Origin of the sequence: Methylobacterium thuringiense, from assembly GCF_022179645.1 — a bacterium.
GTDB lineage: Bacteria > Pseudomonadota > Alphaproteobacteria > Rhizobiales > Beijerinckiaceae > Methylobacterium > Methylobacterium thuringiense.
The window spans coordinates 1-55,988 of sequence record NZ_BPRA01000019.1 but is presented as its reverse complement, the minus strand read 5'-3'; the positions used below and the strand labels follow the sequence as shown (position 1 = coordinate 55,988).

52 protein-coding genes and 1 tRNA gene (1 of these 53 running past the window's edge) are annotated in these 55,988 nt (G+C 68.4%); 22 read left to right on the top strand and 31 right to left on the bottom strand.

Translation table 11 applies throughout. From position 1 onward, the window contains the following. The 7 genes from MFF07_RS18955 to MFF07_RS18925 form a co-directional block, all read right to left on the bottom strand. On the bottom strand, positions 1 to 480 hold the 5' end (the start) of the coding sequence (locus MFF07_RS18955; protein WP_147816269.1) for an ABC transporter substrate-binding protein. Its footprint begins 873 nt before the window's first position; the window shows 480 of its 1,353 coding nt (coding positions 1-480); its start codon is at positions 478 to 480; its stop codon lies beyond the left edge, outside the window. A gap of 40 nt (positions 481 to 520) precedes the next feature. Continuing rightward, positions 521 to 1,558: a branched-chain amino acid ABC transporter permease gene (locus tag MFF07_RS18950; RefSeq protein ID WP_147816271.1), complete on the bottom strand. Its 1,038-nt coding sequence runs from the start codon at positions 1,556 to 1,558 to the stop codon at positions 521 to 523. A gap of 5 nt (positions 1,559 to 1,563) precedes the next feature. Continuing rightward, a complete protein-coding gene (locus MFF07_RS18945; protein ID WP_147816273.1) occupies positions 1,564 to 2,457 on the bottom strand; it encodes a branched-chain amino acid ABC transporter permease in 894 nt (297 codons plus the stop codon). Continuing rightward, the gene (locus MFF07_RS18940) at positions 2,454 to 3,326 is read right to left on the bottom strand and encodes an ABC transporter ATP-binding protein (RefSeq protein ID WP_147816274.1); all 873 of its coding nucleotides are present in this window, start codon (positions 3,324 to 3,326) and stop codon (positions 2,454 to 2,456) included. Before MFF07_RS18940 ends, MFF07_RS18945 begins: the two co-directional genes overlap by 4 nt. A 607-nt stretch (positions 3,327 to 3,933) precedes the next feature. Next, a tRNA-Ser gene (locus MFF07_RS18935) sits at positions 3,934 to 4,026 on the bottom strand. Between the two features lie 13 nt (positions 4,027 to 4,039). Then, positions 4,040 to 4,858, bottom strand: coding sequence for a glycosyltransferase family 2 protein (locus MFF07_RS18930; protein ID WP_147816276.1), 819 nt, complete (start codon positions 4,856 to 4,858; stop codon positions 4,040 to 4,042). A 180-nt stretch (positions 4,859 to 5,038) separates the two neighbouring features. Beyond that, a complete protein-coding gene (locus MFF07_RS18925) occupies positions 5,039 to 6,583 on the bottom strand; it encodes an acetate--CoA ligase (protein WP_238232616.1) in 1,545 nt (514 codons plus the stop codon). A 467-nt stretch (positions 6,584 to 7,050) separates the two neighbouring features. Here MFF07_RS18925 and MFF07_RS18920 point away from each other — a divergent pair, with 467 nt between their 5' ends. The 3 genes from MFF07_RS18920 to MFF07_RS18910 all read left to right on the top strand — a co-directional run bounded on the left by MFF07_RS18920 (position 7,051) and on the right by MFF07_RS18910 (position 11,698). Further along, a complete protein-coding gene (locus tag MFF07_RS18920) occupies positions 7,051 to 7,794 on the top strand; it encodes a Crp/Fnr family transcriptional regulator (RefSeq protein WP_147816348.1) in 744 nt (247 codons plus the stop codon). A gap of 19 nt (positions 7,795 to 7,813) precedes the next feature. Continuing rightward, the gene (locus tag MFF07_RS18915; protein WP_147816278.1) at positions 7,814 to 10,753 is read left to right on the top strand and encodes a PAS domain-containing protein; all 2,940 of its coding nucleotides are present in this window, start codon (positions 7,814 to 7,816) and stop codon (positions 10,751 to 10,753) included. 108 nt (positions 10,754 to 10,861) lie between these two features. Beyond that, entirely contained in the window at positions 10,862 to 11,698 is an 837-nt protein-coding gene (locus MFF07_RS18910; protein ID WP_147816280.1) for an aldo/keto reductase, read from the top strand. Here the strand turns inward: MFF07_RS18910 and MFF07_RS18905 are convergent. Beyond that, positions 11,691 to 13,793: a sensor histidine kinase gene (locus tag MFF07_RS18905; RefSeq protein WP_238232619.1), complete on the bottom strand. Its 2,103-nt coding sequence runs from the start codon at positions 13,791 to 13,793 to the stop codon at positions 11,691 to 11,693. The genes MFF07_RS18910 and MFF07_RS18905 overlap by 8 nt on opposite strands. 162 nt (positions 13,794 to 13,955) lie before the next feature. After that, positions 13,956 to 14,294, bottom strand: a complete 339-nt coding sequence (locus MFF07_RS18900) for an Rdx family protein (protein ID WP_147816284.1) — start codon at positions 14,292 to 14,294, stop codon at positions 13,956 to 13,958. A 171-nt stretch (positions 14,295 to 14,465) separates the two neighbouring features. Here MFF07_RS18900 and MFF07_RS18895 point away from each other — a divergent pair, with 171 nt between their 5' ends. The 8 genes from MFF07_RS18895 (at position 14,466) to MFF07_RS18860 (ending at position 25,217) form a co-directional block, all read left to right on the top strand. Continuing rightward, positions 14,466 to 15,101, top strand: coding sequence for a LemA family protein (locus MFF07_RS18895; protein WP_147816286.1), 636 nt, complete (start codon positions 14,466 to 14,468; stop codon positions 15,099 to 15,101). Positions 15,102 to 15,120: 19 nt separating this feature from the next. Continuing rightward, a complete protein-coding gene (locus MFF07_RS18890) occupies positions 15,121 to 15,924 on the top strand; it encodes a TPM domain-containing protein (RefSeq protein WP_147816288.1) in 804 nt (267 codons plus the stop codon). Beyond that, complete coding sequence (locus MFF07_RS18885) at positions 15,914 to 16,543, top strand: TPM domain-containing protein (protein WP_238232615.1); 630 nt, start codon at positions 15,914 to 15,916, stop codon at positions 16,541 to 16,543. Before MFF07_RS18890 ends, MFF07_RS18885 begins: the two co-directional genes overlap by 11 nt. 121 nt (positions 16,544 to 16,664) lie before the next feature. After that, complete coding sequence (locus MFF07_RS18880) at positions 16,665 to 18,728, top strand: carbon starvation CstA family protein (RefSeq protein ID WP_147816292.1); 2,064 nt, start codon at positions 16,665 to 16,667, stop codon at positions 18,726 to 18,728. Positions 18,729 to 18,738: 10 nt separating this feature from the next. Further along, positions 18,739 to 18,960 carry a YbdD/YjiX family protein gene (locus MFF07_RS18875; RefSeq protein WP_147816294.1) on the top strand — a complete coding sequence of 74 codons (222 nt, stop codon included), beginning with the start codon at positions 18,739 to 18,741 and terminating at the stop codon, positions 18,958 to 18,960. Positions 18,961 to 19,403: 443 nt separating this feature from the next. Next, a complete protein-coding gene (locus MFF07_RS18870) occupies positions 19,404 to 20,678 on the top strand; it encodes a YjgN family protein (RefSeq protein ID WP_147816296.1) in 1,275 nt (424 codons plus the stop codon). 45 nt (positions 20,679 to 20,723) lie between these two features. Then, positions 20,724 to 21,851: a M48 family metallopeptidase gene (locus tag MFF07_RS18865; protein ID WP_238232618.1), complete on the top strand. Its 1,128-nt coding sequence runs from the start codon at positions 20,724 to 20,726 to the stop codon at positions 21,849 to 21,851. Positions 21,852 to 22,508: 657 nt separating this feature from the next. After that, positions 22,509 to 25,217 (top strand): putative bifunctional diguanylate cyclase/phosphodiesterase, encoded by a 2,709-nt coding sequence (locus MFF07_RS18860; RefSeq protein WP_187272458.1) that lies wholly within the window; start codon positions 22,509 to 22,511, stop codon positions 25,215 to 25,217. Positions 25,218 to 25,322: 105 nt separating this feature from the next. Here MFF07_RS18860 and MFF07_RS18855 read toward each other — a convergent pair whose 3' ends face one another. The 5 genes from MFF07_RS18855 to MFF07_RS18835 form a co-directional block, all read right to left on the bottom strand. Further along, positions 25,323 to 26,705 carry a class II 3-deoxy-7-phosphoheptulonate synthase gene (locus tag MFF07_RS18855; protein ID WP_147816300.1) on the bottom strand — a complete coding sequence of 461 codons (1,383 nt, stop codon included), beginning with the start codon at positions 26,703 to 26,705 and terminating at the stop codon, positions 25,323 to 25,325. Between the two features lie 95 nt (positions 26,706 to 26,800). After that, a complete protein-coding gene (locus MFF07_RS18850; RefSeq protein ID WP_147816302.1) occupies positions 26,801 to 27,106 on the bottom strand; it encodes an RNA polymerase sigma factor region1.1 domain-containing protein in 306 nt (101 codons plus the stop codon). 58 nt (positions 27,107 to 27,164) lie between these two features. Continuing rightward, positions 27,165 to 29,450 carry an FdhF/YdeP family oxidoreductase gene (locus tag MFF07_RS18845; RefSeq protein WP_147816304.1) on the bottom strand — a complete coding sequence of 762 codons (2,286 nt, stop codon included), beginning with the start codon at positions 29,448 to 29,450 and terminating at the stop codon, positions 27,165 to 27,167. 90 nt (positions 29,451 to 29,540) lie between these two features. Then, positions 29,541 to 30,017, bottom strand: coding sequence for an NUDIX domain-containing protein (locus MFF07_RS18840; protein ID WP_147816306.1), 477 nt, complete (start codon positions 30,015 to 30,017; stop codon positions 29,541 to 29,543). A 152-nt stretch (positions 30,018 to 30,169) separates the two neighbouring features. Then, complete coding sequence (locus MFF07_RS18835) at positions 30,170 to 30,868, bottom strand: fumarylacetoacetate hydrolase family protein (protein WP_147816308.1); 699 nt, start codon at positions 30,866 to 30,868, stop codon at positions 30,170 to 30,172. Positions 30,869 to 30,961: 93 nt separating this feature from the next. On the opposite strand from MFF07_RS18835, the gene MFF07_RS18830 reads away from it, so the two are divergent. The 4 genes from MFF07_RS18830 (at position 30,962) to MFF07_RS18815 (ending at position 34,784) form a co-directional block, all read left to right on the top strand. Beyond that, positions 30,962 to 32,416, top strand: a complete 1,455-nt coding sequence (locus MFF07_RS18830; RefSeq protein ID WP_147816310.1) for an FAD-binding oxidoreductase — start codon at positions 30,962 to 30,964, stop codon at positions 32,414 to 32,416. A gap of 416 nt (positions 32,417 to 32,832) precedes the next feature. After that, the gene (locus tag MFF07_RS18825) at positions 32,833 to 33,126 is read left to right on the top strand and encodes a DUF2218 domain-containing protein (RefSeq protein WP_147816312.1); all 294 of its coding nucleotides are present in this window, start codon (positions 32,833 to 32,835) and stop codon (positions 33,124 to 33,126) included. A 53-nt stretch (positions 33,127 to 33,179) separates the two neighbouring features. Next, positions 33,180 to 34,445 carry an aminopeptidase gene (locus MFF07_RS18820; protein ID WP_147816314.1) on the top strand — a complete coding sequence of 422 codons (1,266 nt, stop codon included), beginning with the start codon at positions 33,180 to 33,182 and terminating at the stop codon, positions 34,443 to 34,445. Between the two features lie 33 nt (positions 34,446 to 34,478). After that, positions 34,479 to 34,784: a putative quinol monooxygenase gene (locus tag MFF07_RS18815; RefSeq protein ID WP_147816316.1), complete on the top strand. Its 306-nt coding sequence runs from the start codon at positions 34,479 to 34,481 to the stop codon at positions 34,782 to 34,784. Here the strand turns inward: MFF07_RS18815 and MFF07_RS18810 are convergent. From MFF07_RS18810 to MFF07_RS18770, 9 genes are all read right to left on the bottom strand, one after another. After that, on the bottom strand, positions 34,769 to 35,761 hold the full coding sequence (locus MFF07_RS18810) for a lipid A biosynthesis lauroyl acyltransferase (RefSeq protein WP_147816318.1): 993 nt from the start codon (positions 35,759 to 35,761) through the stop codon (positions 34,769 to 34,771). The two genes, MFF07_RS18815 and MFF07_RS18810, sit on opposite strands and share 16 nt — an antisense overlap. A gap of 75 nt (positions 35,762 to 35,836) precedes the next feature. Then, positions 35,837 to 36,859, bottom strand: a complete 1,023-nt coding sequence (locus tag MFF07_RS18805) for a zinc-binding dehydrogenase (protein ID WP_147816320.1) — start codon at positions 36,857 to 36,859, stop codon at positions 35,837 to 35,839. A 192-nt stretch (positions 36,860 to 37,051) separates the two neighbouring features. Further along, positions 37,052 to 37,336 carry an SH3 domain-containing protein gene (locus tag MFF07_RS18800; RefSeq protein WP_147816322.1) on the bottom strand — a complete coding sequence of 95 codons (285 nt, stop codon included), beginning with the start codon at positions 37,334 to 37,336 and terminating at the stop codon, positions 37,052 to 37,054. Positions 37,337 to 37,381: 45 nt separating this feature from the next. Beyond that, positions 37,382 to 37,639, bottom strand: a complete 258-nt coding sequence (locus tag MFF07_RS18795; RefSeq protein WP_238232614.1) for a hypothetical protein — start codon at positions 37,637 to 37,639, stop codon at positions 37,382 to 37,384. 153 nt (positions 37,640 to 37,792) lie between these two features. Next, complete coding sequence (locus MFF07_RS18790) at positions 37,793 to 38,548, bottom strand: SDR family NAD(P)-dependent oxidoreductase (protein ID WP_147816326.1); 756 nt, start codon at positions 38,546 to 38,548, stop codon at positions 37,793 to 37,795. Next, complete coding sequence (locus tag MFF07_RS18785; RefSeq protein WP_147816327.1) at positions 38,545 to 39,822, bottom strand: beta-ketoacyl-ACP synthase; 1,278 nt, start codon at positions 39,820 to 39,822, stop codon at positions 38,545 to 38,547. Before MFF07_RS18785 ends, MFF07_RS18790 begins: the two co-directional genes overlap by 4 nt. Before the next feature lie 37 nt (positions 39,823 to 39,859). After that, positions 39,860 to 40,996 carry a beta-ketoacyl-ACP synthase gene (locus MFF07_RS18780; protein WP_147816328.1) on the bottom strand — a complete coding sequence of 379 codons (1,137 nt, stop codon included), beginning with the start codon at positions 40,994 to 40,996 and terminating at the stop codon, positions 39,860 to 39,862. Continuing rightward, complete coding sequence (locus MFF07_RS18775) at positions 40,993 to 41,457, bottom strand: 3-hydroxyacyl-ACP dehydratase FabZ family protein (RefSeq protein ID WP_147816329.1); 465 nt, start codon at positions 41,455 to 41,457, stop codon at positions 40,993 to 40,995. Before MFF07_RS18775 ends, MFF07_RS18780 begins: the two co-directional genes overlap by 4 nt. 20 nt (positions 41,458 to 41,477) lie before the next feature. Further along, complete coding sequence (locus MFF07_RS18770) at positions 41,478 to 41,789, bottom strand: acyl carrier protein (RefSeq protein ID WP_147076720.1); 312 nt, start codon at positions 41,787 to 41,789, stop codon at positions 41,478 to 41,480. 266 nt (positions 41,790 to 42,055) lie between these two features. On the opposite strand from MFF07_RS18770, the gene MFF07_RS18765 reads away from it, so the two are divergent. Next, positions 42,056 to 43,150, top strand: a complete 1,095-nt coding sequence (locus MFF07_RS18765) for an AI-2E family transporter (protein ID WP_147816330.1) — start codon at positions 42,056 to 42,058, stop codon at positions 43,148 to 43,150. Here the strand turns inward: MFF07_RS18765 and MFF07_RS18760 are convergent, their stop codons facing one another. From MFF07_RS18760 to kdoO, 3 genes are all read right to left on the bottom strand, one after another. After that, the gene (locus MFF07_RS18760; RefSeq protein WP_147816331.1) at positions 43,151 to 43,471 is read right to left on the bottom strand and encodes a HigA family addiction module antitoxin; all 321 of its coding nucleotides are present in this window, start codon (positions 43,469 to 43,471) and stop codon (positions 43,151 to 43,153) included. A 31-nt stretch (positions 43,472 to 43,502) separates the two neighbouring features. Further along, a complete protein-coding gene (locus MFF07_RS18755) occupies positions 43,503 to 43,745 on the bottom strand; it encodes a type II toxin-antitoxin system RelE/ParE family toxin (protein WP_238232613.1) in 243 nt (80 codons plus the stop codon). 125 nt (positions 43,746 to 43,870) lie between these two features. Beyond that, the gene (kdoO, locus tag MFF07_RS18750) at positions 43,871 to 44,737 is read right to left on the bottom strand and encodes a Kdo hydroxylase KdoO (RefSeq protein ID WP_147816332.1); all 867 of its coding nucleotides are present in this window, start codon (positions 44,735 to 44,737) and stop codon (positions 43,871 to 43,873) included. A 237-nt stretch (positions 44,738 to 44,974) separates the two neighbouring features. On the opposite strand from kdoO, the gene MFF07_RS18745 reads away from it, so the two are divergent. After that, entirely contained in the window at positions 44,975 to 45,412 is a 438-nt protein-coding gene (locus MFF07_RS18745) for an RNA polymerase subunit sigma-70 (protein ID WP_147816333.1), read from the top strand. A gap of 12 nt (positions 45,413 to 45,424) precedes the next feature. Here MFF07_RS18745 and MFF07_RS18740 read toward each other — a convergent pair whose 3' ends face one another. Continuing rightward, positions 45,425 to 45,793 (bottom strand): response regulator, encoded by a 369-nt coding sequence (locus MFF07_RS18740; protein ID WP_147816334.1) that lies wholly within the window; start codon positions 45,791 to 45,793, stop codon positions 45,425 to 45,427. A gap of 18 nt (positions 45,794 to 45,811) precedes the next feature. Next, a complete protein-coding gene (locus MFF07_RS18735; protein WP_147816335.1) occupies positions 45,812 to 47,278 on the bottom strand; it encodes a sensor histidine kinase in 1,467 nt (488 codons plus the stop codon). Between the two features lie 235 nt (positions 47,279 to 47,513). Here MFF07_RS18735 and MFF07_RS18730 point away from each other — a divergent pair, with 235 nt between their 5' ends. The 4 genes from MFF07_RS18730 (at position 47,514) to MFF07_RS18715 (ending at position 52,347) form a co-directional block, all read left to right on the top strand. Further along, complete coding sequence (locus MFF07_RS18730; protein WP_147816336.1) at positions 47,514 to 48,953, top strand: sensor histidine kinase; 1,440 nt, start codon at positions 47,514 to 47,516, stop codon at positions 48,951 to 48,953. Further along, positions 48,950 to 50,836 (top strand): putative bifunctional diguanylate cyclase/phosphodiesterase, encoded by a 1,887-nt coding sequence (locus MFF07_RS18725; RefSeq protein ID WP_238232612.1) that lies wholly within the window; start codon positions 48,950 to 48,952, stop codon positions 50,834 to 50,836. The genes MFF07_RS18730 and MFF07_RS18725 overlap by 4 nt, the downstream gene beginning before the upstream one ends. A 229-nt stretch (positions 50,837 to 51,065) precedes the next feature. Then, the gene (locus tag MFF07_RS18720; RefSeq protein WP_147816338.1) at positions 51,066 to 52,100 is read left to right on the top strand and encodes a tyrosine recombinase XerC; all 1,035 of its coding nucleotides are present in this window, start codon (positions 51,066 to 51,068) and stop codon (positions 52,098 to 52,100) included. Positions 52,101 to 52,206: 106 nt separating this feature from the next. Further along, the gene (locus MFF07_RS18715) at positions 52,207 to 52,347 is read left to right on the top strand and encodes a hypothetical protein (protein ID WP_187272459.1); all 141 of its coding nucleotides are present in this window, start codon (positions 52,207 to 52,209) and stop codon (positions 52,345 to 52,347) included. Between the two features lie 3 nt (positions 52,348 to 52,350). On the opposite strand, the gene MFF07_RS18710 is transcribed toward MFF07_RS18715, so the two are convergent. Together MFF07_RS18710 and MFF07_RS18705 are read right to left on the bottom strand one after the other, a co-directional pair. Beyond that, on the bottom strand, positions 52,351 to 53,820 hold the full coding sequence (locus tag MFF07_RS18710; protein ID WP_147816339.1) for a sodium:solute symporter family protein: 1,470 nt from the start codon (positions 53,818 to 53,820) through the stop codon (positions 52,351 to 52,353). Further along, complete coding sequence (locus MFF07_RS18705; RefSeq protein WP_147816340.1) at positions 53,817 to 54,014, bottom strand: DUF3311 domain-containing protein; 198 nt, start codon at positions 54,012 to 54,014, stop codon at positions 53,817 to 53,819. Before MFF07_RS18705 ends, MFF07_RS18710 begins: the two co-directional genes overlap by 4 nt. A gap of 186 nt (positions 54,015 to 54,200) precedes the next feature. On the opposite strand from MFF07_RS18705, the gene MFF07_RS18700 reads away from it, so the two are divergent. After that, positions 54,201 to 54,383 carry a hypothetical protein gene (locus tag MFF07_RS18700; RefSeq protein WP_147816341.1) on the top strand — a complete coding sequence of 61 codons (183 nt, stop codon included), beginning with the start codon at positions 54,201 to 54,203 and terminating at the stop codon, positions 54,381 to 54,383. A gap of 680 nt (positions 54,384 to 55,063) precedes the next feature. Here the strand turns inward: MFF07_RS18700 and MFF07_RS18695 are convergent. Next, positions 55,064 to 55,930 carry a flagellar motor protein MotB gene (locus MFF07_RS18695; RefSeq protein WP_147816350.1) on the bottom strand — a complete coding sequence of 289 codons (867 nt, stop codon included), beginning with the start codon at positions 55,928 to 55,930 and terminating at the stop codon, positions 55,064 to 55,066. Positions 55,931 to 55,988 lie beyond the last annotated feature (58 nt).

Here is a 55,988-nt window from a genome sequence, read left to right as displayed (position 1 = left end):
GTATTCGACGATCCCGGACGTCTCGCTGTAGGGGTTGAGCAGCAGCGGGAAGACGTAGGGAAAGACCCGGCCGTCGGTGGAATCGGTGCGGCCGTGGTTGATCGTGATCAGCGGGACCTTGTCCTTGGTGATCCGGTCGATCATCGCGTAGGCGATGCCCACCGAGAGCGGATTCCAGGCTGCGATCCCGGGCCGGGACTTCAGCCGCTCGTAGACCTCGACGCCGCGCTCGACCTCGTACTGGGTCTCGCCCTCGCTCCAGGTGAGCTTCACGCCGTTCACGCCGCCGTCGCGGGTGTTGATCAGGTTCAGGTAGTCGATGAAGCCGCCGAAGAAGCCGGTGCCGCCGGCCGCGTAGGGCCCGACGCGATAGCTCTGCAGCGGGAAGTGCTGCTCGTCGGCATTCGCCGCGCCAGTGAGGGCGAGGAGCGCCGTGCCTGCGACGAGCGCGGAGCGCAGGCGGATCTTGAGCGTGGGCATGGGGTGTCCTTCGGTTCGTCGTTCGGGAAATACGAAACGGTCAGTCGGCGCGGCGCAGGCAGCGCACGGCGCGGTCGAGGAGCGCGGCTAGGCCGGCGGGCTCGCGGATCAGGAAGGCGACGATCAGGGTGCCGAGCGCGATGCGCTGACACATCTCCAGCGTGCCGGAATCGAAGCCGTCGCCGAGGACAGCCGCGCCGAACCGCGACAGCAGCAGCGGCAGGACGACGATCAGCCCCGCGCCGAGGAAGGCGCCCCGCAGGGTACCGAGGCCGCCGATGATGACGATGAACAGGATCTGGAAGGAGCGATCGAGGTTGAACCCCGCCGGCTCCACCGTGCGCAGGTAGGCGAAGGCCCAGAGCACGCCTGCGACGCCGACCACGAAGGAGGACAGCGCGAAGGCCAGGAGCTTCGTGCGCGCCACCTTCACGCCGATGACGCGGGCGGCGGTCTCGTTGTCGCGCACGGCGACGAAGCTGCGGCCGGTGGGCGAGGTGACGAGGCGCCAGGCCAGGAACGTCAGCAGCGCGACCACGGTGAGCGAGAACAGGTAGCGTCCGCGGGCATCCTCGAAGGAGAGGCCGGCGATGACGAGGGGCGGCGCGGAGATCACGCCGGACGGGCTGTCGTTGGAGATCCAGGCGAAGCGGTTCAGCACCCAGCCGACGAAGAACTGCACCGCCAGCGTCGAGACCGCAAGGTAGAAGCCGCGCAGCCGCAGGGCCGGCAATCCGGCTGCCAGCCCGGCAGTGGCCGCGACGAGGCCGGCCAGCACGATCGTCACCGGCAGCGGCAGGAAGGGCAGCCGCAGCGACAGGTTGAAGGCGGCGTAAGCCCCCAGAGCCATGAAGGCGGAGGATCCGAGGGAGAGTTGGCCGGCATAGCCGGTGAGCAGGTTGAGCCCGAGGGCCGCGAGCGACAGCGCCAGGAACGGCGTGAGGATCGCCTCGTAGAGGTAGCTGGTGCCGACGAGGGGCACGATGCCGTAGGCGAGGACGAGCAGGAGCGCGATGCCGACGGCGTTCGCGGAAGGCCGCAAAACGGTTTTGGCGAGGGGGGCGGAGGTCGCGGCCATGGCGCTCAGACCCGCTCGACGCTGCGCACGCCGAACAGCCCGGACGGCCTCACGAGCAGAAAGCCCAGCGCCGCGACATAGGCGATCCAGCCCTCGATACCGCCGCCGATGAACGGCCCGAGATAGACCTCGGATAGCTTTTCGACCGCGCCGACGATCAGCCCGGCGACGATGGCGCCGAGGATCGAATCGAAGCCGCCGAGCACGAGCACCGGCAGCGCCTTCAGCACCACCAAAGACAGCGAGAACTGCACACCGAGGCGCGCGCCCCAGAGCAGCCCGGCGACCAGGGCGACGATGCCCGAGGCGATCCAGACCGCGGCCCAGATCCGGGGCAGGCGTAGGCCCGTGTTGAGCGCGGCCAGCGGATCGTCGGCCACCGCGCGGAAGGCGAGGCCGGTGCGGGTGTAGCGGAAGAACAGACTGAGCACCGCCACCATCAGGCCGGCGACGGCCGCCGCGAACAGGTCGAAACGGCTGACGAACACCCCGGCGATGTCGATCGGCGTGTCGTCGATGCCGAGATCGAGCCCGTGCACCTGCGTGCCCCAGGCGAGTTGGGCCGCGCCCTCGATGACGTAGGCGACACCCAGCGTCGCCATGAACAGGGTGATCGGCGGCTGGTTGACCAGCGGGCGCAGCACCGCCCGCTCGATGGTGAGCCCGAGCAGCACCATCACGCCGAGGGTCGCCACGAAGGCGCCGGCGAAGGGCACGCCCCGTTCGGTCAGGCTGACGAAGGTCAGCGCTGCGAAGAGCAGCATCGCCCCTTGGGCGAAGTTGAGAACGCCGGAGGTCTTGTAGATCAGCACGAAGCCGATCGCGACGAGGGCGTACATCACCCCCGAGAGCAGGCCGCCGACGAGCACCTCGACGAGAAAGGCGAGATCCGGGCTCACGCGGCCTCCTCATCGAAGGCGAGGCCGAGATAGGCGGCGATGACGGCCGGGTCGGCCTGGATTTCGGCCGGCGTGCCGGAGGCGATGCGGCGGCCGTGGTCGAGCACGGTGATGCGGTCCGACAGGCTCATCACCACGCCGATATCGTGCTCGATCAGCACGATGGTGGCGCCGGAGGCCCGCGCCGCACGGATGGTGCCGCTCATCCGCTGCTTCTCGGTGGCCGTCATCCCGGCCATGGGCTCGTCGAGCAGGAGGAGCCGCGGGCTCGCCACCAGGGCGCGGGCGAGCTCGACCCGCTTCTGCACGCCGTAGGGCAGCGTGCCGGCGAGGCGGTCGCGAACATCCGAGAGATCGAGGAAGCCGATCACCGCCTCCGCCCGCTCCCGTTGCGCACGCGCCTCGCGCCGCGCCGTCGGCAGGCCGAGGATCTGCGCCGCCAGCCCGGCAGATTGGCTGTCGACCAGTCCGGCCGTCACCGTGTCGAGGACGGTCAGCCCCTTGAACAAGGCGAGGTTCTGGAAAGTGCGCGCCACGCCGAGCCGGGCCAGCCGTTTCGTGGGCACACGGGTGAAGCGGTCGTCACCGATCCGGATCGCCCCGGAATCCAGGGTGTAGAGGCCGCTGATCGCATTGATGAGCGAAGACTTGCCCGCCCCGTTCGGCCCGATGACGGCGTGGATCTCACCTACGCCCACCGACAGGTCCACGCGGTCGAGGGCGACCGTGCCGCCGAAGCTGAGCGACAGAGCCTCGACGGCAAGCAACGGAGCCCCTCGCCCGGCGATCCGGGCCTGCGCCTGTCGAGGCGATGCCACGCGAGCGGAGCGAGACCGATCCGACGGGGACGGCCGAACGGCGATATTCATGATCGGAGCGGCACTTCTCAGGCCAAGTCTTCACGATCACGCCGCAGCAGGACGACACGGCAGCTCAAGACTTGGATTCTACTCGGACAAGACGCACAACAAGAACGCGCCAACATCGATAGATTTATAACTGTAAGAACTCGCGTGTCAAAAGAACGCCAAACTATATTTCCAGCAACCGAGCAATTTTCGTTTCCTGGCACGGATGATCGGCAGCGTCATTCTGCCAAGCTTGCATCGGCGCCGAGCGAGGGCGCTTTCCGGAGCCGCGTCGCCCGCAAGCCCGTAAGGCCGGCGCTTGCGGGCCCAGATGCTCGGCAGACCCTCTGGGTCGAGGCCGCATGAACGAAGATCTCTCGAAGGCGACAGGGCTTCGTTCTCGTCGATGCCGACAGGCGGCGCGACGTGCTCGGCAACCTCTCCGGCCCGCCGGCAGCGACAACAGGGATCGGGAGTCGCCGGCATTTGCCGCTGTTCAGGCCGCACGTCTTGGGCAGCCTCGATCAGGAGACCGAACGCATCGCCGAGCGCACGCCGCCCGATACGACAGCAGGACGCAATATCCCGCGGCGGCCCGCGTAACTTCTTGATTTTTCTGGAAAATTGATGGCGGAGACGGAGGGATTCGAACCCTCGATACCCTTATTAGGGGTATGCTCATTTAGCAAACGAGTGCCTTCAGCCTCTCGGCCACGTCTCCGTTGATACCGGCTCTAGAAGCTCGCATTGGGCGGGTCAACCCGCTTCGCGGAGGTCGGAGCGCTGCGGGCGGTCACGCGGCGCTCGTAGTGCTTGGCGACGCGCAGGTGCCGGGAGATCGCGTAGTTCATCGCGGTCAGGAAACCGTAGACGCCGCGGACGCAATGGCGCCGGCCGAAATACGCCTTGAGGAAGTTGCCCGGCAGCTCGACGAAGACCCGCCAGGCCGGGATTTCGATGCCGCGCGCGGCGAGGTCGTCCGCCTGCTGGTCGGAATAGCGGTTGAGCTTGTCGAGCTGGTCGCCGAGGGAGCGCACCGAGAAATGGTGGATCACCCCCGCGAGCCGGCCTTCGGAGGCGCCGGGCTGCATCTCGACGCGGTCGTGCACCGTGGACGGCGAGTAGCGGCCGCGATCCTTGCGGTAGAGCCGGACGGGGGTCAGCGTGTAGGCCCACGGATGCGGCCGGGACTCGCCCGGAAAGATCTCGGCGATGCCGATCCTCCAGGCCGGATGAACGGGTTCGCCGCCGGCAAACAGGGCGCGGATCCTCTCGGCGAGATCCGGCGGCACGACCTCGTCGGCGTCGAGGTTCAACAGCCAGACGTGGCGGCTCTGTTCTTCGGCGAAGCGCTTCTGGGGGCCGTAACCCGGCCAGGCATTGTGGATCACCCGGGCGCCGAGGGATGCGGCGAGTTCCTGCGTGCCGTCGGTGGAGCCGGAATCGACCACGACGAGGTCGTCGGTCAGGTCCCGCACCGCACGGATCGTCGCGCCGATGCGGTCGGCCTCGTTCCGGGCGATGATGAAGACGGAGAGCGGGAGCGCGGACATTCTTCTTCAAGCTGCTGCGCCGCCTGCTCTATCCGCCGGGCGTCCCGCGAACAAGCTGGTGGCCTCCGCCCTGCCGGCAGCCGTGACAGGGGAGTCTTTCAGCGATCGCCCCGGCACGCGCGCATGCGCTTCGCCGCTCGTGCAGCGCACGGCCTTCGGAGCGTCGGCTTCGGAGGCCGGTCACGATTGGGTCTCGGCGAGGCGCTTGCGCTGAACCTTGCCGTTGGCGGTGCGCGGCAGCGCGTCGAGGAAGCGGATTTCGCGCGGGGTCTTGTAGGCGGCGAGCCGCTCGCCGCACCATGCGATCAGCGCGGGGGCGTCCGGTACGGCGCCGGGCCGCGGCACGACGAAGGCCGCGATCACCCTGACGTCGGCGCGCACCGCAAGCTCGGTGACGCCGACCTCGGCGATGTCGGGATGCTCGGCCAGCACCGCCTCGACCTCGTTCGGCGAGACCCGGTAGCCCATGGCGTTCATCAGGTCGTCGTTGCGGCCGTGAAACCAGAGGTAGCCGTCGGCATCGAGGCTGGCGAGATCACCGCCGGTGAACCAGTCGCCGCGTAGAACCGTGGCCTCCTCGTCGGGGCGGTTCCAGTAGCCGAGCATCAGGCCGGGCTCGGAGCGGTGGATGGCGAGCAGGCCTGTCTCGCCCTGCGGCAGCGGCTCGGGATCGCCCTCGGCGGGCAGGATCGCGACGCGGCGGCCGGGCTGCGGCCGGCCCGGCGAGCCGGGGCGCACGGGAATCGTCGGGCCGCTCGACACGTAGGTCGAGATCTCGCTCATCCCGAGCGCCTCGTAGAGCGGTGTCCGGGTGGTTGCCGTCCAGGCTTCGAGCAGGTCCGGCGGCAGGGCCTCCCCGGCGGTGACGCCGTGGCGCAACCGCGAAAGATCATGCTGCGACAGGTCGGCGTATTTGAGGATCTGGCGGTAGACGCTCGGCACGGCGGCGAAGATCGTGGCGCCGTGGGCCGCGATCAGGCCGGGCCAGATCCCCCGCTCGCGCGGACCGTTGTAGATCACGGCGGTCGCACCGCAGGCCCAGGGGTCGGTGATGCCGACGCCGAGCGTGTAGGTCCAGTTCATGGCGCCGGCATGCAGCATCACGTCGCCCTCGTTCAAGCCGAGCCAGTGCGCGTGCATCGGCCGGCGGCCCCAGATCGCGCGATGCGCGTGCAGCACGCCCTTCGGCGAGCCGGAGGTGCCGGAGGTGTAGACCAGCGTCGCGGGATCGTCGGCGGCGGTGTCGGCATACTCGGCCACCGGCTCTCCGGACTTCATCTCGGCGATTTTTTCGGAGTCGAGAACGATGCGGTCGCCGAGGCGGTCACGGTCGAGAGCGGCGTCGCGGCCGGCCACGACGACGGAGGCGCCGGAATCCTCCATCAGGAAGGCCGCCTCCGCGGGCGTCAGCTGGGATGAGGACGGCAGCGCCACGAGCCCGGCGGCGAGCGCCCCGAAATAGACCAGGACGTAATCGGCCTCGTTCCCCATGCGGATCATGACCCGTGCGCCGGGCTCCAGGCCGAGACGAGCGAAGCCGGCGGCGATGCCGCGGATTGCACGGTCGGCCTCGGCGTAGGTGATCCGGGTGACGTCGTCGCCGGCACCAACCATCACCAGCGCGGTCTTGCCGGGCCGGAGCCGGGCGTTGTCCGCAAGGCAGTGGCGGCCGGCATTGAAGCGCCGTGGCGGCGTGCGGTCGTCGGCGGCGGACACGGGGGGCATGGCTCCGTTGGCTCGGGCGGATCGCTGCTGGTGTCAGACGCGTCGCGGCGAGCGTCAAGCCGTCGGCGGCGAGGCTCGGCGTCACGATCGCCGGGCGCGTCTTCGCCGCCGGGGTAGCGCTTGCCTTGCCCGTTGCGCTTGCGGTGATTGCGGCATCGCCCGAGGACGCGTTCGCGCGGATCGAGGCATCGCTCGGCGGCCGTGGAGAGCGCCGGAGCAGCGCAACACGGCTATCCTCGATACGGCTCGGACGATCGCTGGCGCGCTAACAGGATCGCGGACCCCGATTCGCTGAGCCCATCGCCATGCGTCGGGCTCGACCGGGACCGCAACCGTCTCATCGAACAATCTCGAGATCAATGAGACGGTGCAACCTTCGATTTACAGCGTGGTTCTTATCACGGGTTAAATCGCGCGCCGCTGGGCAACGCTATGAGGCGCACCGAGATGAACGGACGGCCGTCAGCATGGACAACCCCCTAGTCCGAAAGCTTCAGCGCTTTGCACGGCTGTCGTCCGAAGACAGGCAGGCTCTCAACGAAGCCGCGCGACTGAACGTCCGCAGGATCGGGTCTCGCGAAGACATCATCCGAGAAGGCGAGAGTCCGGATCAAGTGAACCTGATCCTGTCGGGCTGGGCCTGCCGCTACAAGCAGCTCGAGGATGGCCGCCGGCAGATCATCGCGTTCTTTCTCCCCGGCGACCTTTGCGACACCCATGTCTTCGTCATGCGGGAGATGGATCACTCGATCGGTACGCTCAGCGCCGTGACTGTCGCCGAAATCAATCGGGACGCACTCACGGCGATCACCGAACTGCATCCGCGCATCACACAGGCGCTGTGGTGGGAAATGCTGGTGGCCACCGCCGTCCAGCGGGAATGGACCGTCAATATCGGCCAGCGCACGGCGACGGAGCGGCTCGGCCACCTTTTCTGCGAACTGTTCCTCCGCATGCGGGCCGTCGACCTCACGGACGGTAACTCCTGCGAATTGCCGGTGACGCAGGTCGATCTCGCCGACGCCCTCGGGCTGTCGAACGTCCACGTGAACCGGGTGCTGCAGGAGTTGCGAGCGAACGGCCTCCTCACCCTGCGCGGACGCCAGCTGACGATTCCCGATCTCGCGGCACTTAAGGCTGCATCGCTGTTTAATCCGAATTATCTTCATCTCGATCACGTCGGCCGGCATCTGGACGCCAACGAGGATTAACCGCCGGGTCTGGACGTCGATGTCGAAGTTGGTTCAGGGGGCGCTGAAGGGAATCGTGCTCACCGCTCACCGCGACGACGACAGGCCGGCTTCATGGCCGTTCTGCACCGGAGCGATGGCCGACGGCATTCGCGACCACGACTGGTCCGCGACGCCGCTCGGTACGATCGCCCAGTGGCCTGCGGCCCTGACCTTCGCAGCTGCGGACATCCTCGAATCCCGCTTCGCGAGTCTCGTCGCCTGGGGACCGGAGCGCATCGGTCTCTACAACGATGCCTTCATCCCAATCATCGGCGACCGTCCGAACCCGCTCGGGCTGCCCTTCGATACCGCTTGGGCGGATATCTGGAGTTCCATCGGCGACGTCTACGAAAGCGCCTTCGCGGGGACGTCGAGCTACTTCGAGGACCTGCCGCTCCACGTGCCGCGGCCGGGCCTGCCGGACCTGTCCTGGTGGACCTTTTCCTACGCGCCGATCCGCGACGAGACCGGCCGGATCGGCGGCGTCCGGGCGACCATCCTGGAGACGACGGCGCGGGTGCAGCTCGAACGCCGGCGGGCACTCCTGATCCGGCTCGGCGATGCCCTGCGCGGACTGAACGATGTCGTCGAGATCGCAGCCGCCACCTGCGCGGAACTCGGCCGCCACCTCGGCGCCGACCGGGTCGGCTATGCCGAGATCGACGCGGATGCCGGTATCGCACGGGTCGGCCGCGGCTGGACGTCGGACGAAGTCCCGGGTCGAGCCGGCAGCTATGCGCTCGACGCGTTCGGACCTGCCCTGATCCGCCACCTTTCGTCGGGGAAGACCGGCAGCGTCGCCGACGTCGCCAGGGATCCACTGACCGCCGGCAGCACCATCTATACTCGCCTGGAGATCGGTGCGTTCCTCGTCGTGCCGCTGGTCCGCAACGGACGTTGGGTCACCGCCTTGAGCGTCGCGACGGCGGGGCCGCACGCCTGGGCGCCGGACGAAGCGGCGATCGTCGCCGCCGTCGCCGAGAGAACCTGGGAGGCGCTGGAACGGGCGCGGGTGGAAGCGTCGCTGCGCGAGAGCGGCCGGCGCCTCGACGCCGCGCTGGCGGCCGCACGCATGGTCGCCTGGGACTGGGATCCCGCCGCCGACAAGATCACCCTTTCGGGCACCATCGAGGACCTGTTCGGCTTGGAGCGGGGCGACGAAGTCGGCAGCAGCCTCGACGGCTTCGGCCACATCCATCCGGACGACCGGGACCGCCACCGTGCGACGGTCTCGGCAGCCGGAGCGCGCCGCGAGAGCTACGAGAGCGAATTTCGCATCGTCCGTCCGTGCGACGGCAAGACGGCATGGCTCGAGGAACGCGCCCAGCCGCGAACCGATCCGGTGACCGGCGAGACTCGGCTGACCGGGCTCGTCTGGGACGTCACGGAACGCAAGAGCGCCGAGATCGCCAGCGAAACGGCGCGGCGGGAGGTCGCCGACGAACTCGCAGTGCTGACGCGGCTGCACGACTGGGCCGTGCGCGTCGCGCAGCCATCGGAATGGCAATCCCTCCTCGACGAGATGCTGGCCGCCACGGTGCACCTGCTGCATGCGGATTTCGGGACGATCCGGATCTACGATCCGGGCGAGGAGACCCTGACCATCACCGCGCAGACCGGCTGCGCCGCGGACTATCTCGACCGGTTCGGCGTGGCGTCGGCCCGTGACCGGAGCTCGATCTGGCATCGGCCGATGACGCTCGGCATACGGGTGATCTACGACGAGATGGACAGCGACCCCGCGCAGCGTGACCTGCGCGCGGCGGCGTCCGAGTTCCGCTTCCGGGCGGTCCAGGTCACGCCGCTGTTCGATCGGAACGGCGCGCCCATCGGCGCCCTGTCGACCGGCTTCTTCAGGCTGCACCGGCCGACGGACCGGGAATGGCGTCTCGTCGATCTCTACGGGGCCCAGATCGCCGACGCGCTCGGCGCGAAGCTGGCGCGCGATGCCGTCGCTGCCAGCGAGCAGCGGCAGCGACGGCTGATCGAGAACGTGCCGCAACTCGTCTGGCGCTCGGCCTGGGACGGCCACGCCACGTGGCACAGCCCGCAATGGTTCGCCTATACCGGCCACAGCCGCGAGGACAGCCTCGACCGCGGCTGGCTCAACGCCATGCATCCCGACGACCGCCCGGCGATCTTGAAGGCGTGGGCGCAGGCCAGGAAGCGCGGCGCCTACGAAGTCGAATGCCGGATCTGGAACGCGCAGGAGGGGCGTTACCGCTGGTTCCAGGAGAGGGCCGTCCCGGAGCAGCTCGGGGACACCGCCGACGTCGAGTGGATCGGCACCTCGACCGACATCGATGCGCTACGCACGCTCCACGAGCACCAGCGCACCCTGCTCACCGAGCTGCAGCACCGGGTGCGCCATACCCTGTCGCAGCTGCGCGCCATCGTCCGCCGAACCGCCGAGACCCGGGACGACTTCGACGGATACGTGCTCAGGCTCGACAGCCGGCTCGGCGCCCTCGCCCGAGCCCAGGGTCCGGCGCTCCGCGATCCCAACGCCGGCGTCGAGCTGTCCGAACTCGTCGCCAACGAGCTCACCGCCCACCATGCACGGGAGGGCGACCGGGCATCGGTCTCCGGTCCGCCGCTGCGCCTGCGTCCGGGCGCCGCCGACATCCTGGCGCTGGCGCTGCACGAACTCGCGATCAACGCCGTCGAGCACGGCGCGCTCTCCCGCCAGCGCGGGCGGATCCGGGTATCCTGGCAGATCGAGGACGGCACCGTCGATCCGTGCCTGCACTTCGCCTGGACGGAAACCGGCTGCGCCCTGCCGGAGGATCGAGGACCGGTGCGCGAGGGTTTCGGCTTCTCCTTCCTGAAGCGCACGCTCGCGGACGAGTTCAAGGCAACCACCGTCATCGCCCTCGCGCCGCGCGGCCTCGCCTGCACCATCGTCTTGCCGCTCACCGGGCGGGTCGTGCTGCCCTGACGCCAGCGCAGGGCTCGCAAGCCTCGACGGCCGGCGGGAGCGCCACAGGTTCAGCGCATCCGGCGGCCGCGCTCCGACCATGATGGCCGCTCCCAACCGGAGACCACCATGACCGATGCCAACGGCGTGCCCCGCCTCTCGCTGAACGACGGCCATACGATCCCGCAGCTCGGCTTCGGCGTCTACCAACTGCCGGATGCCGAGGCGCCGAGGATCGTCGGGGCGGCGCTCGACGCCGGCTACCGCTCGATCGATACGGCGGCGATCTACGGCAACGAGGCCGGCGTCGGCCGGGCGCTACGCGAAACCGCCATCCCCCGCGACGCGGTCTTCGTGACGACGAAACTCTGGAACGACCGCCAGGGCTACGAAAGCACGCTGACTGCCTTCGACGAGAGCCTCGAACGGCTCGGCCTGGAGAGCGTCGACCTCTACCTGATCCACTGGCCATGCCCGCAGAAGGATCTCTACATCGACACCTGGCGGGCGCTGGCACGGCTGAAGCAGGAAGGCCGCGCCCGTTCGGTCGGCGTTTCGAACTTCACTGCCGCGCATCTGGAGCGTGCCATCGGCGAGACCGGCGTGACGCCGGCCGTGAACCAGATCGAGTTGCACCCGCATTTCCAGCAACGGGCGCTCCGTGAAGTCCATGCGCGCCTCGGCATCGTCACCGAGTCCTGGAGCCCGCTCGGGCAGGCCAAGGCCCTGAACGACCCGGTGCTCACCGGGATCGCCGAGCGTCACGGGCGCAGCCCCGCCCAGATCGTGTTGCGCTGGCACGTCGAGAACGGCCTCGTGGCCATTCCGAAATCGGCGACGCCCTCCCGCATCGCGGAGAACCTGTCCGTGTTCGACTTTTCGTTGAGCGCAGAGGACCGGGCGGCGATCGACGCACTCGACCGGCAGGATGGACGGATCGGCCCCGATCCGGCGAGCTTCAGCTGACGCCGGATCCCGGTGACGGCAGCGCCTCGGGCGGGCGCGGCAGGGCCGTGCCGCCCTTGCGTTCGAGCAGGCCGGGGGGCGGCACCGGCGCATCGATGGTGCAGACCACGCCGCCGGGCTCGTAGAGCAGCGCGACCTCGCCCTCCAGTTCGCGGGCGAGGCTGCGCTCGATCAGGCGCGAACCGAAGCCGGTGCGGGTCGGACGCTTCACCGGAGGACCGCCGCTCTCGCTCCAGCGCAGGCCGAGGCGCAGCTCGGCGCCCCGCGTCACGGTCCAGGAGATGCGGACCCTGCCGCCTTCGTTGGACAGGGCGCCGTACTTCACGGCGTTGGTGCCGAGTTCGTGAAGAGCCATGGCGATCGAGAGAGCGAGGCGCGGCGGCAGCCGCAGGGGCGGACCCGAGACGGAGAAGCGCGAGGTCTTCGCCCCGCCGTCCAGGGGCCGGATCGCGTCGGCGACCACGGCTCCCATCTCGGCGCCCTCCCAGTTCTCGCGGGTGAGGACGTCGTGGACGCGGGCGAGGGCCAGCAGGCGATTCTCGAACCCGGCGCGGGCGGCTTCCGCCTCCTCGCCTTCGAGGCCGCGCAGGGATTGCAACGCGATCGACTGGACCGTGGCGAGCGTGTTCTTCACGCGGTGGTTCAGCTCGTTGATGAGCAGCATGAGATGCTCCTCGGCGCGCTTGGCATCGGTGATGTCGATGTTGCAGCCCGTGAACCCGAGGAAGCCGCCGGTCTCGTCGAGACGCGGCACCCCCTCGCAGCGCAGCCAGCGCACGCCACCGCCGCGGTCGATCACGCGCATCTCGGCCTTGAACGGCTGGCGGTGCTCGACGGCCTCCTCGAACAGCGCGGAGAAGCCGGGCAGATCCGGCGGGTGGATGATCTTGTGCCAGCCGTCGCCCGACATTTCCGCATAGGGCCGCCCGAAGAGCTGGTCGAAATGCATGTTGGCGAAGACGATCTCGCCGTTCTCGTCGGTCATCCAGATCAGCGCCGGCGCGGAATCAGCGACGAGCCGGAAGCGCGCCTCGCTCTCGCGCAGGGCCGAGAGGCCGCGCTGGGTGTCGGCGAGCGCCCGGTCGCGCTCGTCGCTGCGCGTACGCAGGCGCAGGGAGGCGTCGGCCAGCACGTCGCCGAGGCGGCGGATCTCATGGATCGGCGAGGAGATGCGCGGGATCGCCTGGCCTCGCGACAGGGCCGGCCCCGTCGCGGCGAGCTGGCGCAGCGGCCGCGAGACCCGCGACCAGAGATGCACCGCCAGTGCCGACGAGGTCGCCAGGACGAGCAGCCCGAACCCGCCGAAGGCCCAGATCCAGCGGCGCAGGCGCGCTTCGACGAGATGCTGGGGGATGCTGGCCGCCACCGTCCAGCCGCTGAAGCGCGAGCGTTCCTCGACCACGGTGACCGGCTTGAAGGCCCGGTCCTTGCCCTCCCAGACGCCACCGGTCTCGGTGGTGCGCTGGCGCAGGGTCGCGAGCCGTGGGCGGCCGACGACGCCCGCGAGCTCCGGCACCCGCGACATCACGATGCCGTCGCGGTCGGACACGCCGGTCGCCCAGCCGTGGACGTGGTCGCGACTGAGGATCGCGTCGAGCCGGCTCACCGGCACCGAATAGCTCAGGATGAACTTCACCCCGGTGTCGAGCTTGACCGCCACGGCGATGGCGTAGTTCGCGGCCGAGGGGTCCGCGGCTCCGAGATAGCCGGTGACGACGGAGCGCTGCACGCCGCCGGCGATCTCCTCGTCGAAGGGCATCGGGGTGACCGGCAGGGGCGAGCCGGGCTTCAGGGCCGTGTTGACGACCTGCTGGCCGTCGGGCCGGCGCAGGACGATATCGAGGCCGATCGTATCCCGCACGAGGCGCGCCTGCGCGTCGAAGCTGTCGAACTCGCCGTTGCGCAGCCGCGGCGACGTCGCGAGCGTCTGGAGCCCGGCGACGAGTCCGGCGGTGTCGCGCTCGATCGCGAGGGAGATGCCGCGCACGTTCTCGCGGGCATCCTGTTCGAAGCGCGCGCGCTCGGTCGCGGCGTAGCGGGCCAGGAGGATCGCTGTGAAGATCAGGCCCGGCCCGATCAGCGCGATCACGAACATGATCAGGTAGAACTGCGTGGAGAAGCCGCGCTCGTCGAGGCGGGCGAGAACGCGCCTGACCACCGACCGCCGCCTGTCGCGGGACCGCTGGCCGCTCGCCGGTGCCCCGGTTTCAGGTCGCATGCCGTGCATCACCGCCGACTCTCATCGCCGAGCGCGCCTTCACGCCCGATCCTGCCCGTCGCTTGCCGCCCCGGCCGCGCTCGCGCCGTCGACATGACCGAGGTCGCGGCCCGGATCGATGCGGTCGCGCACACGCTGCTTGAGTGCCTTGACGTCCGGAAAGCCGCCATCGCGCACCCGCTCCCAGACCGTCTCGCCGTCCACAACGATGGCGAAGGCGCCCCCTCGCCCCGGGACGAGGGCCACCTCGCCGAGGCTGTCGCCGAAGGTCGACAACAGCTCCTGCGCCATCCAGCCTGCCCGCAGGAGCCAGCGGCACTGCGTACAGTAGGTGATCGCGACCCGAGGCTTCGCGATGCCGGAGGAAGGCTCTTCCATGCCGGCACAGCGCTACCAACCGGCCCGGCTTGTCAACCGGGACGGAAGGCGAAGGAACCGCATCCGCGCCCTTTCCCCGGAAGGGGTGCGTTCCCATGTCATGCTTGACTATTCGATCGTCGTGCCGGTTCGGCCGGCGGCGTCCGGGACCAGCCTTCAGGGAGATCGTCGATGCATCAGGGTTCGGTGTTCGCAAGCCCGCCGCGGTCCACCGTGGCCGCGCGCGTCGTCGGTGCGCTGCTGGCGATGCTCTTCGCCACCTGCCTTTCGGGTTGCGGCGCGATCAACCGGGTGCCGACCCTGGAGGAGCAGGCCAAGTCCTCCTGGAGCCAGGTCCAGAACCAGTACCAGCGCCGGGCCGACCTGATCCCGAACCTCGTCGAGACGGTGAAGGGCTACGCCAAGCAGGAACAGGACACCCTGACCAAGGTCGTCGAGGCGCGGGCCAAGGCGACGAGCGTTCAGGTCGACGCCTCCACCGTCAGCGACCCCGAGAAGTTCAAGCAGTTCCAGGACTCGCAGAACCAGCTTTCGGGCGCGCTCGGCCGCCTGCTCGCCACCGTCGAGGCCTATCCCGATCTGAAGTCGAACCAGAACTTCCTGGCGCTTCAATCGCAGCTCGAAGGCACCGAGAACCGCATCACCGTGGCGCGGCAGGACTATATCGGCGCGGTCCGAGCCTACAACACCGAGATCCGCACCATTCCGGGCCGCTGGATCGCGTCGTTCTTCTATCCCGATGCGAAGCCGATGGAGACCTTCACTGCGACGCCGAATTCCGAAAAGCCGCCGAACGTGAAGTTCTAGGCCGGCCCGGTTCGTGCGCATGCGCCGGATCGCGGTCCAGGGGTTGCGGCGCGTCCTCATCGCTCCGCTCGCCCTACTGCTGTTCGTCCTCTGCGCCGGCCTCGTCCAGGCGGCCGAGCCGGAGTTTCCGCCGCTCGACGGGCGGGTGACGGACGCGGCGGGCGTGCTCCCGCCTGAAATCCGCGAGCGGATCACCGGAAAGCTCAAGGCGCACGAGGATAAGAGCGGCGACCAGCTCGTCGTGGCCACCGTGCCGAGCCTGCAGGGGCTCACCGTCGAGGAGTACGCCAACCGGCTGTTCCGGGCGTGGAAGCTCGGCGAGACCAAGCGCAACAACGGCGCGCTGCTCCTCGTCGCCCCGACCAACCGCAAGGTCCGCATCGAGGTCGGCTACGGATTGGAAGGCGCGATCACCGACGCGGTCTCCAAGGCCATCATCACGACAGCGATCATCCCGAAGTTCAAGCAGGGCGACATCCCCGGCGGCATTGAGGCCGGAGCCGATGCGATCCTCTCGATCATGGCGGGCGATGCCGAGCAGTGGCAGCGGCGCGCGCCCGTACGAAGCGACTCGGTGAACGGCATCGAGGTCGTGTTCTGGATCGTGCTGATCCTGTTCCTCATCGTCATCGTCTGGCGCATGAACGGCGGCGGCGGCCCAGGCGGGCGCAGGCGGGGACGCGGAGGCATGGTCGTTTTTCCGATGCCCTCCTCCGGTGGCTGGAGCGGCGGATTCTCGGGCGGCGGAGGCGGGTTCTCGGATGGCGGGTTCTCGGGCGGCGGCGGGTCGTCCGGCGGTGGAGGTGCTTCCGGTGACTGGTAGCCCCTGCCCTCCCCTTACCCGCGACGAGCGCGCTGCCATCGCGGTCGCCATCGCGCGGGCGGAATCCGCCACGAGCGGCGAGATCGTGGTCATCGTCGCCGCCCGCTCCGGTCTCTACCGCTCGGCGGCGCCCGTCCTCGCGCTGTTCGCCGGGCTCGCTGCGCCCTGGCCGCTGATCGGGTTCACGACGCTGTCCGCCGCGACGATCGCCGCGATCCAGGCGGCGGTGGCGCTGGCGGCGCTGCTCGTCGGGCTCGACCCGCGCCTGCGCATCCGACTGGTGCCGCCCGCGATCCGCCGGGACCGTGTGCGGGAGGCCGCCTGCCGCGAGTTCGGCGCCCGCGGCCTCATCGGAACGCAGGCACGCACCGGCGTGCTGATCTATCTGGCTCTCGCCGAACACCACGCCGAGATCGTCGCCGACGCGGCCGTTCGCGCGCGCGTCTCGGACGCGACCTGGACCGCCATCCTCAGCGATCTCGCGACGGCGGCGGGGCGGGGCGAGCTCGGCCCCGGCCTCGTCGTCGCCGTCGCGCGCGTCGGCGCCGTGCTGGCCGTAGAACTGCCCGCCGGGCCGAACCGGAACGAGCTGCCAAACCGCGTCATCGTGCTGGATTGAATCGGCTGTTCGCATCTGTGCCCGTGAGGCGCACGGGCAACTGGAATTCTTTTGCAGACCGGTTAGAACGACAGTGGAGGCCGACTGAATCAAGAATTCGGCCCAACTGGGAGAGGCGTCGATGGACGCGGTACGGAAGCACGGGCCCTGGGCCCTGGTCGGAGCCTTGGGCGCCGCAGCGCTCGCCATCGTGGCCACGCAGAGGGGCGAGTCGATCAACGCCCTCTGGATCGTGGTCGCCGCGGTCTGCGTCTATCTGATCGCCTACCGCTACTATTCGCTGTTCATCGCCGAGAAGGTGATGCAGCTCGATCCGAGCCGCCGGACGCCCGCGCACGTCCACAACGACGGGCTCGATTACGTCCCCACCAACAAGACCGTGCTGTTCGGCCACCACTTCGCGGCCATCGCCGGCGCGGGTCCCCTGGTCGGCCCGGTGCTCGCGGCGCAGATGGGCTACCTGCCGGGCATGCTCTGGATCCTGGCCGGCGTGGTCCTCGCCGGCGCGGTGCAGGACTTCATGATCCTGTTCATCTCGATGCGTCGCGACGGGCGCTCGCTCGGCGAGCTGATCCGGGCCGAACTCGGGGTGATCCCCGGCGTGATCGCGCTGTTCGGCACCTTCATGATCATGATCATCCTGCTCGCCGTTCTGGCACTGATCGTGGTCAAGGCACTCGCCGACAGCCCCTGGGGCTTTTTCACAGTCGCCTCCACCATCCCGATCGCCATGCTGATGGGCGTCTACGCGCGCTATATCCGGCCCGGTAAGGTCGGCGAGGTCTCGATCGTCGGCTTCGTGCTGCTGATGGCAGCCATCGTCTATGGCGGCCACATCGCAGAGGATCCGTACTGGCAGCCGTTCTTCACCTTCACCGGCACGCAGCTGACCTGGATGCTGATCGGCTACGGCTTCGTCGCCTCGATCCTGCCGGTCTGGCTGCTGCTCGCCCCGCGCGACTACCTCTCGACCTTCCTCAAGATCGGCACCATCGTCGGCCTTGCACTCGGCATCGCCGTGGTCGCGCCGCACATGAAGATGCCGGCGGTGACGAAGTTCGTCGACGGCACCGGCCCGGTCTGGGCGGGGACGCTGTTCCCGTTCCTGTTCATCACCATTGCCTGCGGCGCGGTCTCGGGCTTCCACGCCCTTATCTCGTCGGGCACGACGCCGAAGCTGATCGACAACGAGAGCCACGCCCGCTTCATCGGCTACGGCGGCATGCTCATGGAGAGCTTCGTCGCGATCATGGCCCTCGTCGCGGCGACCGTCATCGAGCCCGGCATCTACTTCACCATGAACTCCCCCGCCGCCCTCGTCGGCACCACGGCCGAGAGCGCGGCCGCCGCCGTGACCAAGTTCGATCCGGCCTTCGCGATCACGCCGGAGGCCATCACGCAGACCGCCAAGGACGTCGGCGAGACCACGATCATCTCGCGGGCCGGCGGCGCGCCGACCCTGGCCGTCGGCATGGCGCACATCATCTCCTCCGCCATCGGCGGCAAGGCGATGATGGCGTTCTGGTACCACTTCGCGATCCTATTCGAGGCGCTGTTCATCCTCACCGCGGTCGATGCCGGCACGCGGGCCGGGCGGTTCATGCTGCAGGATCTGCTCGGGCTGGTCGCACCCAGCTTCAAGAACACCAGCGCCTGGGCGCCGAGCATCCTGGCGACCGCACTCTGCGTCTCGGCCTGGGGCTACTTCCTCTACCAGGGCGTCACCGACCCGCTCGGCGGCATCAACACGCTTTGGCCGCTCTTCGGCATCTCGAACCAGATGCTCGCGGCGGTGGCGCTGACGCTCGCCACCGTGGTGATCTTCAAGATGAAGCGCCAGCGCTACGCCTTCGTCACGGTCATCCCGACCGTCTGGCTCTGCATCTGCACCCTGACGGCCGGCTGGCAGAAGATCTTCTCCGCCGACCCGAAGATCGGCTTCCTCGCCCAGGCGGACCGGTTCTCGAACGCCATCGCCGAGGGGAAGGTGCTGGGGCCGGCCAAGACCATCGACCAGATGCACCAGATCGTATTGAACAACCGCATCGACGCGGCGCTCGCCGTCCTGTTCGTCGGCCTCGTCGTCGCCATCGCCGTGTTCGGCATCATGGCTTGCGTCAAGGCCTACCGCGCCGACCGCTGGACGGCTCTCGAATCCGATCCGACGCTCGTCCCGGCGGAGTGAGAGGACGACCATGACGCCGTCGCAGGACCTCCGCACCCGGCTCAAGACCTTCGGGAAATGCGTCTGCGACGGCGCGCGCCTCATGGTGGGACAGGGCGATTACGGCGCCTACGTCGCCCACATCGCCAAGACCCATCCCGACCTGCCGCCGATGACCGAGCGCGAGTTTTTTCGCAACCGCGAGAACGCCCGCTTCGGCGTCGGCAACAAGAGCGGGTTTCGCTGCTGCTGACGGCTGCGGTCATGCAACCCCGAACGGCCCTCATGCCGGGGCTCGAGCGCCGCGAGCCTCCAAGCGCTGCCGGCCTTCTTCGGAAGGCGGCGTCACGCAGGGCGCCGATGTCTTATACCGTTTCCGCTTGAATCATTCGGCATGGCTCGCGCGTCTGCTCCACCTTTGGGGGAGGTGGCCGCGAAGCGGACGGAGAGGGCGGCGGTGTCGTTGCCGGCATGGAACCGGTGCAGCCCAAGCCACCACGCTCGGCGCGTTCCACCTCGCCCAGCGGGCCAGGAGACGCGAAAAGATCGCTTCGATCAACCGTAAGCGGTGTTAGTCGGCTCTTCATCGATCCCGCTACGCCGATCGACAGGAACGGAGCGACGCGACATTGACTTTATGCGTGCATCCCGGCCCGCTCCGTCTATCGTGACGGCAGAAACCGGGGGCTTCGGGATATGGATTCAGTGAGTGCGGTGCCGGCACGGCCGGGCGCGATCGTGTTCGACCGGCAGGCCAAGGGCCTGACCAGCATCGCGGTGAAGGGCTTCCTGCTCTCGCTCGTGACCTTCGGCATCTATCGCTTCTGGTACATCACCAACCTGCGACGCTACTTCTGGAGCCGCACGATCGTGGCGGGCTCGCCGGGCGAATATACCGGCCGCGGCAAGGAGCTGTTCCTCGGCTTCTTGGTGGCGCTCGCGATCCTGGTGCCGGTCTACATCGTGCTGTTCGCGCTCGGCTTCGCCTATCCGCCGCTCGCGCCCTTCGCTGGCCCGATCACCTTCGTGTTCCTGTTCCTGCTCGGCCAGTACGCGATCTTTCGCGGGCGCCGCTACCGGGCCTCGCGGACCCTCTGGCGCGGCATCCGCCTCGGGCAGGACGGCTCGGCGCTGACCTATGTCGGCCTCGCGACGGGCTGGTGGTTCCTCACGCTCGTCACCCTCGGCATCGCCTTCCCCTGGATGCGCGCGAGCCTGGAGCGCTACCGCATCGGCCACACCCTCGTCGGCGAGAGCCGGATGACCTCGACGGCGCGGGGCAGCATGATCCTGAAGCCGTGGCTGCTGTTCTACCTGGTCGCCCTGGGGCCGCTCTTCGTCAGCATCCTCGCCCTGCTCGTCGCCAACGATTTCTCGTTTCCCGCGGACCTGATGATCGCCGACCCGGACAAGCCGGGGAAGTTCGTCTTCAACCCGATCTATGCCGGCACCCCGCTCGCCACCTACGGTGGCGCCGTCGCCATCGTCGCCTCGATTTTCATCCCGCTCGCCCTGTTCCTGATCCCCTATTACCGGGCCCGCGAGACCCGCGCCTTCATGAACGCCGCAGCCCTCGGCGCGGCGCGGCTGAACTCGACGCTGAAGGCGCGCCAGTTCTACTGGCCCTACATCGTCTACATGCTGTCGATCCTCGGCTACCTCGCCGCGATCGGCATCGTGATCGGCGGCAGCGCATTCCTTCTCCAGACGAGCGGGCTGGGGAGCGGCGCACAGGTGCTGCTCGTGATCGGGATGACCGTCGCCTATCTCGGGAGCCTGCTGCTCTTCGCAGTGCTCTATGTCCGGGTGATCACCGTGCGCCTGTGGCGGGCGGTCGCCGACAGCACCACGATCGAGAACGTCGAGGCCCTCGACGCGGTGCTAGCTTCCTCCCGCCGCACCGCCAGCGGGCTCAACGAAGGCTTGGCCGACGCCCTCGACGTCGGCGGCGCCCTCGAAATCGGGTTCTAGGCGATTGCTCGGCCGCACATGCCCGACCGAGATTGTACGTTGCCGATGACCGTGCCGGCCGAGACCGTCACCGCGACGGGCACGCTCTTCGACGGGCGCAGTGCCCGGCCGAATCCGGTCACGCTGCGCCTCGGCGAGCGGCTGGAGATCACGGGCGCCGGCCTCCGCGAGGACTGGAACCCGTTCGACATCCGTGCCGGCGAGACCGAGCCGCCGACGATGCGGATCGGTCTCGCCGGCAATCCGGTCCGGGTCGAGTTCACCGATCGGGCGCTCGCGGAGGCGCTCGTGGCGCGCTGCCCCGACCTTCGCCTCGACGACGAGGCGCGCGGCGGGGTGCTGCGCCTCGTGCTCTGGTCGATCGCCGCGGGCGTGTCGGTGCTGCTCGTCGCGATCTACGGCGTGCCGGTCGCCGCCGGAATCCTCGCACCCCTGGTGCCGCAGCCGGTCGAGTCGCGCTTCGGCCTCGCCGTCGACGGACAGGTGGTAAGCCTGCTCGGCGATCCGCCGCTCTGCGCCGAGCCCGCCGCGAAGGCGGTGCTCGACCGCCTCGTCGCGCGCATGACCAAGGGCGCCGGTCTGCCGGGCGATCCCGTCGTCAGCGTGCGCCGGCACAAGGTCGCCAACGCGCTGACCCTACCGGGCGCGCGGGTGATCGTGCTGTCGGACATCCTCGCCAAGGCCGAGACGCCGGACGAATTCGGCGGCATCCTGGCGCACGAATTCGGCCACGTGGCGGCGCGCGATCCGACCCGCGCGGTGATCACGGCAGGCGGGGTCTCGTTCCTGCTGAGCCTCGTCCTCGGCGACCTCACCGGGTCGACGGTGATCGTCGGCGTCGGCCAGGCGGCAATCTCGGCGGGCTATTCGCGCGATGCCGAGCGCGCGGCCGACGCCTACGGCGTCGCGATGCTGATCCGGGCAGGCGGCGACGGCGCAGCCCTCGCCTCCATCCTGGAGCGGATCGATGCCGAGGCGGATGCGGAAGGCTCGCTCACCGGCTTCCTGCACAGCCACCCCTACACCAAGGAGCGTGCCGCGAAGATCCGGAGCCTTGCCGGAGGGACCAGACCGGACAAGCCGCTCCTCTCGAAGGAGGACTGGCAAACCCTGCGCGGCATCTGCCCGGCCGAGCCAAGGACACCCGCAAAACCCGCCACGACGCCGCTTTGAGGTCGCATCCGACCCAATGGCATCGTGCCGGCGGCTTGCCGAGGCTTCCATCGCGGGGCGTCGTCTCCCGGGGAAGCGGTGGCCACGTCGTCGGACGGCACCCGGCCATATCCCGCGGAGCTCTCGCTGCGCCGGCGCAGTCGAAGGATTGATCCCGACGACCGGATGGTTGGTGACGTACGCTTGCGACACCGTCGAACGAAACGGGCGCCAATTTCTTCCAAACAAAATCCGTTCAATCAAAAGTCTACATACACAAGCCCAATTCAATCAGGCCGGATGCAACTCTAGATCCGCAGAAGCTACGCTCATCGTCCAAAAAGGATCGAAGCTCTTGTGCCGGCCCACGATCTCGCACCAGATCAGCTCATGTCGACGGAGGACATTTTAGTGATCGCTCTAGAAGCGCGACAATCGGGCACGACTCTAAGATCATGTCCCGCCGCACTTTCTAACGACGAACCGGACGCCACTTAATCGACGGCCGTCCTATTCGGAACGGCGCCGGATCATAAATCAGCTTTAACCTGTCGCGGCGTACGATCCGATCGGAAGAGCAGTGATCCCGGCCCATCGATGATGCAGGCGACAGAACCGACACGGCCGATCGCGACCGAAACCCGGCGCAGCGCCCACGCATGGTGGAAACGGATCGGCATGCCGATCGCGCTTGCCGCTGCGTGTCTCGGCCTCGTCCTGCTCGTCGGACACGCGGTTGGCCGTCTGCGCGAGGCGGAACGGCTCGTCGCCCGAAACTACGCGGAGTCGCTGACGGCGCTCGATGGGATCCGCAACGCGGCATCCGAACTGAGCCACCTGCGCGTCGACCACATCCGGGCGCGGATCACGGCCGACCCGGTCGAGCGCGCGAAGCTCTCGGACAGGATCGCCGAGCGGTATCAATCCCTTTCCGCCAATGTCGGCGCCATCGCCGCACGCTCCCGGCCTGCGCTCATCAGTCAGGCGGCGGTCTCAGCGCGGGATTCGATGAGCATCTGGCACGAGGCCATGCGGACGGCATCCGGCCGGCAGGAGGAAGCTGCCGACCTGGACGAGCTCGCGGACGGGGCACAGACGCAGATCACGCATCTCGCCGCTGCGACGGAAAGATATGGCTTCAGCGTGCACAAGACGGCAGAGGCCGCCATCGCCGACCGGATCCTGGTGATCGAGGGCATCGTCGGCGCCATGGTGGCGTTGGTGCCGCTCGTCGCGTGGCTGCTCATCCTTCGCATCCAGCGCGCCGCTGCGGCAGACGCCGTCGCGCCCCCTTCCTCACGCGCCGGCATGGAGGCGAGGGCGGAGGCCACGGACCAAACCTCCCACGGCCCCGTCGCGCGGGCAGACGACCCTGAATGGACCCCATCGCCGCCCGATATGACGGAACTCGTCGACGCGGCACAGGAGGGACTCATCTTTACCGACGGGGATCGCCGCATCGTCTACGCCAACGCGTCCGCCGCCGCGCTGACCGGCATCGGTCCCGATGCTCTCCGGCCGGGCGAACCGGCATCCGCGACTCTGGCGGATCTCCTGCCCGGCGGCCCCATGGAGAGCAAAGACAAGGTCCGCCTCACGGACGGGCGCTGGCTGCGCGTCGGCCGCCGCCCGGCGCCGGACGGCGGAACCCTGCTCGTCCTCGCAGACGTCACGGATCGCAAACGCAGTGACGACCGTGCGGAGGCGACCGCCGTCAGCCTGCGCACCGCCCTCGATTCGATGTCGCAGGGCCTCTGTCTGTATGATGCCGCCCATCGCCTCGTGGTGGCCAACCGGCGCTACGAGGAGATCTATGGCCAGGAAGCCGGTTCGCTGACGACCGGCATGACCTCCACGGAAGTGCTCGAACGCAGCATGAGCGCCGGCAACCATCCGGGCAGCACGCTCTCGGAACTGCTCGGCGAGGCCACGCGCATCCTCACCAAAAGCGACAGGGACCACAACTTCCAGGAGCTTGCCGGAGGCCGGATCATCCAGATCGATGTCAGCCCGACGGCGGAGGGCGGCTTCGTCGCCACCTACGACGACGTGACCGAACGTTGGCACGCCGAGTCGCGCATCGCCTACATGGCGCGCCACGACGCGCTGACCGACCTGCCGAACCGGCTGCTGCTGGCCGAGCGGATCGAGGGCGCGATCACCCAGGCGAGCCGCGAGGCGGGCTTCGCCGTCCACTGCCTCGACCTCGACAACTTCAAGCAGATCAACGACACCCTCGGCCACGCCGTCGGCGACGAGTTGCTGTGCGCCGTCGCCCACCGCCTCACCGCCTGCCTGCGGGAGGTCGACACCGTGGCCCGGCTCGGCGGCGACGAATTTGCGATCGTGCAGGCCGGCGTCGAAACGGCCGAGGATGCGGCGGTGCTCGCCCAGCGCATCGTCGAAGTCGTCAGCACCCCCTACGAACTGGCCGAGCATTCCGTCACGATCGGGGTGAGCATCGGCATCGCGCTGGCCCCTGCCGACGGCATGGCGCCCGACCGGCTGCTCAAGAGCGCCGACGTCGCGCTCTACAAGTCCAAGGGCGACGGACGCGGGGTCTTCCGTTTCTTCGAGGCGGAGATGGACGACCGGCTGCAGGCTCGCCGGCTGCTCGAGATCGACCTGCGCGCCGCCTTCGCGGCCGAGGTCTTCGAACTCTACTACCAGCCGATCTACGACCTGTCGCAGGACCGGATCAGCGGCTTCGAGGCCCTGCTGCGCTGGACGCATCCGACGCGCGGCCGGGTCTCGCCGGCCGAGTTCGTGCCGCTCGCCGAGGAGATCGGGCTGATCGTGCCGCTCGGCGAATGGGTCCTGCGCAAGGCCTGCGCCGAGGCCGCCCGCTGGCCCGGTACTCTCAAGGTCGCGGTCAACGTCTCGGCCGCCCAGTTCCGCTCGGCGCAACTGATCAGCACCGTGCGCGAGGCTCTGGCGGAGACCGGGCTCGCCGCCCAGAGGCTCGAACTGGAAATCACGGAGACGGTGCTTCTCGCCGACCGCGGATCGACGGTCGCCATCCTGCACGCCCTGCGCGCCATGGGCCCGCGCATCTCGATGGACGATTTCGGAACCGGCTACTCGTCCCTGAGCTACCTGCGCAGCTTCCCCTTCGACAAGATGAAGATCGACCAGTCCTTCATCCGCGACCTCACCGTGGAGAACGGTTCCGGCTTCATCGTGCAGGCGGTGATCAGCCTCGGCACGAATCTCGGCATGACCATGACCGCCGAGGGCGTCGAGACGGAAGCCCAGCTCGCCCGGCTGCGCGAGGAGGGCTGCGACGAAGTCCAGGGCTACCTGTTCAGCCCACCGGTCCCGGTCTCGCAGATCGCAGGGCTTCTCGAAAAGTGGAACGGCGCCGAAGAGGCCGCGCAAGCCGCCTGATCCGGATCGCCCGGACGAAACTCAGGAACGAAGGCTCGCGCCAGGTCAGCGCCGGCGGACCCGGCGCGGACCTCTGAAAAGATCCGCGCCGAAAACCCCAAAAAACTATTCGGCGGCGTCGAGGTGCGGCCGTTCGATCTCGGCGCGCTCGCGCTTGACCAGTTCGGCCGTGAGGAAGGCCACTTCCAGCGCCTGCTCCGCGTTGAGGCGCGGGTCGCAATAGGTGTGGTAGCGGTCCTGCAGGTCGTCGGCCGTGAGCGCGCGGGCGCCGCCCGTGCATTCGGTGACGTCCTTGCCGGTCATCTCCAGGTGGATGCCGCCGGCGATGGTGCCCTCGGCGCGGTGGACGCCGAAGAAGCCCTCGATCTCCTGCATCACCCGCTCGAACGGCCGCGTCTTGTAGCGGCCGGCGGAGATGGTGTTGCCGTGCATCGGATCGCAGACCCAGACCACGTTGCGGCCCTCACGCTCCACCGTCCGGATCAGGCCGGGGAGATGGTCGCCGACCTTGTCCGCGCCGAAGCGGCAGATCAGGCTGAGGCGGCCGGGCTCGTTCTCGGGATTGAGCTGGTCGATCAGGCCGATCAGGCCCTCGGAGGTCATCGACGGCCCGCATTTCAAGCCGATCGGGTTCTTGATGCCGCGGGCGTACTCGATATGCGCGTGGTCCGGCTGGCGGGTGCGGTCGCCGATCCAGAGCATGTGGCCGGAGGTGGCGTACCAGTCGCCGCTCGTCGAATCGACGCGGGTCAGCGCCTCCTCGTAGCCGAGCAGCAGAGCCTCGTGGCTGGTGTAGAAGTCCGTGGTGCGGACCTCCTGGTGCGTCTCCGGATTGATGCCGATCGCCCGCATGAAGTCGAGGGCGTCGGACATGCGGCCGGCGACGTCGGCATAGCGCGAGGATTGCGGGCTGTCCTTGACGAAGCCGAGCATCCAGCGCTGGGCGTTGTCGAGGTTGGCGTAGCCGCCGGTGGCGAAGGCGCGCAGCAGGTTCAGCGTCGCCGCCGACTGCCGGTAGGCCTCGAGCTGGCGGCGCGGGTCGGGGATCCGCGCCTCGTCGGTGAAGCCGATGCCGTTGACGATGTCGCCGCGGTAGCTCGGCAGCGACACGCCGTCGAGCGTCTCCGTCGGCGAGGAGCGCGGCTTGGCGAACTGCCCGGCGATGCGCCCGACCTTCACCACCGGCGATCCGCCAGCGAAGGTGAGCACCATCGCCATCTGCAGGAAGACGCGGAAGAAATCGCGGATGTTGTCGGCGGAGTGCTCGTCGAAGCTCTCGGCGCAGTCGCCGCCTTGCAGCAGGAAAGCCTGGCCCGCGGCGACCCGCGCGAGCGACGCCTTCAGCTTGCGGGCCTCGCCTGCGAAAACCAGCGGCGGAAAGCTCGCGATCTGGGTCTCGACGGCCTGGAGCGCGCCGGCATCCTGATAGGACGGCGCCTGCTGGATCGGCAGGTTGCGCCAGCTCTTCGGGGTCCAACGCTCGGCCATGACGGAACTCCGCACACCTCTCGTGCAAGCGCGCGAAGATCAGTCTCCGCGCGAGAAGCGGGGCTTATAGAGAGCTTTTCCGGAGGTGGCGAGACTTACCCCTCGTCGACCTCGATCCCATACTCCGCCAGCACCCAGAAGATCGCTTCCAGATCCTCAGCCGTCACGTCGCGGGGCGGCAGAGCCTCTTCGAGGTCGTCGTAGGTCAGCGCGGTCCGGCGCTCGGCATCGGCCTTGGCGAGCAGGCGGTCGACGGTCCGGCGGATGTCGGCCGGCAGGGCGTCGTGGCTCGGCAGCGCATGACGGCCCGCGCCCTTGAGGGCGTCGCGCAGCATGCGGTCGATCACCGCCTGTCGCCGCGCGTGGGCGGCGTCGTCCGGGTCCGTGTCCTTTCGGTCCATCCCATCGAATATGGACCGGTGACGCCCCGCGTCGAGGGCTGCGCAGCCCTGCGCCGGATCAGCCGGTGCGGGCGACGCGCACCGGGATCGCCTTCGCCGCCGGCGTCTTGGCCTGCTCGTCGTGGTGCCAGAGGGGGATCAGTACGTTCAACTCGGGATAGTATCCCGCGCAATTGCCTTCCGGAATATTGTATTTCACGATCCTGAGGCCCCTCACGGCACGCACGTGCTGGTCGGTGGATTCCGTCACCACGTCGACCGTCGCGCCGTCCGCGAGGTCGAGCCGCGCGATGTCGGCTGCGTTCATGAACAGCACCGAGCGCGTGCCTTTCACGCCGCGGAAGCGGTCGTGATAGCCGTAGACGGTGGTGTTGAACTGGTCGTTCGAGCGCAGCGTGATCAGGTCGAGCACGTCGGCGTGCCGGGCGGGCATGTCGGGATCCTCGTCGAGTCCCTCCGGGACCACGAAATTCGCCTTGCCGGTCTCCGTCTCCCATTTGCGCTCGCGCGCGGCCAGCGGCTTGTGGTTGCCGCCGGGCTCGAACAGGCGCGCGTTGAAGTCCTTGAACACCTCCGGATAGGTCGCCTGGATGGCCTCGCGCACCTTGGCATAGTCGCCGACCCAGGCGTCCCAGTCGATCTTGGGGTTGGGGTCCAGCGTCGCCTTGGCGATGCCGGCGACGATCCAGGGCTCGGACCGGACATGGTCGCTCACCGGCTTGGTGACGCCGACGGAGCCGTGGAAGCAGGAGGTCGAATCCTCCATCGAGACCGCCTGGGGGCCACTGGCCTGCGCGTCGATCTCGATGCGGCCGAGGCAGGGCAGCAGGTAGGCGACCGTGCCGTTGACGAGATGCGAGCGATTGAGCTTCGTCGCGATCTGCACGGTGAGGCGCATGCCCCGCCAGGCCTGCTCCATCCGCTCCGTATCGGGGATGGCGCGCACGAAATTCCCGCCGAGCCCAATGAAGGCCTTCACCGTGCCGGCGACGATGCCCTCGCAGGCCTCGATCGTGTTCAGGCCCTTTTCGCGGGGCGGCGTGAAGGCGTACATCTCGGCGAGCTTGTCGAGGGGCACCTGTTCGGGCTTCTCGGAGATGCCGACGGTACGCTGGCCCTGCACGTTCGAATGGCCGCGTACCGGGCAGAGGCCGGCACCCGCCCGGCCGATATTCCCGCGCAGCAGCATGAGGTTGACGAGCATCTGCACCGTCTCGGTGCCCTTGCGGTGCTGCGTCAGCCCCATGCCGTAGATGCCGATCACCCGTTTCGCACGGGCGTAGACGGAAGCGGCATCTTCGAGGGCGGCGCGCGTCAGGCCGGACCGCGTCTCCAGCACGGACCAGTCCTGCCCGTCGCAGAAGGCGGTGAAGGCGTCGAAGCCGTGGGTGTGCTCGGCGATGAAGGCGACGTCCAGAACGCGGGGCCGTCCCTGGGCCTGGGCCGCGCGATCCGCCGCGAACAGCGCCTTGCACATCCCGGTGATCGCCGCGATGTCGCCGCCCGCCTTCACCTGAAGGTACTGCGTCGAGATCTGCGTCGAGGACTTCGTCAGCATCTCCACCGGCGATTGCGGGTTGGTGAAGCGCTCGAGCCCACGCTCGCGGAGCGGATTGAAAGTGATGATCGGGACGTTGCGACGGCGCGCGTCCTGCAGCGGATGCAGCATCCGCGGCGCATTCGAGCCGACGTTCTGGCCGAAGAATAGAATGCAATCGGTGGTCTCGAAGTCCTCCAGCACCGTGGTGCCCACCGGCACGCCGATGGAGGCCTTCAGGCCGATCGAGGTCGGTTCGTGGCACATGTTGGAGGAGTCGGGCAGGTTGTTGTTGCCGTAAAGCCGCGCGAACAGACCGTACATGTACGAGGTCTCGAGCGAGGCCCGGCCGGACGAGTAGTAGACGACGGACTTCGGATCGAAGCCGCGCAGTTCACGGCCGATCTCCGCGAAGGCCTCCTCCCACGAGACCGGCGCGTAACGGTCGCTTGCGGGATCGTAGCGCAGGGGATGGGTGAGCCGGCCCTGCGTCTCCAAGTCGAAATCCGTCCAGGTCAGCAGTTCGGCGACCGTGTGCTTGGCGAAGAATTCGGGGCCGATGCGTTTGCGCGTCTGCTCCCAGGCGGTCGCCTTGGCGCCGTTCTCGCAATATTCGAAGGTCGCGGGCTTGGCGGGCTTCGGCCAGGCGCAGGACACGCACATGAAGCCGCCGGGCTTGTTCTGCTTCAGCAGCATCGCCGAACCGGAGATCGGGACTTCCTCGCGGGTCAGGATCTCGACAAGCGATTTCGCCGACCCCCAGCCGCCGGCCGGATCCGTGTAGGGTTCGATTTCGATATCGCTCACAGGCCGACTCCACGCTGACCTGCGGCAACCTCACCTTGATTCCGGAGTTCCAGCGACCGCGAAGACGCCGCAGGCGCCGGGCCCCCTCCCCTACCAGTGCCCGTCCGGCGCCCGGCCCTCGCGGATCTCGTCGAGCCGCGCCCGCGTGCCGCGCGTCGTATCCGCCGGCAGCGCATCGAGCGGAAAGAACCGGCATTCCGCGATCTCGCGATCCGGGGCCTTGGCGCGCGCCAGGGTGAAGGCCGACACGACATAGACCGCGATGTGGTCGCGGCCCCATTGCCTCGCGTTCAGGAAGAAACCGTGCAGGCGCATCGGCTTCGTCAGGTCGACGCTCAGCTCGGCCTCCTCGCGGAACTCGCGCACCATCGACTCGGCCGCGGTCTCCCCGGGCTCGATGCCGCCGCCCGGCAGGTACCAGCCCCGCACGTAGGTGTGGCGCACGAGGCAGACCCGGTTGTCGCCGTCGATCGCGATGCCGCGTACGCCGAGCGTCATGCCGCGGGTTAGCAGGGCGGCACCGTGCGCGAGCTGGCGGAGAATCGGGCGGTCGAGGTTGATAGCCATGTCGGGTGGTCCGAGCGGTCGGATGCGAAGGCTTGCGGGTCAGGCTGCTGCAAGATCAAGCCGATCGCCCCGCTTGGCAGATTCATCCCGTCATCGCGAGCGCAGCGAAGCAATGACGGCGGAACGGTCAGGTGCTTCGTTCGCTGACCGTCTCACACAACCCGCAGGGTGATCGCCCCCAACCCCGCGATCGACGCCGTCATCGTCTCGCCGCGCGACACCGCTCCCACCCCGGCCGGGGTCCCCGTGAAGATCAAGTCGCCTGGCTGCAGCTCGAAATAGGTGGAGAGCAGCGCGACCTGCTCCGGCACCGAGCGGATCATCTCGGACAGGTCGCCGCTCTGGCGCGCGCGGCCGTCGACCGTAAGGCCGATCGCGCCTCTGGTCGGGTGGCCGATGGCGGCGGCCGGGTGCAATGGGCCGATCGGGCCGGAGGCATCCGCCGCCTTGCCGAGGTCCCAGGGCCGCGACTGGCGCTTGGCCTCGTCCTGCAGGTCGCGCCGGGTCATGTCGAGGCCGACCGCATAGCCGTAGACATGGGCGAGCGCATCGGCCTCCGGGATGTCGCGGCCGCCATGCGCCAGCGCGGCGACCAACTCGACCTCGAAATGGTAGTTTTGGGTGCGCGGCGGATACGGGTGGTCCGTCACCGTGTCGTAGGGCACGGCCTGCAGCGCGTCGGCGGGCTTGAGGAAGAAGAACGGCTCCTCGCGGTCCGGGTCGGCGCCCATCTCGCGGGCATGCGCTCCGTAATTGCGGCCGACGCAGTAGACGCGACGGACCGGAAACAGGTCCTCGCTGCCGACGATGGGCAGCACGATCCGGGGCGGGTTGGGGATGACGGAGAGCATGGTAGCGTCCCTCGCATGGCCGCACGTCCTGCAAAGGGCCGGGCCTCAGGCTATGTAGAGCCCCATTCCCGACCGGCCAATCCGCTCCGCCTCATGACCCCTTCCTCTGAAACCACCCAGATCCTGCTGGCGGCCCTGCGTGACAAACTCGGCGACAGACACGTCCTGACGGCGGCCGAGGACGTGGCGCCCGCGCTCGTCGAATCGCGCGGGCTCTACCGCGGCACGGCGCTCGCCGTGGTGCGGCCCGGCAGCACCGAGGAGGTCGCGGCCACGGTCCGCGCCTGCGCCGAGGCCGGCGTGCCGATCGTCGCGCAGGGCGGCAATACCGGGCTCGTCGGCGGCGGCGTGCCCTATGGCGGCATCGTGCTCTCGCTGGCGCGCCTCGATCGCGTGCGTGCGGTGAACCCCGGCGACGCGGCCATCACCGTCGAGGCCGGAATGATCCTGGCCGACGTGCAGGCGGCGGCGGATGCGGCCGGGATGCTGTTTCCGCTCTCCTACGCTGCCGAGGGCTCGGCCCGGATCGGCGGAAACCTCGGCACCAATGCCGGCGGCACCGCCGTGCTCGCCTACGGCAACGCCCGCGACCTCGTCCTCGGGCTCGAAGTCGTGCTCGCCGACGGCCGGATCTGGAACGGGCTCAAGGCGCTGCGAAAGAACAATGCCGGCTACGACCTGAAACACCTGTTCATCGGCTCGGAGGGGACGCTCGGCATCATCACCGCCGCCGTGCTGAAGCTTTTCCCGAAGCCGGTGTCGCGCAGCGTCGGCTTCGTCGGACTCGGCTCGTTCCGATCGGCCGTCGAACTCTTCGCCCGCATGCACCGGGCCGCCGACCGCGACCTCACGGCCTTCGAGGTGATCCCGCGCTTCGGCCTCGACATCGTGCTCAAGCATGCGCCCGACATGGTCCGGCCGCTCCGTGGCGATCACGCCGCCTATGCGCTGGTCGAGCTGTCCTCGACGCGGCCCGGAGCGGACACCGCAGCCGAACTGGAAACGCTGCTCGCCCAGGCCATCGAGACCGGCCTCGTCGCGGATGCGACCATCGGTGCAAGCGAGGCACAGAACGCCGCGCTCTGGCACCTACGCGAGCGGCTGCCGGAGACGCAGAAGGCGGAGGGCGGCTCGATCAAGCACGACGTCTCGGTGCCGCTCTCGCGCCTCGCCGACTTCGTGGAACGGGCGACGGCGGCCTGCGAGGCGGCGATGCCGGGCCTGCGCGTCTGCGCCTTCGGCCATGCCGGCGACGGCAACATCCACTTCAACCTCAGCCAGCCGGTCGGGATGGACAAGGCGGTCTTCCTCGCCGCTTGGGGCCGCTTCAATCGCATCGTGCACGACATCGTCTCCAGCCTCGACGGCTCGATCGCCGCCGAACACGGCATCGGCCTGATCAAGCGCGACGAATTGGCCCTCTACGGCGACCCGGTGGGCCTCGACCTGATGCGGCGACTGAAGACGGCGCTCGACCCGCGCGACCTGATGAACCCGGGCAAGATCGTCGCGTTGGGAGAGCATCCCCCCGCAGCCCTGCCCGTCTGAGACGTGCACCTGCGCACGATCTGAGCGTTTTGCCACGCGGATCGCTGTTGTGCACTGCAATAACTCGGAGCATAATCCCGTATCGCACTGCGTCATCGGGCTGCGGCCCTGGGCGTTCGTGCAAGCACATGAGTTGGCACGTTCGCAGCCTTCCCCGGACCCCGAGGTCGAGGCGATGGATGACAGAAGCTTAACGGTTTCGGCACCGCCTTCGGTAACGATGGGGTGCGACCGCTCTCGCCGCCGAGATCTGGCGAGTGCCGGAAACGTGATCGGTCGCCGATCCACAATCTTCGCTGCGCGCCTCAGGGTGCGCCGCAATGTCGCCCGGCTCGACTGACATGCCGGACACTGCGTTCCGTACCCATATCCGCTCCGAACATTGAACCGCACCACGCGAAGAAGGAACCATTTCGATGCCGACCTCACAGGCACGAGTGCCGACCTCCGAAGCGAGCCGCTACCTCACGCAGCTCTGCCGGCACTGGAGCCACAAGTTCCCCGTCGAGACGACCAGCGACCACGGTGTGGTGCCCTTCGGTGAAGACCGCATCTGCACCTTCGAGGCGAGCGCCGACGCCCTCGTGATGAAGGTCGCCACGCCCGACGCGTCCGGCCTGACCCGGCTCGAGAACGTCGTCTCCGACCACCTGCTGCGCTTCGCCTTCCGCGAGAACCTCGGCGACATCACTTGGTCGCGCGCGGCTTGAACCGCGCCGCCCTCGCCCGATCTTGAGGCCCTCGACCGGGTGAAGGATACGACATGACCGTGGCCGTTCACGGGGCGCAGGGTGCCGCCCCGAGCTTCTCCGAGCGCCTCGACAGACTAGCCGAGGTTGCCGTCAAGGTCGGGCTCGGATTGCGGCCGGGGCAGGAGCTGATCCTCACCGCGCCGCTCGAATCGGTCGGGCTGGCCAGGGCGATCACCGCGCAGGCCTACAAGGCCGGCGCTTCGCTGGTCACCACGCTCTACACGGACGACGTCGCGACGCTCGCCAGGTTCAGCCACGCCAACACCGAGGCCTTCGACACGGCCGCCGGCTGGCTCTTCAACGGCATGGCCGACGCCTACCGCAATGGCGCCGCCCGCCTTGCCATCTCCGGCGACGACCCCTCCCTCCTCACCGGCCAGGATCCCGACAAGGTTTCGCGCGCCAACCGGGCGCGCTCGAAGGCCTACCTCCCGGCCCTGGAGCTGATCGCGGGTTTTTCCACCAACTGGACCATCGTCTCGGCCGCCACGCTCCCCTGGGCGCGCACGGTTTTTTCGGATTTGCCCGAGGACGAGGCGCTCGTGAAACTCTGGGACGCGATTTTTTCGGCGTCTCGTGTCGACGGACCCGACGCGGTCGCCGCATGGGAAGCCCATAACGCCCATCTCCGCAGCCGCACCGAATGGCTCAACGGCCACCGCTTCGCGGCACTCCGCTTCCGTGGCCCCGGCACCGACCTGACGGTGGGCCTCGCCGACGATCACGAATGGTGCGGCGGCGCGACGACGGCCAAGAACGGCATCGTCTGCAACGCCAACATCCCGACGGAAGAGGTCTTCACCACGCCGCACAAAGCGCGGGTCGAGGGCCACGTCACGAGCACCAAGCCCTTGTCCTATCAAGGGACTCTGATCGACGGGATCCGCGTGACCTTCAAGGAAGGCCGCATCGTCGAGGCGAGCGCGCGGACCGGCAACGACGTTCTGGCGCGCGTGCTCGATACGGACGAAGGCGCCGCGCGCCTCGGTGAGGTCGCGCTGGTGCCGGCCTCCTCGGCGATCTCGGCCTCGGGCCTGCTGTTCTACAACACGCTCTACGACGAGAACGCCGCGAGCCACATCGCCCTCGGTCAGGCCTACTCGAAGTGTTTTCGCAACGGCGGCGAGGGCTTGAGCGAGGACGACCTCGCGGCACGCGGGGCCAACCGCAGCCTGATCCACATCGACTGGATGATCGGCTCTGCCGAGATCGACGTCGACGGCCTCGCAGCCGACGGGACGGCGATCCCGGTGATGCGCAAGGGTGAATGGGCCTGAGACGCGCCCAAGCCACCTTCAGGAGCCGATCGCATGAGCTACGTCGCCGTCGCCGAAGTCCATGTGAAGCCGGAGCACATGGACGCGGCATGCGCTGCCGTCCTCGGGATCGTCCCGCAGACGCTGGCGGAGCCCGGATGCGAGACCTTCCTGGTTCATAGGGCGGCCGACGGCTCGCCGCGCCTGTTCCTCTACGAGCGTTGGCGGGACGCGGCGGCCTTCGAGACACACCATGCGCAGGACTACACCCGCGCGGTCTATCGCCTTTACGAGACGTGGCTGGCGGAACCGCCGATCATCACGTTCCTCGATGACCTGACGGATCAGGGTTCGGCCTGAGCCACCTGTACGGCTGCGGCCGGAGCGATGCCCGGAGCTGCCGGCTTCGGCTTCGGCAGCATGTTCGGCCGCCAGCGCCGGTGCATCCAGAGCCATTGGCCTGGGTTCTCGCGCACCCAAGCCTCGACGACACGTGTCATCGCCTGCATCGCGCCCTGGACGTCGATCTGTCCCGAGGCGTCGCGCGGCAGGTCGAGGGCCGGGGTGAGTTCGAGGGTGAACTTGCCGCCGGGCCGGCGCACCACGCGGGCGCCGTGAACCGGGCATTCGTGGTGGCGCACGAGCTTGCCGAGCAGCGGGTTCGCCAGCACGGGGCGCCCGAAGAACTCCACCACCACGCCGCGGGTGAAATGCTGGTCGATGAGCTGGCCGAGATGGCCGCCGCGCTCGATCACCCCCTGCATCGCGAAGACGGCGCCGGGCTGCGAGGCCGCGAGGCCGCCCATGGTCTTGCGGCGGACTTCGCCGACGAGTTGCGCTGCAGCTGCGTTGTTCGGCGGCCGGAACACGGCGGTGGTTTCGAGGTCGAATTTCGCCGCGCAGATCGCGGGCAGCTCCCAGTTGGCGAGATGGGCCGAGAACAGCAGGCCCGGCTTGCCGTCGTCGCGCACGGCGATGAACTGGTCGATGCCCTGCACCGCCACCCGCTTCTCCGGTCCGTCCGGATCGAAGTCGAACAGCGTGTCGAGATGGGCGTATTCGGCCCCCGTGCGGCCGAGATTGTCCCAGGCCTCGCGGGCGATGCGCTGCACACCGGCCTCATCGAGATCGGGGAAGGCGGCGCGGATGTTGGCCACCGCGATCTTGTGCGAGGGCAGCCAGGGGCCGACTTTTCGCGTGATCCAGGCGCCGGTGTTGCTCGCGCGATCGGGACCGAGCGCCCGCGCGATCAGGAAAAGGCCACGGATCAGCGGAATCGTCGCGAGCCCGGCCATGCGGGGCAGATGGCGCTGCAGGATCAGCGCAAGGCGCAGCACGGGCGGCTCATGGGTTTCACGGAGGTTGGGAACGCGGTCAGGCCTTACACCTGAGGTGCCGGCCCAAGCAATCTTTCACAACGTGACGATGATCTTCCCGAACACCTTTCGCGATTCCAGGCGTTCGAGGCCCTGCGCGAAGTCTGCGAGCGGCAGCACCGTGTCGACGACCGGCGTCAGCCCGTCCGCCATCTTGGCAAGCGAGTCGCGGATATTCTCGATGCGGCAGCCGAACGAGCCGGTGATGCGGTATTGCTGCTGGAAGAGCTGCATCAGGTTGATCGTCGCCGACGGGCCGGAGGTCGAGCCACAGGTCACGAGCCGCCCGCCGCGCTTGAGGCAGAGCAGCGAGCCGTTCCAGGTCTCGGCCCCGACATGCTCGAACACGACGTCGACGCCCTTGCGCTTCGTCAGCCGCCGGACTTCGCCCTCGAAGCGTTCCTCGCGGTAGTTGACGACGAAGTCGGCACCGAGCGCCTTGGCCTTCTCGCCCTTCGCGTCGTCGCCCACCGTCGTGTAGACGGTGCAGCCGATGGCCTTGGCCATCTTGATCGCCGTCGTGCCGATCCCGGAGCCGCCGGCATGGACCAGGATGCTTTCGCCGGGTTCGAGCTTGGCATTGTCGAACAGCATATGCTGCACGGTGCCGAAGGCGATGCCGGCGCAGGCCGCCTGAACGTGGTCGACGCCGGCCGGCACCTTCACGCAGAGCCGGGCGGGCATGTTGATCAGTTCGCGCGAAAACCCGTCGATGTGAAATCCGAAAACCCCGCCGACATCCTCGCAGAGGTTGTCGCGGCCTTGTTGGCAGGCCTTGCACTTTCCGCAGGTCACCGCGCCGTAGAGCGCCACCGGATCGCCGATGCTCAAGCCCTCGACGCCCTCGCCGATGGCGGCCACCTCGCCGGCGCCCTCCGCGCCGACGGTCAGCGGCAGCTTGCGCTTGGCGAAGGCCATGCCGCGAAAGCCCCAGACGTCGATGAAGTTCAGGCCGACGGCGCGCACGCGCACTTGGACCTCGCCGGGGCCTGGCGCGGGCGGCGCTTCGACGTCGATCAGGCGCAGGTCACGGTCGCCGAAGAGTTGGAGGGCTTGCATCGGGTGTCCTTGGCACGTGCGCGTCAGCGGATCGAGAGCTTTCCGCCGTGATTCCAGGGCTCGCCAAAGGCGAGAACCCGGAACCCACGCGACACGCTGTGGCCAGTCGTGGGTTCCGGGTTCCGCTGCGCGGCCCCGGAATGATGGGGGAGGTTTCCAGAGCTGCACGATTCAACACGGCAGAGTATGCGATCAATCCGGCGTCAGATACCGCCGCCGCGCCCAGCCGACGCTGCGGCCGAATTTCACGCGGCACCAGGTGTTGCCACTCGGCGTCTCGTTGGTGCAGCCGAAGCCGAGGAGCCGGCGGCCGACGGGGACGGTCTCGACCGCTGCCGAATCCGCATCGGGCGCCTCGCGAATCGTCAGGAAGCCACCGCGCGGCAGCCCCTCGACCCGGAACGGTTCGGGCGCGGCCAGGGCCGGGAACGCGCCCGCGAGGAGAGCCGCGGCGGCGAGGAGGTAACGGCGATGCATGGGTCGGGTCCGACTTCGCTCGGCAGGACGGGGTGGCCGCTGCAGTCACGGACGCGGCGCAGGATTCTGCGGAGCGGATTCCGTCGGAGCGGGAGCCGGCGTTTGCGCAGCGGGGTTCTGCGGCGTGGGGGCCGGCTGCTGAGGCGCCGGAGACTGCGCGGTCTTGTCGTCCGACAACGTCTGGTTCGCCTGGTTCTGGACCTGGTCCGCGGTCTGCTGGCTGATGAGGCCGTAGGACACCGCGATGGCGAGACCCACGGCGACGAGGGCTCCGATCACCGTCTTCACGAGCTTGTCCGACATTGCTGCGCCCCTCTGCGTGCGGCCCCGGTCTCAAGCGAGTTGTGTGCCGTGTCTTGCGATCGCTGTCCTGGGCAATGCAACTCGCCGGGGAGCGGTTGCAGGATCGGCAGGCCGACCCGTTAGCCCTTCAAGGACAAGATCGCGAAAAGACGATCAGCGGTGCACGCCCATCATCGCCGTCAGACCGCCGTCGACGGGCAGCACCGCACCGGTGATGTAGGCGGCGGGTTCGCTCATCAGGAAGGCCGCCAACGCCGCGACCTCGTCGGGCTTCGCGAAGCGGCCGGCCGGGATCTGCTTCTCCATCGTGTCGCGATAGGCGGCGTAGGAGGCCATCATGCCGGTGTCGATGAAGCCGGGGGCGAGCACGTTGACCGTGACGCCGCGCTTGGCCGATTCGACGGCAAGCGTGCGGCAATAGGCGATCATCGCCCCCTTGGTGGCGGCATAGGCCGCGTTGCCGGTGTTTCCCCGGAGCGCCGCCACCGAGCCCACCGCGACGATGCGGCCGGAGCGGGCGCGGATCATGCCGCGCACCAGCACCTTGGCGATCCGGGTCAGCGACCAGAAGTTCACCTGCATGGCGAGATCGGACCGGTCGCGGTCGAGCATCACGGCGAGGGCGTCGGCGGACTGGCCGGCATTGTGGACGTAGCCGTAGAAGCCTTCGTCCTCTATCGACTCGCAGAAGGCCTCGACTGCGTCACGGTCGGCGAGGTCGAGGCGGTGGGCCGCGAAGCTGGCATCAGGATGGGCCGCGCCGAGTTCGGTGGCGAGCGCCTCCGCCTCTTCCGGCTTCGAGCGATAGGTGAAGCTCACACTGTGCCCCGCCGCCGCGAGCATGCGCACCATCGCCGTACCGAGCCCGCCGGACCCGCCGACGACGAGAACCTGTTTCGGTTCGGTCATGCCGGCTCGTCCCCGAGCACGAGGCAGGTGTTCTGCCCGCCGAACCCGAACGAGTTCGAGAGCACCCGCGATACCTTGGCGTCCCGCGCCGTGGAGACCACATCGAGCGTCAGGGACGGGTCGGGCACGCGGTGGTTGATCGTCGGCGGGATCCGCCCGTGCTGGATGGTCAGCAGCGAGACCACCGCCTCGATGGCGCCGGCCGCCGTCAGGGTGTGGCCGATCATCGACTTGTTGGAGGAGATCGGAAGCGATGCGATGCGCTCGCCGAACACGGCGGCGCAGCCGAACGCCTCCATCTTGTCGTTCTCCGGCGTCGAGGTGCCGTGGGCGTTGATGGTGTCGATGCTGTCGGGGCCGACGCCGGCATCGTCGAGGGCCGCGCGGATCGCCGCGATCACGGGTTCGCCGTTGGGGCTCGAGCGGGTGCGGTGGAAGCCGTCGCCTTTCTCGCCGCAGCCGAGCACGTAGCCGAGAATTTTGGCGCCGCGGGCGCGGGCAGCCTCGGCGTCTTCGAGCACGAGGGCGGCAGCGCCCTCCCCCATCACGAAGCCGTCGCGGTTCTTGGAGAACGGCTTCGAGGCCGTCTCCGGGTTCTCGTTCTGGGTCGAGAGGGCCGAGAGCAGCGAGAACCGGATCAGCGATTCCGGGTTCACCGAGCCATCCGTGCCGATGCAGAGCGCGGCCGTCATCTCGCCGCGCCGGATCGCCTCGACGCCGAGCTGGATTGCGGTGGCGCCGGACGAGCAGGCGGTGGAGAGCGAGATCGGCGAGCCCTTGGTGCCGAAGCGGTCGGCGATGCGGTCGGCAACAGTGCCGAAGATGAAGAGGTCGTGCCAGGCGTCGAAGCGCCGGCCGGCGGCGGCCTTGAGCAGGCTGCGATAGGTGATGTCGCCGTTCTCGCCGGAGGCCTGGGCCAGCGCCTGCCGCTGCGGCCATTCGAGCTCGACCGGCGGCACCGCGATGAACAGGGCGCCGGGAAAACTCGCGCCGATGCCGGCCTGGGTCACGGCCTCCTCGGCGGCAACTTCGGCGAAGCGCTCCGAGAGCAGCGGCGCGCAGAGCGGATCGGTCTCGAAGGCGTCGACCGTACCGGCGATGGAGGTGCGCAGGCCGTCGATGGGGAAGCGCGAGATCGTGCGGATGCCGGAGCGCCCCGCCGTCAGGGCCTCCCAGGTGTCGGTCGCGCCGTGCCCAAGCGAGGTCACGATCCCGAGCCCGGTCACGGCGACGAGCGGGCGGCCTCTGGCGTCGCGGGTGGAAGATGCACTCATGCCATCGCCTTAACGCAAGTTTTTCCAGCGTGCACGATCAGGCGGCGACGATCCGGATGACGCCCTCGCCGCTGCGGTGGCCGACGGAGGTGATCGCAACCTCGCGCGCCTTGCCGGCCGCGCAGAGCGCGGCGGCGATGGCCGCGCCGAAAGGCGGCACCGCCTCGATGGGATGGCCGACCACGTCGCCGGTAGCGCGGATGCGGGTGCCGGGCAGCGCGGATTTCAAGGCCTGCGCCTCCTCCTCGGCGAGGCTAGCGACGCCGGTGGCGCCGGACAGGATCACGTCGGGGTTCTCGATTCCCGCCTCGCGCAGCAGGCGCGGCAGGGTCTCGGCGACGGCGCCGGGCTTGCGGCGCACGCGATCGTTGGCGACGGCGTCGATCACGGCGAAGGGTTTTGCGCCACGGGTCGCCGCATGCTCGGCCGATTCCAGCAGAAGGAAGGCCGCGCCGCTGCCGAGGATGAAGCCGCCGTTCTCCGCACCGCCGCGCGAGAACACCGGACGATAGTCGGGCTTGTGGAGGAAGCCGCCCATCTCGTGGACGAGGAGCACGTCGGCCCGCTCGGCGTTGTAGGAGCCGCCGACTAGCATCGCGTCGAGTTGGCCCGAGGCGATCCGCGCCTGCGCGATCCGCAGGGCGTCGACCCCGGCCGATTCCTCGCCCATGAAGGTGCGCGAGGCGCCGGTGACGCCGTGCACGATGGCGATGTTGCCGGCGAGCAGGTTCGAGAGCTGCGCCAGGAAGAGCGTCGGCCGCAGGTCGTTCTGCAAGTGCTCGTTGAGATAGGCGCCGGGATCGGCGGCATCGCGCAGCCCGGTGAGGATCGCGCCGTCGACGGCATAGTCGCGTTCGCCGCCACCGGAGGCGACGATGAGGTGGAGCGCGGCCTTGCGGGCGGCGTCCTCCTTGAGGCCGGCGGAATCGAGGGCGAGGCCGGCGGCGTAGACGCCGAGGCGCTGCCACGGCTCCATCTGGCGCTGGTCGGATTTTTTGGGAATTTGCGTGTCGAGGGTCAGCGGCACCACCGGATGGACCGGATAGGGCGCGAAGGTCTCGGAATCGGTCCGCGGCGCCTCGCCGGCCTCATAGGCGGCGAGATGCGCCGCGATGCCCTCGCCGGCGCAGGAGACGACGCCGATGCCGGTGACGACGACCTTGCGCGCGCTCACGCTCCGGCTCCGACGATCAGCCCGATCTTCTGGGCCCGCTCGCGCATCGGCGCGTCGAGGCCGTCCGGGAACGGCATGGTGCGGAAGCGCAGTTCGGCGTCGCAGAGCGCCTTGCCTTCGTGGCGGATGGCGGCCTTGGTCACCGCGTAGCCCGAACCGTCATGCTCCAGGCTGGCCGTGATCTCGAGCCGCGCGCCGGGGCCGACGAAGGAGCGGAAGCGCGCCTTGTCGACGCCCATCAGGAACGGCATCTGCGCGAAGTCGAGATGGGCGAGGACGAGATAACCCGAGGCCTGCGCCATGGTCTCGGTGAGCAACACGCCGGGCACCAGCGGGTGGCCGGGAAAGTGCCCCTCGAAGACGGGGCTCGCCTCCGGCACGTGGGCGACGCATTCGATGCGTCCAACGGCGCGGTCGAGCCGCACCACTTGATCGATCATCTCGAAATATTCGAGCCGCATGGGTTCCGGGCTCTATCGGTTCAGACTTTGGCGGCCTTCTCGGCGACGAGCGCATCGATGCGCGCGCAAAGGTTCTTCAGCACGAAGTATTCCTCGGCCGGCACCTTGCCCTCGTTGACCTCCTGGGTCCAACGCTCGAGCGGCAGCTTGATGCCGAACGCCTTGTCGACCGCGAAGGCAATATCGAGGAAGGCGAGGGAATCGATGCCGAGATCGTCGATCGCGTGGCTCTCGGGCGTGATCTTCTCGCGCGGGATGTCGGCGGTGTCGGCGATGATGTCGGCGACGCGGTCGAAGGTGGCGGTCGTGCCGGTGGCGGACTCGGTGGACATGCGTGGCTCGCCGCTTTCTCGTGTCTCGACCCGTCTCGACGGGATCTTCGCCGGTTCCCGGTGGCCCTGGCAAGGAAGGCGACCCCTTACACGAAGCAGTAGAGCCCGGGCAACCTTGCCGAAGGCGCGGGGCGCGGGCATGCGTGAAGACACCCGGCTCCGAACCCCGCGCACACGTTTCCTGCCGGCGCTTATTCCGTCGCGGTCGTACCGGGCATAGATGCGGCTGGGCTCCCGGCTGAACGGGGCGCGGAACGGAGCGGACGATGCCGGCGATCAACGACTCCGAAAAACGGCCCTTCACCGCCGACCCGTCGCGCGGGCGGGCGCAGGGCGTCGCGCGTCTGGCGCTGGCGGCGGCCCTGCTCGCCCTCGGGCTCTACATCCTGTCCGACTTCCTGCGCGCGCTGGTCTGGGCCGTGGTGCTCGCCATCGCGCTCTGGCCGCTCTTCGGCAAGGCCGAGCGCCGGTTCCCGCCGGGCCGGCACAACATCCTCTGGCCGGGCCTGTTCACCGCGCTGGTGGCGCTGGCCTTCCTGGCGCCGGTGGTGCTGCTGGCCGTCGAGGCCGCGCGGGAGGCGCACGACCTTCTCGATTACGCCAAGACGGCCGAGCAATCCGGCCTGCCGGTCCCCGCCATCGTCGCCCGGCTGCCCTTCGGCGTACAGGCGGTCACAGATTGGTGGAACGCCAACCTCGCCCATGCCGGCTGGGCCAAGGAGGCGCTGGAACACGTCAACACCGCCTCCAACCGCGATCTCACCAAGACCGTCGGCGCCAACGTCGTGCACCGGATCGTGCTGTTCGGATTCGCCCTGCTGACGCTGTTCTTCCTGTTCCGCGACGGCAAGACCGTGGTCGGGCAATGTCTCACGGCGAGCCAGCGCCTGTTCGGCCCGCGCGGCGAGCGGGTGGCGCGGCAGATGGTGGCCTCGGTGCATGGCACCGTCGACGGACTCGTCCTCGTCGGCATCGGCGAGGGCATCCTGCTCGGCATCGTCTACTGGTTCGCGGGCGTGCCGCATCCGGTGCTGTTCGGCGCGGCGACGGCAGTCGCCGCGATGATCCCCTTCGGCGCACCGCTGGCCTTCGGCCTCGCCGCGCTGCTGCTCGTCGGCGACGGCAACGTCGTTCCGGCGGTCGTCGTCGTCGCCTCGGGCTTCGTCGTCACCTTCATCGCCGACCATTTCGTGCGGCCGGCGCTGATCGGCGGCACCACGCGGCTGCCCTTCCTCTGGGTGCTGCTCGGCATCCTCGGTGGCGTCGAGACCTTCGGGCTGCTCGGCTTGTTCGTCGGGCCGGCGGTGATGGCGGCGCTGATCTTGTTGTGGCGGGAGTTCACGGAAGGCGAAGCCGCCTGATTACGCGGCCGCTCTGACCAGCGGCGCAATGCGTTCCACATCTTCGCCGATCGCGTTGCGGGCGGTCAGGATATCGTAGCGCCCCTGGAGATTGATCCAGACCTGGGCATCCATGCCGAAATAGCGGCCGAGCCGGAGCGCCGTGTCGGCCGTGATGCCCATCTCCTCGCGGGCGATGCGCTCGATCCGGGTGCGCGGAACGCCACAGGCCTTGGCGACTGCGTAGGCGCTGAGCCCGAGCGGCACCATGAAGTCTTCGCGAAGGACTTCGCCGGGGTGCATCGGCGGCAGGATCGCAGTCGTTTCTAGTTCGATAGCCATCACCGGGTCTCCATGAGAGTCGGGCGCTGCCCTAGTGGTAATCGATAATCTCCACCTCTTCAGGTCCGTTTGCCGTCCATGGGAAACAGAGCCGAAACTGATCGTTGATCCAGACCGCATGCTGGCCAGCACGGTCCCCAGTCAACGGGTGCAATCTGTTCCCCGGCGGCGCCCTGAGAGCGTCAAGGGAGGTCGCCGCATCGAGATATTCGAGCTTGCGGCGCGCAACCTTGAGAATGACAGCCGGAAACCCTTTCGGATGCTGGGCCCTCAAACACGGCCCGCGTCCTATGGTCTGCGAAGCTGAGGATCACGAAGCCCCGTTGTCACGCTATCGTATCGCTCAAAGATACGTTCGTGTCAAGAATAACGTACCGCCAACCGATACGTTCGTGTTGGTCAGTGCCTCAGCGCCCGCCCCAACTTCCGCGCCAAGATCCGCTGCGGGCTCTTCTCCGGGTCGGCCTGGTCGGCGACCGCGAGGTAGGCGGTCTGTTCCAGCATGTACTTGCCGCCCATGGCGCCGTGCATGACGAGGTCCGAAAACGTCACCCAGGTCTCGCCGGGTTTGAACTGCACGTCCGCCTGCGGAGCCTTGGCCTGGTAGTCGAGGTCCTGCTTGAGGGCGTCGTGCAGCTGCAGCATCAGGTGGTCGTACTCGGTGCGCTTGGCCTTGGTGATCTTGAGCGCGGCCAAGGCGCTGGCCTTGAAGCCGGAATAGCCCGGCAGCTTCGGCAGGAATTTCTCGGCCATCGCGCCGAAATCCTCGCCCACCCGCCAGAGCCGCGGCTCGCCGTTGGCGTTGATGTTGCGGAAGATCCGGAGGATGCGCTTCTCGCCCAGCGGATTGGACGGGAAGGCGTCGACATGCATGCGGGTGTCGTCGCGGCGCCAGCTCAGCTTGCGCTTGTCGACGTCGAACGGCCGGTACGAGGTTCCGGCGAGCGAGACGGTCGCGCTGTAGGCCGGGAGATGCTCGTCGATCAGCGCCTTGGCGAAGGCGCGGTAGCGAACCAGAAGCTGGCGGAGCGCGTCCTGCTCCTCCTCCGTCCCGGCCCCGCCCTTCAACGCGGCGTCGGCGCCGCGGATGCTGACGTTCTTGGCCTTGCCGTCGGCGAAGGGGCGCTCGAGGAAGCGCTGCTCGAAAGGGCTGAACGGGAACTCGCGATCGCGGAAGACGAGGACCGAACCGCTCTCCAGCGCATCGACGAGGCTACCGCCGGGCGCCGCGCCGCCGCTGGCGACGGGGAGGATCGGGCTGATCATGACGGGAGACCTCGCGCGGGAAAGCCAGGGTGTGTAGCCGAGGCGGCGATCGGGTGCCAAGCCGGCGTCGTTTGCGCGCAGGCGACCCGAAACCCGGTGGATGACGCGATCGCGGCGTTGCGCGGGGCGTCACGCGAGTTTCAGACTTGCCCGTTGCGGCATCGCGACGGGCAACCCGTGGGGGTGCCGGACCGTTTGTCGGAAGGCGTCGGGTCTTAACGGCGCAAGGAGCCATCCATGGCGACCCTGAAGGAATTCGAGGACGCCCTGCGCGAGCAGGGCATGAACATGGCGCTCGCCATCCTGCAGCGCCTGCGCGACCGCGACCGTGCCACCCGCACCGTCCGCCCGGCGCGGCGCCTGACGGGTCAGAAGATGACGCCGGAACTCGCCCGCGCGATCCTCGAACTGCACGGCTCGACGGGCATGACCCAGCAGGAGATCGCCTTCAAGGTCGGCGTGAACCAGGGCCGGGTCAACGAGGTGATCAAGCACGGCAAATGGCTGAGCGACGATCCGGCGGCGCCGGAGGCCGTCGCCCGCGACAAGGCCAAGGCCCGGCTGCGCGGAGAGCCGAAGCCGCGCGCGAAGCGGGTCGGCGCCGTGGCGCAGAAGCAGCCTACGCGGCCGAAAAAGCCGGAGCGGCAGGGCCAGCTCTCTCTCGGCGATCTCTGACGCGGGACGACCTCAGGCCGTCACCAGGCACTTCGCGATCTTGGCCAGCAGCCGCGGCATGTCGACAGGCTTGGTGTCGAAATCGCAGCAGCCGACCTCGATGCTGCGGGCTCGGTCGCTCGACAGCGCATGCGCCGTCAGCGCGATCACCGGGATATGCGCGCTGCGCCGATCGGCCCGGATCGCGGTTGTGGCTTCCCAGCCGTCCATGTCGCCGAGGGCCACGTCCATCAGGATCAGGTCGGGCGCCTCGGAGACGGCCATCGCGACGCCCATCGGCCCATCCTCCGCGATCACCGCGACGAAGCCCTGCCGCACGAGGCGCCGGGACAGCATGTCGCTGTTCATCGGGTTGTCTTCGACGATCAGGATTTTCTTCATGGTCCTTGGTCTCGGATCTCAGGCCGCGACCGCCTGCGGGTAGCCCAGATCCTGCGTCGGCCCCGGCAGCGCCGAGAGCACGGACGGGGTCGCAACAGCCCCGGCCGGCGGCTTCGCGGGAAAGGTCAGGATGAAGCGGCTGCCGCGGCCGAGTTCGGTCTCCACGGCGATGTCGCCCTGCATCAGCCGGCAGAGCTTGCGCGCCAGCGCCAGCCCGAGGCCGGTGCCGCCGTACTTCGTCGCGGTCTGCTCGTCGTTGACGGCGAATTGTTCGAACAGGCTCGGCAGGTGTTCGGCTGCGATGCCGATGCCGGTATCCTCGACCGTGATCCGGAAGGCCTCGCCGTGCAGGCCGGTGACGCGCGCGCCGGTGACCGTGATGGTCCCGTTCTCCGTGTACTTGATCGCGTTGTGCAGGATCTGGGAGAGCGCGCTCTCGATCTTCATGCGGTCGCCGGTGATCGCGCCGATCTCCGGATCGAGGGAGACCGTCAGCAGGTTGCCGCGCTCCGCCGCGCCGGCGCGCAGGTCGCGGGCGAGGTCCTCGACGATCTCGGCGATGGACAAGGTCTCGTTGAAGACCTCCATGCGGCCGGCATCGATCTTGGCGAGTTCGAGGATCTGGTTGACGAGCTTGAGCAGGTGCTGGCCGGCGCTCTGGATGCGCTGCAGGTCGACGAAATCCTCGTCCTCTTCACACCCCTCGGCCTCTTCCAGAAGCATCTGGGAATAGCCGATGATGGCGTTGAGCGGCGTGCGCAGCTCGTGGCTCATCTTGGCGACGAACTCGACCTTGGCGGCGCTGGCGCGCTCGGACTGGAGCGCGGCCTGCTTCAGGGCGGAGGCCGTGGCCTTGTGGCTGCGCATCACCGTTTCGAGTTCGGCTTGGGAGGCGAGCGCCTTGGCGTAGTAGAGCGCCATCATCGTCACGTAGGCCGCGATCGCCGCCGTCGAGAGCAGACCGAGGCGCTGCATGGCGACCGCCGAGAGGCCGTGCGCCGGCGCCTCGAACAGGTGGTAGAGCGCATAGAAGCCGGCGGCGTTGACGGCGAGCAGCACCACGATGGCGAGCCGCATCGAGCGGGAATCGCCGACATAGAAGAAGGCCAGCAGCGGGATCGTGATCATCCAGGCCAGGAACGGCGAGGTGGCGCCGCCGTAGAAATACGTCGTCCAGAGCACCGCGAAGGTCAGGTTCTGGATCGAGATCAGCGCCAGCAGTTCGAGCCGTCCGCAGCAGCGCAGCAGGAAGGGGAACGCCCAGAAACCGCTGATCGCGAGAAACATCACGCCGATCTCGAAGCCCGGCGCGGGATCGGCGAGAAGAAGGACGAGGGCGACGCCGTTGCCGAGGAACGGGCCGAGGATGTGGCTCAAGAGGAAGAGCCGCGCCTGCTTCCGCGTCGACTTGTCGTCGACCATGCTCGGATGGAGGAACCAATCGACGAACCGGTCGAAGGTCTCGAGCTTCAGGTTCCGCGGCATGGATGTCTTCCCGAGCCTCCGACAGACCTGCTGCCGGACCGAACGACGATCCGCACAACCGCAGCCGGAGGATTCATGCAACACACAATATCTTCGAATGCTTAACGTCTCGGATATGTTTGATCTATGTTTTACCGCAAATTAACGGCTCGATTTATCTGCACAAGAGCAGCGATATACTGAAAATTAACGTCTGAACTCATACTTGAGCGGCCACGAAAGCCGGACCGCGACGATGCGACACAGCCTTGAGCATATCGTCGATTGGTTCATTCCCCAGTCCGCCCATCTCGAACGCTCCGACCTGTCCGTCGCGCGCAATTTCGTGCTGACGCACGTGTTGGGGCCGCTGATGTCGCAGTCGATGTGCGTGTTCCTGTATCGCACCGACCCCGACCCCGGATTCCCCTGCTACACCGTCATCGCCTGCGTGTGCCTGTTCTGGACGCTGCCCTTCGTCCTCAAGTACACGCAGAACATCAAGCTCGCGGCGTTTCTGTCCGTCGAGCTCCTGGCCTTCACGGCACTGTTCGGAACCTACTATTACGGCGGCGCGACTTCGCCTTGCCTGCCGTGGCTGATCATCGCCCTGCTGCTCGGGTTCTTCTACTTCTCCGAACAGCAGTTGCTGATCGTCGGGCTGTTCGCGCTCAACGTGACTGTGTTCTTCGTCGCCTATCTCAGCAACGGCTTCCCGCAGATCGTGCCGGTGGCCGATCTGGCGATCGTGAGTTGGGTCTCGATCGTCTCGGCGACGCTCTACATGTCCTGGATGGCGATCTACTACTCGCATGTCATGTCGATGCGCTCGCAGATCGAGCAGGAGACCGAGCGCTATCTTGCGGCGAACGAGCAGCTCCAAGTCGTCAAGGAACTCGCCGAGGCGGCCAACCGGGCGAAGTCGGTGTTCCTCGCCAAGATGAGCCACGAGCTGCGCACCCCGCTCAACGCCGTGATCGGCTACAGCGAGCTGATCCTGGAGAACATCCCGCCGGGCAGCGACGCGACCAAGCAGAAGGACGTGCGCAGCATCAACGCCGCCGGCCGACACCTGCTCTCGCTGGTGGTCGACGTGCTCGACCTCTCGAAGATCGAGGCGGAGACGATCGAGCTGAACGTCGAGACCTTCGATCTCGCCCGCCTGCTGGACCAGGTCGTGGCCACGGTGAAGCCGCTCGCCGACGGCAACGGCAACGCCCTCACCGTCCAGCACCTCACCGCCCTCGGAACGATGCGGACCGACCAGACCAAGCTGCGCCAGATCCTGGTCAACCTGCTCAGCAACGCCGCCAAGTTCACGAAGAACGGCAACGTCACGCTCTCGGTGCGGATGGACCGCAAGCCGACCGGCACCTGGCTCGACGTGCGGGTGCGCGACACCGGCATCGGCATCTCGCAGGGCGATATCGGCCGGCTCTTCCAGAACTTCCGCCAGGTCTCGGCGGCGACGGCCCAGCACTATGGCGGAACCGGCCTCGGCCTCGCGCTCAGCCAGAAGCTCTGCACCCTGATGGGCGGCAGCATCGGCGTCACCAGCGAGATCGATCGCGGCTCGGTGTTCAGCTTCTGCATTCCGGCCGAAGTCGCCGAGCCGTTGGCCGACGCAACCTCACGACCCGACCACACCTTCTCGCGTGCCGACCTGCCTGCCGATTTCGGGGTCCAGTTCTCATGAACTTTCGCGACAACCTGGCGATCGACCGGACGGCTCCGGCGCAGGCAGACGCCCCGGTCGCCGAGCGGCAGAAGGCGGCGCGCCTGCTCATCGTCGACGACATCGCCGACAACCGCACGATCCTGCTGCGCCGGTTCAGCCGCCGTGGCTTCGAGGTCGCAGAGGCCGACGGCGGCGCCCGCGCCCTCGAGATGATCGAGCGGCACAGCTACGACGTCATCCTGCTCGACGTGATGATGCCGGACATCGACGGCATCGCCGTGCTGAAGGCGATCCGGGCGCGCTACACCCCGCTGCAGCTCCCCGTCATCATGGTGACGGCCAAGGCCGAGTCCGAGAACGTCGTCGAGGCGCTGAACCTCGAGGCCAACGACTACGTCACGAAGCCGGTCGACTTCGAGGTGGCGCTGGCCCGGGTGAACGCCCAGGTCGACCGCAAGCGCGCGGAGGAGAAGATCGCCTCGGCCGCCAGGGAACTCCGCCAGGTCAACGACCAGCTCGAACAGCGCGTCGAGGAGCGGACCCGCGAACTCGTCGAGATCAACCAGCAGCTCCAGGGCGAGATCGTCCAGCGCCAGCAATCGGAAGCCCGCTCGCGCTTCCTCGCCTTCCACGATCCGCTGACCGGGCTGCCCAACCGCCGCCAGTTCCGCGACGAGCTGGTGAGCGGCATCGCGGCGACCGGCAACGAGCCCGGCCAGTGCGTCGCGATCCTGTTCGTCGACCTCGACGGCTTCAAGGGCGTCAACGATACCCTCGGCCACTCGATCGGCGACATGCTGCTGCAGGCGGTGGGCGAGGATTTCCGGGCCGTCATGGAGCGCTCGGACCGGATCGCCCGGCTCGGCGGCGACGAGTTCGCCATCCTGCAGGTCGGCAACAAGCAGCCGGAGGGCGCCATCGCGCTCGCCACCCGGCTGATCGAGATCGCGAGCCGCGAGCGACAGGTGCACGGCCACCTCACCACCATCGGCGCCAGCGTCGGCATCGTGATCGGCTCCGGCACAGGCGACGACCCGGAAGAGCTGCTGAAGGCGGCCGACCTCGCGATGTACCGCGCCAAGATCGAGGGCCGCGGCACTTTCCGGATCTTCGACCCGGCCATGGATGCCCATGTCCAAGCCCGGCGCTCGCTGGAGCTCGACCTGCGCAACGCTCAGGGGCTCGGCCAGTTCGAGGTCTTCTACCAGCCGCAGATCTCGCTCAGTTCCCGCAAGGTCTGCGGCTTCGAGGCGCTGATCCGCTGGCGCCACCCGACCCGCGGCATGGTCTCGCCGGCCGAGTTCATCCCGCTCGCGGAGGAGATCGGCCTGATCGTTCCGATCGGCGAATGGGTGCTGCGCGAGGCCTGCCGCGAGGCGGTGGGCTGGCCGGCGGCGCTCACGATCGCGGTCAACGTCTCGTCGGTGCAGTTCATGCGCGGCAGCCTCGTGCCGTCCGTGATCAGCGCGCTGGCGTATTCGGGCCTGCCGGCGGAGCGCCTCGAGATCGAGATCACGGAATCGGTCCTCCTGCAGAAGACCGACAAGAACATCGACACGCTGAACCAGCTTCGTGCCCTGGGCGTCCGCATCTCGATGGACGATTTCGGCACGGGCTATTCGAGCCTGAGCTATCTACGGATGTTCCAGTTCGACAAGCTCAAGATCGACCGCTCCTTCATCGAGGACGTCACCAGCAACCGCGACTGCAGCGCCATCGTCAGCGCGATCCTGGGGCTCGGCACGAGCTTCGGCATCCCGACCATCGCCGAAGGCGTCGAGACCGAGGATCAGCTCGCCCACCTGACCGGCGAAGGCTGCACCGAGGTCCAGGGGCGCATCTTCAGTATGCCGATCAGCGCGACCGAGGCCCGGAAGATCATCGAGCGGATCGGATTCTGACGACGGCGCCTGCCGTCGGCGGCAAGTTGCCGCCGTTCGGCCCAAGCTGCACAATGAATACGCTTTGAGCGTCGGCAGCGCTTGGTTATGATCCCGACACTTCTTCCCAGGAAGTGTCCCACCGATCGAAACTCAAGCGCGCCCCTCGGGCGCGCTTTTTCGTGGGCGCCTACGACCGGCCCGGCGTTAACGCCTCCTCAACCATAACGTCCCCTGATGGGCGCCAGCGATGGCAGCCCTCCCCTCCCCCTCGGACGATCCCGCCGACGACCGCGACCGTGTGTCGTTTGCCGGCGACGCGTTGCTCCGCGCCACGGCCGAGGCCTGGATCGACGGCCTCGCCCGCGAGCGGCGGATGGCCGCCAACACCTGCGAGGCCTATGCCCGCGACCTGCACCAGTTCCTGAGCCATCTCGACCGCCGCACCGGCACGCCGACGATTCCGAGACTCGTCGCCCTGAAACCCCGCGACGTGCGCGGCTTCATGGCAGCGCGGCGTGCCGACGGCCTGACCGGGCGCTCGCTGATGCGGGTGCTGGCCGGCATCCGCTCCTTCGCCCGCCATCTCGAACGCGAGGGCCATGGCGGCGTCGCGGCGCTCGGCGCGGTGCGCTCGCCCAAGGTCGAGCGCCGCCTGCCGCGGCCGCTCTCGATGGAGTCCGCCATCGCCGTCACCCGCTCCGAGAGCCGCCCCGACGGCGACCGCGCGCCCTGGGTGCTCGCCCGCGACGCGGCGGTGATCGCTCTGCTCTACGGCTCGGGCCTGCGCATCTCGGAAGCGCTGGGCATCGCCCGCAAGGACGCGCCGGAACCGGGAATCGACGAGGTCCGCGTCCTCGGCAAGGGCGGCAAGACCCGCGCCGTGCCGGTGCTGCCGGCGGTCTCCCAGGCCGTCGCCGCCTATCTCGGCGCCTGCCCGCATCCCCTCGCTCCCGACGGGCCGCTCTTCGTCGGCGTGAAGGGCGGGCCGCTCTCGCCGCGCGTCGTGCAATACGCCATGGCGGCCCTGCGCGGCGCCCTCGGCCTGCCCGACAGCGCGACACCGCATGCTCTGCGCCACTCCTTCGCGACGCATCTGCTTGCCCGCCAGGGCGAGTTGCGGGCGATCCAGGAACTGCTCGGCCACGCGTCGCTCTCGACCACCCAGCTCTACACCCGCGTCGATGCCGACCGCCTGATGAACGCCTTCGACGCAGCTCATCCGCGCGCCGGCCGGATCGCCGCAGCCGGGCCGGGAGCCGGATCGGATTTCCCGGCTCGGTAGAATTCCGCAGGAATGCGGAAGCCGTCCTTCGTATTGCCGCGATTGCGTCGCGGTATGTCACCCCCAGGCAACGCCACGGCGTCGCCGCGAAAAAATGGAGCTTGCGATGCCCGTGATCGGAATCTGCGTAGCGATCCTGCCGGTTCTCGCCGTCCTGGCCGTCACCGCCGTGGTGAAGGCCCTCCTGCTCCCGTTCTCCGCCGTCCGGGGCCTCTATCGCCACCACGCCGCAGCACGCGCCGCCTGACGCTCACTTCGCGAGCGCCTGCGCGGCGGCAACCCTCCGCCGCGTCGTAAGACTGACGACCATCGCCACGGCGACGTTCAGCGCCAGCGCGACGATGCCGATGTTGAGATCCTGAACCGGCCCCGGCAGGCCTGGAAACAGCGTCGCCATCGTGTGACCGCCGAGCGCGGTCGCCGCCACGGTTCCGACCCCCACCACGATTCCCGCCGCCGCCCCCTGCTTGCTCAGCGGATTGCGCGCCATCAGGCTCGCGAGCAGCGCGGGAAACAGCTGCGTGACGAAGGCGTAGCCCATCAGCAGCAGCTGCACGATGGTCTCGCCGCCCTGCAGGGTGAAGCCGACGCAGACCAGCGCCAGGACCGGCGCCACCAGCTTGGCGAGCCGGCCGGTGGAGGCATCCGTCGCGGCGGGGCGCAGCGGCCGGTAGAGGTTGTGCGCCACGAGGGTCGCGCCCGAGATCAGGATCATCGAGCCCGGCACCAGGGCCGTGAACACGCCGGTCGCGCCGATCACCCCGACGAACCAGGGCGGAAACGTCTCGATCGCGAGCTTGAACAGCGCGAGGTCGACATCCGGCCCTTTCAAACCGGGCACCTGCAGCACCGCCGCAAAACCCGCGAAGAACACGAACAGCAGCATCAGCTGGTAGAGCGGCAGAAACACCGCGTTGCGGCGAAACACGTTGGCCTCGCGCGCCGTGTAGACCGAGCCGAAGATGTGCGGGAACATCCAGCCGCCGAGCGCCGTCAGCAGCGTGGTCGAGGCGAACCAGCTGGCGCTCTGGCCCCGCTCCGGCAGCGCCAGGAAGCCCGGCTTGGCCTGGTCGATCGCCCGGAACATCGGCTCGATGCCGCCATAATAGTGCCAAGGCAGGTAGAGCCCGAGGAAGACCACCACGGACAGGATCAGCACGTCCTTGATGACGGCGTTCCAGGCGGAGCCGCGCACGCCCGACACCATGACGTAGGTCGTCACCGTCCCGGCCCCGATCCAGATCGCGACCGTGGGCGAGACCGCGCCGTACGAGGCGGTCGCGACGATGATGCCGAGGCCTTTCAGCTGCAACACCATGTAGGGGACCAGCGCCACGATCCCGACCAAAGCCACGAGGATGCCGAGGGCCGGGCTGTCGTATTTCGCCGCGAAGAAATCCGGCTGCGAAAAAAGCTTGCGCGCCTTGGCGTAGCGCCAGACAGGCGGCAGCAGCCAATACGAGATCAGGTAGATCAGGCAGAGGTAGCAGAGGATGTAGTAGGTCGGCCCGCCCTTCCCGTAGGCCCAGCCCGAGGCGCCGAGGAAGGTGAAGGTGGTGTAGACCTCGCCTGCCATCAGCAGGAACACGAGCATCGTTCCGAAGCCGCGCCCGCCCACCGTCCATTGTTCGAGATCCATGTCGTGGCCGGAGCGCGCCCACAGGCCGAGGCCGAGGATGACGACGACGGCGAGCGCGATGATCGGCAGCGCGGCGTTCAATGCTCGATCTCCCGGCGGGCCGGATCGCAGAGATAGATCAGGCCCATGACGCCTGAGCTCGCGACCACGCAGCCGACGAGCCAGGCCAGCAGCAGCGGCATGCCGAACACCATCGGCTCGACGCGGTTCAGCACGAACGGCCCCCCGAGCATGCCGAGGAACGGCAGCAGGCCGAGCCATTTCAGGTGTTTCATGCGTCACCGGGGATCGAGGGCAGGAACGGTTCGGGCCGATCGTCGCGCGTCGGGCCCTCCGGCCGGAGGCAGGTTTCGCGCCGGTGCGAGCCTTCTCGGGAACCTGCGCAATGGCAAGCCTTGCCGGCCGCGGGGCGCCCCCTATCATGGCGGGATCGCGGATCGGCCGCACGGGAGTGACGTCGCATGTCGTTCTTCATCGGGATCGGGTGTTCCTGGCTCCTCGTCGCCGTGATGATGCTCTGGGCGCACCGGCGGGCGGAGAACCCGGAGACCGGCCAATGGCGCTCCGAACCCTCGACCTTCTTCGGCGGCCCGATCCGGGAGGATGCCGCCGCCGAGCCGGATCCGGGCAAATCCGCGATCTGAACCCGTTTCCGTTCGATGCCACGGCCCTTTCCCGGACGCCTGGAACGCAGTGGAAGGTGATCCGGGACCTAGCGTTGACAAGGGCCGCGCCAGCGGCTCGATTCGAACGGCGCAGACGTTTCGACGCTTCGCGACGTCATTATGCTCGGCCCCGGATCGGGTGCCGTTGACGCTCCACCCGTCCGAGGATGGTGGGGAGTGGTAAGCCGAAGGAATCAATCGGAAACGGTATAACGCGCAACCCGTAGGTGGAGGCCGAGGCCCGTTACCGGCTCAGCGGGTGCGTATGGGCAGCCAGCGGGAGCGGGTGATAGGAAGCCGACACTGCATACCCGCTGGGCGCGCCCGGCTTCGACCCGACCCGGTCGTTCCGGTTCCTAGACGCGATGCCCGGAAGCGGACGTCTTGCCATGCACCCCTCGCGGCCGCTGGTACAACGAGGCTTTCGGCGGCGGCGCGGGATCGGATTGCCCTACCCCGCCAACTAGGCTTGGACCGGGTGGCGGAGTTCGCTCATCGTTCAGCTTTTGAAGGAGCGACCCATCCTCGCTCCGGCGAAGGCCCGTAACGCTCGACCAATTCTGCTCGGCCGGCGTCGGTGATTTGCTACGCGAACCTGTCTGCCGCGCCTGCGCGCCCTGCGGTTGCAATCAGCTCGAGGGTTTCGAGGTCCCTTGTCGTCAGCGAAGAAAATTCGGGGGCACCGGCGGGCTCGCATCGAGCAGAGTGATCGTCACCCGTCGGTTCGGCGCGATGTAGGGATTGTCGGGGAAAACCGGCTGCGTGTCGGCGCGTCCCACGACGGAATCGACGTTGTCGTTGGGAACCCCGGCACCCGACAGGATTTCGCGCACGGCGAGCGCACGCCCGGCGGTGAGGTTCCAGGGTTCGGCGGCCCGCGCCGAGCCCGGGCGCGCGGCGGCCGTGTGGCCGGTTATCGACAGGCGATTGGGCAGCCGGCGCAGGGCGGGCGCGAGCGCCTCCAGCACGCGACGGGTGCGCTCGTAGGGGTCGACGGAGCCCTCGCGGAACATGGAGCGGCCGTCCTGGTCCACGAGGGAAACGTTCACGCCCTCTTTGGTCGGCTCGATCACGATGTTGCGCGACAGCTCGGCAATGTCGGGCATCTTCTGCAGCGCCTGCCGGAGGCTGGCTATGGCGCTGTCGTTGGCCTGCGCGCTGGCGGCCGGGTGGCTGGCATCGAGATCGCTGGCGCGGCCCGGACTGGTCGGGCGCGCTCTGTCCTCTTGCTCGGCAGAGCCCCTCGCTGCGTCGCGCGGCGTGGACAGCTTGTTGCCCGAAGTGTCCAGGGAGGTGCCGTACAGCATTCCGCCGGCGCCACTGTTTGCAGGGCTCAAAGCCGCCGGCGCGAAGTATTCCGCCAAACCGACCTTCTGCTCCGGCGTCGTCATGCTGATCAGCCACATCAGCAGAAAGAACGCCATCATGGCGGTCACGAAGTCCGCATAGGCGATCTTCCAGGCCCCGCCGTGGTGTGCATGAGCGGCCTTCTTGACCTTCTTGATGATGATCGGCTGGATGGCCATGTCGATCAAGTCCCTGCTCGAAATTCGGTCAGATCTAGATCACGCTGCATTTCGATCG

Bases quoted from the DNA above. Each gene is read 5' to 3' on its own strand.
- MFF07_RS18890 (WP_147816288.1), top strand. From the start codon at position 15,121: ATGCGCCGGATCGCGGTCCAGGGGTTGCGGCGCGTCCTCATCGCTCCG.
- MFF07_RS18705 (WP_147816340.1), bottom strand. From the start codon at position 54,014: ATGAAACACCTGAAATGGCTCGGCCTGCTGCCGTTCCTCGGCATGCTC.
- MFF07_RS18785 (WP_147816327.1), bottom strand. From the start codon at position 39,822: ATGAGTGCATCTTCCACCCGCGACGCCAGAGGCCGCCCGCTCGTCGCC.
- MFF07_RS18720 (WP_147816338.1), top strand. From the start codon at position 51,066: ATGGCAGCCCTCCCCTCCCCCTCGGACGATCCCGCCGACGACCGCGAC.
- MFF07_RS18860 (WP_187272458.1), top strand. From the start codon at position 22,509: ATGCCGATCGCGCTTGCCGCTGCGTGTCTCGGCCTCGTCCTGCTCGTC.
- MFF07_RS18830 (WP_147816310.1), top strand. From the start codon at position 30,962: ATGACCCCTTCCTCTGAAACCACCCAGATCCTGCTGGCGGCCCTGCGT.
- MFF07_RS18870 (WP_147816296.1), top strand. From the start codon at position 19,404: ATGGATTCAGTGAGTGCGGTGCCGGCACGGCCGGGCGCGATCGTGTTC.
- MFF07_RS18770 (WP_147076720.1), bottom strand. From the start codon at position 41,789: ATGTCCACCGAGTCCGCCACCGGCACGACCGCCACCTTCGACCGCGTC.
- MFF07_RS18820 (WP_147816314.1), top strand. From the start codon at position 33,180: ATGACCGTGGCCGTTCACGGGGCGCAGGGTGCCGCCCCGAGCTTCTCC.
- MFF07_RS18940 (WP_147816274.1), bottom strand. From the start codon at position 3,326: ATGAATATCGCCGTTCGGCCGTCCCCGTCGGATCGGTCTCGCTCCGCT.
- MFF07_RS18950 (WP_147816271.1), bottom strand. From the start codon at position 1,558: ATGGCCGCGACCTCCGCCCCCCTCGCCAAAACCGTTTTGCGGCCTTCC.
- MFF07_RS18900 (WP_147816284.1), bottom strand. From the start codon at position 14,294: ATGGAAGAGCCTTCCTCCGGCATCGCGAAGCCTCGGGTCGCGATCACC.
- MFF07_RS18805 (WP_147816320.1), bottom strand. From the start codon at position 36,859: ATGCAAGCCCTCCAACTCTTCGGCGACCGTGACCTGCGCCTGATCGAC.
- MFF07_RS18880 (WP_147816292.1), top strand. From the start codon at position 16,665: ATGGACGCGGTACGGAAGCACGGGCCCTGGGCCCTGGTCGGAGCCTTG.
- MFF07_RS18910 (WP_147816280.1), top strand. From the start codon at position 10,862: ATGACCGATGCCAACGGCGTGCCCCGCCTCTCGCTGAACGACGGCCAT.
- MFF07_RS18925 (WP_238232616.1), bottom strand. From the start codon at position 6,583: ATGCCCCCCGTGTCCGCCGCCGACGACCGCACGCCGCCACGGCGCTTC.
- MFF07_RS18765 (WP_147816330.1), top strand. From the start codon at position 42,056: ATGCCGGCGATCAACGACTCCGAAAAACGGCCCTTCACCGCCGACCCG.
- MFF07_RS18760 (WP_147816331.1), bottom strand. From the start codon at position 43,471: ATGGCTATCGAACTAGAAACGACTGCGATCCTGCCGCCGATGCACCCC.
- MFF07_RS18905 (WP_238232619.1), bottom strand. From the start codon at position 13,793: ATGTTCGTGATCGCGCTGATCGGGCCGGGCCTGATCTTCACAGCGATC.
- MFF07_RS18915 (WP_147816278.1), top strand. From the start codon at position 7,814: ATGTCGAAGTTGGTTCAGGGGGCGCTGAAGGGAATCGTGCTCACCGCT.
- MFF07_RS18895 (WP_147816286.1), top strand. From the start codon at position 14,466: ATGCATCAGGGTTCGGTGTTCGCAAGCCCGCCGCGGTCCACCGTGGCC.
- MFF07_RS18715 (WP_187272459.1), top strand. From the start codon at position 52,207: ATGCCCGTGATCGGAATCTGCGTAGCGATCCTGCCGGTTCTCGCCGTC.
- MFF07_RS18855 (WP_147816300.1), bottom strand. From the start codon at position 26,705: ATGGCCGAGCGTTGGACCCCGAAGAGCTGGCGCAACCTGCCGATCCAG.
- MFF07_RS18920 (WP_147816348.1), top strand. From the start codon at position 7,051: ATGGACAACCCCCTAGTCCGAAAGCTTCAGCGCTTTGCACGGCTGTCG.
- MFF07_RS18735 (WP_147816335.1), bottom strand. From the start codon at position 47,278: ATGCCGCGGAACCTGAAGCTCGAGACCTTCGACCGGTTCGTCGATTGG.
- MFF07_RS18865 (WP_238232618.1), top strand. From the start codon at position 20,724: ATGACCGTGCCGGCCGAGACCGTCACCGCGACGGGCACGCTCTTCGAC.
- MFF07_RS18725 (WP_238232612.1), top strand. From the start codon at position 48,950: ATGAACTTTCGCGACAACCTGGCGATCGACCGGACGGCTCCGGCGCAG.
- MFF07_RS18930 (WP_147816276.1), bottom strand. From the start codon at position 4,858: ATGTCCGCGCTCCCGCTCTCCGTCTTCATCATCGCCCGGAACGAGGCC.
- MFF07_RS18815 (WP_147816316.1), top strand. From the start codon at position 34,479: ATGAGCTACGTCGCCGTCGCCGAAGTCCATGTGAAGCCGGAGCACATG.
- MFF07_RS18850 (WP_147816302.1), bottom strand. From the start codon at position 27,106: ATGGACCGAAAGGACACGGACCCGGACGACGCCGCCCACGCGCGGCGA.
- MFF07_RS18700 (WP_147816341.1), top strand. From the start codon at position 54,201: ATGTCGTTCTTCATCGGGATCGGGTGTTCCTGGCTCCTCGTCGCCGTG.
- MFF07_RS18875 (WP_147816294.1), top strand. From the start codon at position 18,739: ATGACGCCGTCGCAGGACCTCCGCACCCGGCTCAAGACCTTCGGGAAA.
- MFF07_RS18695 (WP_147816350.1), bottom strand. From the start codon at position 55,930: ATGGCCATCCAGCCGATCATCATCAAGAAGGTCAAGAAGGCCGCTCAT.
- MFF07_RS18835 (WP_147816308.1), bottom strand. From the start codon at position 30,868: ATGCTCTCCGTCATCCCCAACCCGCCCCGGATCGTGCTGCCCATCGTC.
- MFF07_RS18745 (WP_147816333.1), top strand. From the start codon at position 44,975: ATGGCGACCCTGAAGGAATTCGAGGACGCCCTGCGCGAGCAGGGCATG.
- MFF07_RS18740 (WP_147816334.1), bottom strand. From the start codon at position 45,793: ATGAAGAAAATCCTGATCGTCGAAGACAACCCGATGAACAGCGACATG.
- MFF07_RS18800 (WP_147816322.1), bottom strand. From the start codon at position 37,336: ATGCATCGCCGTTACCTCCTCGCCGCCGCGGCTCTCCTCGCGGGCGCG.
- MFF07_RS18730 (WP_147816336.1), top strand. From the start codon at position 47,514: ATGCGACACAGCCTTGAGCATATCGTCGATTGGTTCATTCCCCAGTCC.
- MFF07_RS18790 (WP_147816326.1), bottom strand. From the start codon at position 38,548: ATGACCGAACCGAAACAGGTTCTCGTCGTCGGCGGGTCCGGCGGGCTC.
- kdoO (WP_147816332.1), bottom strand. From the start codon at position 44,737: ATGATCAGCCCGATCCTCCCCGTCGCCAGCGGCGGCGCGGCGCCCGGC.
- MFF07_RS18795 (WP_238232614.1), bottom strand. From the start codon at position 37,639: ATGTCGGACAAGCTCGTGAAGACGGTGATCGGAGCCCTCGTCGCCGTG.
- MFF07_RS18840 (WP_147816306.1), bottom strand. From the start codon at position 30,017: ATGGCTATCAACCTCGACCGCCCGATTCTCCGCCAGCTCGCGCACGGT.
- MFF07_RS18825 (WP_147816312.1), top strand. From the start codon at position 32,833: ATGCCGACCTCACAGGCACGAGTGCCGACCTCCGAAGCGAGCCGCTAC.
- MFF07_RS18775 (WP_147816329.1), bottom strand. From the start codon at position 41,457: ATGCGGCTCGAATATTTCGAGATGATCGATCAAGTGGTGCGGCTCGAC.